Below are 57,671 nucleotides of genomic sequence, written 5' to 3'. Positions count from 1 at the left end.
CAAGCTGTGTTGCCTTCTCATCCAAGGCTTGATACGTCATGTGCTCTTCCAAATAGGACAAGGCAATGCGGTGCGGATCACGATGCACCTGTTCTTCAAACAGCTCTTGAATTGTCCGTTTTGGATACGGCGTAGCCGTTTGGTTTTTCCCTATAATCATGGCAGCCTGTTCTGCTTTGTCCATTATGCAATAGTCAGAAAATGTACGTTCAGGCTGAGCCGTCATGCCATCTAGCAGATGAAGATAATAATTCATATAACGATGGATGGTCTCTTGATCAAATAAATCTGTATTGTATTCCACATGGATCGACAGCTGATCTCCTTGTTCAAATACATGCAGGGTGAGATCAAATTTCGACACTGTATGATGGACCATTACATGTTCACTTGTCAGCCCTTTGAGATTTACATTGAGTGAATCTGTTACATAACCCATGGCCACTTGGAAAATAGGCGATCGACTTAAATCTCTATCTAACGAAAGATCATCGACAAGCTTGTCAAATGGATAACGCTGATGCTCAAATGCTTTTAACGTCATCTCTTTCACGCTTTCCATGACATCAGCAAATGTATCTGCTGTGGAGATATCCTGTCTCAGCGCGAGTGTATTCACAAACATTCCAACGAGCTTCTCTGATTGCTTGGCATCGCGCCCTGCGATCGGTGAGCCAATGATAATATCTGTCTGTCCTGACAGCTTGTGAAGCAGGACGTAGTAGGCTGACAGCATCGTCATGAAGAGCGTTGTGCCCTGCTGCTTGGACAAAGCCTGCAAACGGCGGATAAGCGGTTCATCCAGTACGATTTGCTCTGTAGCTCCGTTAAATGTTTGAACTGGCGGACGAGGGCGGTCAAACGGCAGCTCTAGCACTGGAAGTTCACCTTGTAAGGTCTTGAGCCAATAGGTTTGATCTCCTTGATGATGCTTTAATTGTTCATTTTCCCAGTGTACATAATCTGTCCATTCGATTTCGAGCGCCGGGAGCTGCGGCGATTCATCTGCAAGAAGCCCGTCATATGCCACTTCTAACTCCTGAATGAGCAGGCTGAGCGACCATGCATCTGAAATGATGTGGTGCTGGGCGCAAAGAAGATAATATTCCTCATTGCCCATATCCACAATCGTCCACTGCGAAAGAGGCCCTCTTTCTAGATCATAAATGCGGTTCGCTTCTTGCTGAATAAGCTGCTTGAGCCTTCTCGTTCTTGTTTTTTCATTAAATAATGAGAAGTTCGCAACTGTGACGGATGACGGAAGGTCTTCACGTATCAGTTGAACCGGCTTGCCGCCAAGCGATTTAAATGTTGCACGCAGGGCTTCATGACGTTTCGTTAACAGACCAATCGCTTTCGTTAACGCTTGAATGTGCAGTTGTCCTGTCAGTTTCCAAGCACCTAATATATTGTAATGATGGCTCTTTTCTAATGTGGATAAGAACCAAATACGCTTCTGAGCATGTGACAGCTCATAGCTTGTTAGCTTTTCCAGCTTTGGAATCTTAGCATCCTGAACAGCCGGTGCCCCTTTGATGTCATCAACCATTTGTGCCAGATGTGCCAGATGCTTGCTTTCAAATAATATTTTTAAAGGCGCCTTGATTGAACATTCATGATTGATCCGAGAAATGGTTTGAGTCGCCTTTAATGAATGCCCGCCTAGGTCAAAGAATTGATCCTCTTTGTACACACGATCAACGTCTAAAATGTCCTCCCATATGGCAGCAAGGATTCGCTCTGTTTTCGTTTCTGGCAATTGCTTTTCAAGGGGTTGTCCATTTTTGTGCTGATTCAGCTTGAGGGCTTCATGATCAATAGAGCCATCTTGTTTTTTCGGTATTTCTTGTACTTGCTGAATATCCCAGTCACCTTTTGTTACGCCTGCGATATCTTCAACATGCACTTCTTTGCCAGGCTGAACCGTGTAAAAAAGCTTTTTCTCAAAAGTCGGTATTGGTGCTGGCTGAAGATATTCAGCAATTTCTGGATTGGCTCCGTCTAGTCCGATAAATAGATGCGCTTCATTCAGCCGGGCACCTAGACATAATGAATGGAGACCTTGCTCCTTTCCAATCAATTGAAATCCCTTGCGAATGGTTAGCGCTGCTCCTGTATGTCCCTTAGACAAACCAAGATTATCCCACATGCTGAAGTTCAATGAAATCGCTCGTCTTTCTTCTTGAAAGGTGAGAGCGTGCGCAAGTCCATCTAACAAGCTGTTGGCTGCAGAGTATGCCCCGAATGTTGTGCCGCCAAAAAAGCCATTCACTGATCCAAAAAAGACGAGCGGTACTGCCGGGTCATGCTTGAAGGCTTCCTGCAGGACAAACGCTCCATCCGCTTTCCCTGACAGCTCCTTTGTGAAATCCTCTTCTGACGTATGAGCCAGTGTATACTTATCCGCATGCTGAAAATGCTCTGACACATTGCCAGCCCCGGCTAAATGCAGAACACCACGGATGGATTGACCAAAATGTTTTTCTGCTTTGTAAATTGCCCGCTCGACGTCAGCTAAATCGGTCACATCCGCTTGTACATAGATGACGTCACCGAGGCCTTTTAGCTGGGAGAACGCCTCTTTCTTTTCCAAGCTGCCTTCCAGAGTTGTCCTTCCAATCAAGACGAGCTTTAGACCAAATTGGAGCATCTGCTTAGACAGCTCAAATCCAATACCGCCAAGTCCTCCAGTCAATAAATAAAGACCTTCATATTCTAAAAACCCTTCTGTTTGAGGCGCTTCCATCATATCGACTTTTTCCAGCTTTGGAACGAACCTGTGCCCGTTTCGGTATGACACCTCTGCTTTTATATGAATCGCTGACAGCTCTTCAGCAATGTGCTTTGCATCCTGTTCCACATGCTCCGCTTCAATATCAATATGGGACACCTCTGCTCCTTCCCATTCTTGCGGGATGGTTTTTAATAAACCAACGAGCGACGTTTTCTCCACATGGAGATCGTCTTCAGGGCTAACAAATTGACCACCCTTTGTCACCACGACAAGCCGGACTGGCTCTTTGTTTTCTTGTCTCCAAGCTTGATACAAGTACAAAATAGATTGATTGGTACTCGCATGCATTTCTTTGAACCGAGCAGGCTTAACGATGGCTTCTTTGTCTGTCACATTCCACAGATGGAGCACGTGCCCTGTCTTTAGTTCATCTGCTTCAAGTGCTGCAGCGAGCCTGACATAATCCCCCTTGATTCTCGGATTCATCTGGTACATTCCTTTGGACAGACGCAAAAATTCATGCCCTTTTTTCACAGAAACATAGGACTGATTTCTTTGTTCTAATTGTGCGTAAAGCGATTGGGAAAGCCCTTTTTCATCCTCGAAAACGAGTACATGATCAGCAGAAGGCTGAGACGGACCAATATGCTCCTTTGCCCAAGTGCGTTTGAAAAACCAATCTGGCAGTGTTTGTTCATTTTCAGAAGCAAGATCCAGTGCCCGTTCAACGTCACGGAACACGCCATCTTTTAGAGCCGCACCTAATTGGGCACGTTGGATTTTCCCACTCTCTGTTTTCGGAAATTGGTCTTTTTTCACCGGAATGATGTGATCAGGCTCTATCCCGATCTTTCGAATGATGGCCTCTCTAATCTGCTGAATCATCGTGATTTGTTCCTCTATCGAATCCTTTTGCGAGACAAAAAAGACGGCAAGCGTGTCGTTGCTTGATTCGGGATTGTATATGCCATACGCAGCGGCAAAGGTGACTTCAACCCCGTCCACCTCTTCCACAACCGCTTCAATTTCGTAATTCAAATAGTTGGCTCCGTTGATGACGATGATGTCTTTTTCTCGACCTGTCAGAACAAGACGCCCTTCATGAATAAACCCTAAATCCCCTGTGTGAAACCAGCCATTTTCGTTAAATACCTCTTGATTGGCTTCCTCATTTTGATAATAGCCCATCATAATCGTTGGACTCTTCACCTGCAAGCGCCCGACCTGATCTTCTGGCAGTACATGGTGATGTTCATCTACAATCCGAATCCATACAGACGGAATGGGTGCACCGACTTCTGTAAACGTCATTTTGTGCGGATGATCTTGCGCCACGTATTGGATCTCACCTGTTAACGAGGTCTGATCAATCGTCAGCTGTCCATCCTGATCACCATGCCGCATGAATTTCTTTGATTGAACAATGGCTGAGGATGTTTCAGACATGCCGTACGCCGGCACCATCGCATGGCGGCTTAATCCGTGCTGACCCATGATATGCATAAAGCGCTGCGTCACTTTTGGCACAACCGCTTCGGCTGCATTCATGATATAAGTCAGTGTGGAGAGATCCCAGCTCCCCTTGCGAATGTCATCCTCATATTCATTCATCATGGCAAAAGCAAAATTCGGTGCCCATGTCCTTGTGACGCCGTATGTTTCTATCCAATCCAGCCACACCATCGGCCGCTCGATCAATTGATCAATGGATGGACTAATCTGCTGGCAGCCAAGGTAGACGTCATGCACATGAAACATGACAATGCCTCCTACATGATCAAGCGGCATCCAGTTAAGCGACACATCCTCATGCGTAAAGCCATTTGTCTGCTCAAAGGAGATGATTCGAGATAAGATACTTTGATGGTTATGACGGATACACTTAGGCACACCCGTACTTCCTGAAGACAGCAACTGAAGCACAGGCTCATCCGGCTCTGGTTCATAATGCTGTTCATCCGGTTCACACGCAAGCAATGTTTCTACTGTTAAAATAGGTATTTCTTTTGCCTCAAATGTTTCACGCAGCCCAGCAATGTCCTCAGCACTTGCTTCGTTTGTAATAATGAACGGTTTATTTTGCAGCTGAAACACGCCCTTGAGCTTGTTCACTCCTTGATTCATCTCATTATAAACAGGCGGCACAGAGACTGGGGTCGGAATGATGCCACCGAGAATACAGCCCCAGAACACGGTGATGAAATCTTGATGATCTTTTAATTGAAGTAACACTTGATCGCCGTTTGTCAGCCCTGCTTTCCTTAAACCAGACAGAACCCGTTCTGCGTTTGTGAGTAACTCAGGGTAGGTTTGGGTCAACGTGCGCCCGCCTTCTTTGATATAGGTCACCCCGCGGTCAGGTGACATAAAGGCTGATCGAATCAGCACCTCTGTCAGTGTGACAGGAGTGCCTGGTTTTTTCATGACATCCCCGCCATACACAAGTGCGGGCGGCTTTTCATGAGCGGATGCTTGCTTTGTTTCGACCACTTCAGTCTTAGAGATCGGTACGTTCCCTTGAGTACGCTGTCGATCAGGAAACAGGTCATCGAGGTGATAGACCGATTGTTTTTCTGTCTGACCTTCAATGAAAACGGCCGCTTCCTCCACTCCATCTATGGCTTTGGTACGCTCTTCTATCTTTCTTAATTCCTCTTCATCTATGATTTCAATCGAAAGCAATGCTTCTGTATCGACTGCTCCACTTTCTGCCCTTGGCAAGGAAGGCAATAAGACGAGAACGGCTGGTACTTCATGGGGATGAAGCGGGCCTTTCATCAAGTCCTCTCTTGTCAGCGAAGGATCCTTCGCCTGTGCAAATAGCACAAGCGAGAGGCTGCCTTCTTCATTTTTCTTCGGGATGAGTGCACATTCCTTTAGCGGAAAATGAAGCATCATGACCTGTTCTAATGCTTTCAGATCGATTCGTTTTCCGTTGATTCTGAAGATATGATTTGCTGCATGTCCTTTTCGTCTACTCACTAACATCGTTCTTCTCCTCCTACATCCAATCCAAAATCTGAATCTTGTTTTTTTCAATCCAAACGCCGACATCCCCTGTCGGATAGAGGTATTCACCTGTTTGATGTTTGAATGGGTGCGGAATTTTATGCGTCTCCATCCAATCGGCAAGCTCCCCGCAAAGTGCTTTGATATCCTTTGCACCGATAAAAATATCTCCAGAAAATCCTACCGGCATGAGCTGATGCTCTTCGCTCAGGACATATATTTCCGTCTCACACGAAGGATCGTGTACACCTGAATAAACCTCTTCTTGATCTGGGTACAGCACGCTGACTTGCGCGTTTTTCGCCCAATCGGTGATCATCCGCTCTTTTTCTTCATTTGTTACGATCGTGAAGGAAGAGAGTGGCGTCTCCACTTGTTCTGTCATGGCTTCAAGTGTGTGGATCAGCTGCTGCATCAGCGATTGTATTTGTTTTTCTGTATATTGATTGAAGCGGTATGTGACCCGAAGCTCCAGCGTATCTCCCGGTACAGCCACAAGGGTCAGGTCATAGTTTGTTTCTTCATGACTTGCTATGTCTAAGATTCGTACACCATACGGCTCTACTGATTCAATCGGATAGTTTTCAAACACGACAATGCTGTTAAACAATGATTCTCCATTCGGAATTTGGGTCATCTGCTGAATATCTGGCAGTACGGTATACTCGAATTCTCGCATGTGAAAAACCGTTTCCTGCGTCTGCGTAAGCAGCTCGGCAATGGTCCTGTCTGGTGTGATTGGCAAACGGAGCGGCAAGGTGTTAATAAAGAGCCCTGTCATGCTTTCAACCTCTGGTAAATCCGCCGGCCGGCCAGATACTGTGACACCGAACACGACATCCTCTGAGCCAGAATGAAGGTGCAATAGCAGCCCCCATGCCGCCTGAATCAGTGTGCTCATCGTGACCTTCTGTGTCCCTGTCATCTTCTCCAGCTTCTGCTGCATTTCAGGCGTCAGTTTGATACTAAATTGATCAATACCTGCTCCTTCATCCGAAGTCTGCTCTCCGTCCCCAGGAAGTGGTGTGGCTTCCTCCACTCCTGACATATAATGTTTCCAGAACTCTTGCGCCTTCTCTTGATCCTGCTTTTGCAGCCACTCAATAAAATCTTTATATGGACGCACAGCAGGAAGGTTCATCTCTCGTTCATCCACAAGAGAGCGGTACATTGAAAAGGATTCCTCAATTAAGCCGAACAGGCTCCAGCCATCGATTAAAATATGATGAAAGCTAAAAACAAACGTGCATGTTTTCTCGTCACGATGGAACAAAGCGATACGAATAAGCGGTTCAGCCGCATCTTCTAATTCGAAATCCTTTGAACGATCGGATTGTAAATAATGCTCAATGGTTTCCTTCTGATCCGTTTCACTCAGGTGGCGCACATTGTGCTGAGTGAGGTGAATGCTTCCTTCTGATTGAATCAGCTGGACAGGCTCCTTTAGCCCCTCCCAAGCGAATCTTGTCCGCAAAATCGAATGACGTTCTACAAGCAGATTCCATGCTTTTTCATAGGTTTCGCCGTCTGTTAAGCCTTCGAGCGTCATATGCACCTGACCAAAATACGCTTGTGACGCTTGATCTAACAGTGCATGAAACAGCATCCCTTGCTGCATCGGAGATAGTGGATACACATCCACCACATGATCTGGAAGCGGGAGCTCATCTATTTGCTTTTGCGTAAGCTGGACCATTGGAAAATCAGATGGCGTAAAGCCGCCTTTTGTCTCTTTACAATGCGTCAGAATGTCCTCCATTTTTTCTCTAAACCGTTCAGGTAACTGACGCACCTCTTCCTCCTGAAGCAGTTCACGATTGATCATAAAATTCATCTGAAGCTGACCACTGACAACGTATCCGTATACATCGATCAAATGCTGTCTTTCTGCTTTTGGATCATGTACATGTCCATTTCGTTCATCTGCTAAATACAGATTTGCCTCACCATCTATTTGATCTAACTGTCCAAGGTAATTAAAACTCATCTGCGGCGCTGCTGTTTTGTGTAAGCGAGATGCTGACATGTATTGAAGCAAGCCATAACCGATCCCCTTTTGCGGCACAGCTCTTAAGGTTTCTTTGACATCTTTGATTTGTCTTTCCACATCGGTTTGAATAAAAGGAATAAAAATAGGATAAGAGCTTGTAAACCAGCCGACTGTCCGTGACAAATCCATCTGTTCAAATAAATCCTCGCGTCCGTGCCCTTCTAACGTAATCAATATTGACTTTCCAACAGCTTGCGCAAGTCCTGATAAGAGTAAATCGTTGACCTCTGTTCGGTACGCTTGTGATGCGTGCCTTAGTAAAATGTCTGTTTGATCCTTCGTCAATTGAACGGACAGGATCTCTGCATGTTCTTCTATATTAGAAAGCGCAGGTGTTTGAAAAGGAGAACCTTCTTCCTCTTGATCCATGATCTTTTGCCAAAAAGGAACCTGCTCTTGTAATTGATCGGTTTGTGCATATTCATAGAGTGCATCTGCCCACTGCTGATAGGAAGCGGTTTTCTTTGCAAGTGTGATCTCCTGCCCTGCTGCAAGCTGCTTCAATCCATTTAATAAATCTTCCTGTATGATGCGCCACGATATTCCATCCATTACAAGATGATGGGCTGCCATAAAGAGTTCAGACGTACGATCACTTGTCTGAAAAAGAATGGCTTTAATCACTTCTCCCCGCTCTAATGACAATGTTCCTTGACAAGCGCTTGTCTCCAAGCGAATTTGCTCTAGCGCTTCCTCATGAGAAACATCCGTCAAATCAAAGAATGTGACACAAGGGGTGATGCCAGGCGCACGAATGGTTTGAATCCATGTGCCATCCGCTGCTTTTGTATAAATGGCTCTCAGCATATCGTGATGATCGACAAGCTTTGAGAAAACCTGTGACAACTGTTTGGGTTGTACGGATTGCTTGAATTCAATATGTGCTGATAGATTCCAATAATCCTGGTTTATCATCGATTGCTCAAGAAACCAAGATTGGATTGGAAGCAGACGAACTTCTCCTGTAACAGGCGATTGATCATAGGACACAGACACATCCGCTCTTTTCATAGCGCGTGCCAGCTGCGAAATGGTCTGTTTTTCAAATACATCTCTCGGCTGTATGATGTAGCCTTCCTGTGCTAGGCGTGCCACCATTTGTATGACAATAATGGAATCTCCGCCAAGCTCAAAATAGTTATCATGTACACCAATTGAAGGAGTGCCAAGAAGCTGAGTCCACACTTTTTCCAGCACTCGTTCTTCCTCACTGAGTGCCTTATCTGCTGGTTTGTCCACTTCTTCCTGTCTCCACTCTGGCGGCGGGAGACGCTTTTGGTCTACCTTGCCGTTTGGCGTGAGCGGCAGTTCCTCGAGCTCTATTAATAGACTTGGCACCATATAATCTGGCAGTATGTCTTTTAAGTTTTGGCGAATGTCTTGCGTGGTCATGCTGCCTTTTTGGACAAAATAACCGATCAATCGCTTATGACCACTCTCGTGCTGATGCGGGATAACGGCACATTCTGTGATGTCATCAAACTTCAACATAGCGGCTTCAATTTCTCCGCATTCGACGCGGTGTCCGCGAATTTTCACTTGATGATCGATTCTTCCAAGGCAGTCGATGTGACCATTTGGGAGCCAGCGGCCCATATCACCTGTTTTATATAAACGCGCTCCTTTTTGGAAAGGATGCGGGATAAATGATTGCGATGTTTTTTCTTCATCTCCAAGGTAGCCGAGTGCCAGCCCTGTTCCGCCAACGTAGATCTCTCCAATGACACCCTGCGGAACCGGCTGCAGCTGGTCGTCTAATACATAGGCTTGTGAATAAGCAATTGGCTGACCGATAGGAACTGTCGCCTGCCCTTCGTCTAATGAGCGAATGTGATGCACACAGGAGAACGTCGTATTCTCAGTTGGTCCATAGCCGTTTAAAAGCCCGTCAGGTAAATACGGCAGTGCCTTGCGGATATGAGCAGCTGAGAGCGCATCTCCACCGACCAATAAGGCATCGAATCCAGATAAGGCTTCTGGATATTCCTCTATCAATCGGTTGAACAGCGGCACCGTCAGAAATCCTGTTGTAATCTTGTATGATTTCAGCGTGTCAGCCAGTGTATCCATTGATAAAATCGTATTTCGATCGGTCAGGATCAGCCTTCCTCCGTTTAGAAGGGCTCCCCATATTTCATACGTAAAGGCATCAAAGGAGAAGCTGGCGATTTGTAAAATGCGCGTATGTTCATCAAGGGTGACATAATCTGTTTCACAGACAAGCCGGATGACTGCTTGATGCGGGATCAAAACCCCTTTTGGGTGTCCAGTTGATCCTGACGTGTAATTGATATAAGCGAGTCCATCAGGTTTTAAGGCAGCAGGTATGAGCTCTGCTTCTGATAAAAATTCTTCATATCCCTCATCAAGACAAATGAGTTCGGTTTGACTGATTGACACCTTTTTCAGCCATTCATTTTTTGTCAGTAACAGCTGAATACCTGTATCCCTCAGCATATAATCAATGCGGGCATCTGGATATTCAGGATCAATTGGCACATAGGCGCCTCCTGCTTTCACAATCGCCAGCACCCCAAGAATCATTTCAGGCGACCTGTCGATGAGCAGCCCTACTGGTTCATGCGGCGTCACACCTCGCTGCTGTAAATAAGCGGCAAGCCGGTCTACTTTCTCTTGTAACACGCGATACGTCCACTGCTCTTCCCCGAATTCGAGAGCGATGGCATCGGGTGACTTTCTCACCTGCGCTTCAAATCGTTCCGTGATAAGAAGCGGGCCTGCAGGCTGATCCGTTTTCCCGCTCCATTCATAGAGCAGCTGATGCTTCTCTTTTTCTGGCAGGTAATTCATTTGTCTAATCGGCTGCGCTGGATTTTCACAAATACGCTCAAGCAGATGCTCGTAGTACCGAAGGAACCGATCCATCGTGTCGTCAGAAAATAAGTCCACATCATACTCCAGTTTTAATTGAAGACCCTCCGCCCCTTCAAAAACAAACAGGGATAGATCAAATTTGGCGGTATCGTTATCTTCAATGGCTAAAACGGATGTCGCCTCCCCCATCGGAGAAGCTTCAAGCGGCAGGTTCTGCAGAACGAACATGACCTGAAACAGCGGCTGTCTGCCAGCCTCACGTACAATATTCAGCTCATCTACGACCATTTCAAACGGCACATCCTGATGCGCATAGGCGCCCATTGTTGTTTCTTTCACCCGCTCTAATAGTTCAGTGAAAGCAGGATTCCCGCTATGATCGATCCGAAGTGCCAGCGTATTCACGAAGAATCCGATGAGATGCTCCATCTCCGTCCGATTTCTCCCAGCAATGACTGATCCAATCACAAACTCATCCTGTGAAGATAATCGATGCAGCAAGGTAGAAAAGGCAGTCAGTAACGTCATATAAAGGGTTTTGTCTGTCTTGTTAGAAAGGGCAGCCAGCTGCTCAGATAACGACTTCGACAAGTGGTATTTTTTCGTTTTTCCCTTATAGGATTGAACGGCCGGCCTCGGGTAGTCATACGGCAAAACCAAATCTTCTACAGGGACCGCAAATTGCTCCTTCCAATAGGAAAGCTGCTTTTGCAGCGTCTCTTCAGTCAAATACTCCTTCTGCCATAGGGCGTAATCCGCATATTGAATTGGCAGCGGCGAAAGATCAGGCTCTCTCTTGTCAATCATCGCTGTATACCACTCAGACAGCTCTCTTGCGGCAATCCCAACCGACCAGCCATCTGACACAATGTGGTGAATGGACATCAGCAGCAAATGATCTGTTTCAGACAGCCGAATCAGTTTTACCCGAAAGAGCGGATCATGCTCTAAGCGGAAAGGTGTGCCCGCCTCTCTTTTTGCCCATTCAGCCGCTTTTTGTTCTTTTTCTTTCTGTGCTGTCAGATCTGATAGATCCACCACTTCAAGCTCTGGAAGGGTCATATGCCCATGTATGATCTGCACCGGTTCATCGCCGCTCATGGTAAAGGAAGTTCTGAGCGATTCATGCCTTTGCACCATTTGCTGAAGACTGCGCTGAAGCACCTTCACATCTAAAGGTCCATTCATCCGAAAGGAAATTGTATTATTGTAAAATGGAAGATCGGGCTGTAATTGATAAAGAAACCACTGTCTTTGCTGGGCATAGGACATCGGAATCTCCTGCCCCTTTTCCATTTTCCGCACCTGCACCGCTTCATCCGCTTTTGCATGCGAATCGATCCATTCCGCTAATTCCCCAAGTCTCGTATGCTCAAAAAGAACAGCAAGCGGCACGTCAAATCCCATTCTTTGTCTCACCGCAGATAGCATTTGCGTTGCCTTGAGCGAATGACCCCCGAGTAGAAAGAAATGATCACCGCAGCTGACATTTGAGACATCAAGCAGCTCGGACCAAATGTTTGCCAAAAGTTTCTCCGTCTCCGTTTGAGGCGCTCTGTCCTCTGCATCCTGTCCACTTTCCTCAATGAATGCTTTGAAATGCGCTTCATCCGGCACGCCATCCTCTGATTCTTTCCAGTATTCCTCAGGAAATAGATGAACGGAATATTCATTAGATAGATGAGACTGCAAACACGTATAAATGGACTGATACAGCCGTTCTTCAATGGCCTTTGTTTTGTCGGTTTTAAAAAAGACATACACGGCTTGCTCTGTTTGCCTCTCCGCTTGGCTCATTTCTTGAATGTCTTGCTTCGACCGATCTAATCCTATATAAATGAGAGGCGCATCTGTCAGCAAACATGCCAGCATCGTCTGAATGCCCGCCCGCTTTGGAATCGGAAGATAGCCTCTTTCTTTTAACATGCCTTTGATCATCGATCCTTCGCTCATTCCGATCTCATCCCACATACTAAAGCTAAAGCAGTACGGCTTCACTGTAGATGTCAGCCTTTGATAATGAGCAAATTGTTCAACGAACTCATTGGCAGCGCAATAAGCGCCTACGGTCATCCCGCCCTTTAACGTTCGTGCTGACGAGCTAGAAAGAAATAAGACATTTTGCCGTTTAGAAGCCGCTTCATGAAGCGCAATCGTGCCATATACCTTTGCTTCGTACATCTCATCTAAGGACGCAGTCGTCATATCAGCAAGCAGATCCTCTTGAATGATGCCAGCGAAATGAATCACGCCATGTAGCCTTTTGCCCCGAGCCGCCTCTTGTCTTGAGATAATGGCTTCAATGTCTTTTGCGTCCGTCATGTCCACTTCTTCATAAAAAACTATGCCGCCGCACTTTTCCGCTTGTTTCTCAAGTGAGGTTAATACGTCTTGCTGCTCCGCAGATAAAGCCTCTCGTGCCTTTCTTCCAAGTAGCACAAGATGCGCTTGATAGGACGTCAGAAGGTGTTCACTCAGCATCCGTCCAATTCCGCCAAGCCCGCCTGTCATCACGTAAAGCCCAGATGATTCAAATGGAGGTTTCTTCCTCTTTTGATCTTTTTCCAGATGTAGCGGTGATAAAAGAGGAATATAACGAACACCTTCGCGGTAAGCAGCAATATGATGGCTTGTGTCCTGTGTAAGCTCTGTCATGATCGCTGATGCATGAGAACGGTCAGCCGATTCTGTTAGAGAAAAATCAAGACATCGCACCTTGATAAACGGCCATTCATGCTGTACAGCTGTCATCAATCCTGTTGTCGTTGCTTTTTCTACATGATGCGTTTGATCTTCTGGCAAATTCATCGCATGAGCTGAGACAAAGGTGATCTCTACAGGTTCCTCATAAGCGGCAATCGCTTTTATTACATATAATGCACTCATGCTGCCAGTCTTCTGCGCTTCCTTCGCCATTGCCGCTTGAAGTGTGTCTTCCTTGTCTGTGTAGTTCCAAAGGTGAATGATTTGTTTCACCGAAACGCCATACGAACGGAGCGACTCAAAGAGCTGTTCGTAGTCTGACGGCCGATTCGGGTGGATGATGAAGTGAGTATGTGTGAGTTGTGTGAATGCTTGACCCGGTTCAACCGTAATATAGGTTTGTTCATTGTTTGAGAGGGATCTCAATTGATCTGCCAGCCCTAATGCATCTGCAAAGATCACTATGTCCCCTGCTGTTTGCTTTTCAGTTTCATGAAACGGAGCAGGTGTCCACTTCTTTTGATAACTCCAGTCAGGCAAGGTGTGTTCATTTTCAAGTCTGATGTCCATTTCCTTGATGATTTCGTCAAATTCACCTTCCTGCCACCTTGTCTTGAGCTGTGCCCTTTCTATTTTTCCAGAGCTTGTTTTCGGAAAGGCATGCTTCTGGACAGGGATAATCCTCGATGCATAAAGGCCCATTTTTGTCGCAATATGGGTTTTAATGTGCTGGCTTGCCCTCATGATATAAGCAGGCTCATACAGCTTCGGTGTAAAAAAGAGAATCAGTTCATCGGATGCAGATGCCTCCATCCGAACGGAGGAAGCAGCCACAAAGCTCGTTTCTACGCCTGGAACTTCCTCTGCCATGGCTTCAATCTCATAGTTGTGATAATTTTTCCCGTTGATGATGATCATGTCTTTTTCTCTACCGGTTAATGTCAGTCTTCCTTCGTGCAGAAAACCTAAATCACCTGTGTGAAACCAGCCCTCTGTTTGAAAAACCTCTTGATTCGCTTCGTCATTCTTGTAATAGCCCTTCATCGTCGTCGGCCCTTTGATTTGCACGCTGCCAATATGATCTTCGGGAAGAAGCTCATGCTCATGGTTGACGATACGAATCGTGATACCCGGAATCGGTTTCCCCAGCTCTGTAAAGCTGACGGTTCCTGTCTCACGTGCCTCCGCTGGTCTTAGCTGATCTGTCAGCGATGTTTCCTCAAAGGTCAGAACCCCGCTGTTTTCATCTCCCCGCTCAATCGCAAAAGAGAAGACAACGGCTGATGAGATTTCAGACATGCCGAAAGCTGGTCTGATGACGTCTCCTTTTAAGCCATGCGGAGCGAGCAGGTGTAAAAACCGGTGAATCGTCTTCGGTACGACCGCTTCTGCCCCATTGATCATGCACGTCATGGCAGAAAGATCCCATGACCCCGAAGAGATTTCTTTCTCATAATCATTGATCATCGCAAATGCGAAGTTAGGTGCCCACGTCTTCGTTGCACGATAGCGGTCCATCCAGTCAAGCCAGCGCAGCGGCTGAGCGATGAAGTCATCTGTCCTTGCCCGAATCTGCTTACAGCCTGTGTACACATTAACAAGGTGGAACATCACAATGCCGCCAATATGATCTAACGGCATCCAGTCTAACGAGACATCCCCTTGTGTAAATTGATTGGCTGCTACTGTTCCTTTGACATTTGCCAGCACACTTCTATGCGAATGCTCTACGCATTTGGGCATCCCCGTACTTCCAGACGTTAGGATAAAAAAGACGGAATCATCGGGCGTGACTGGGTGTGCTTCTAGATCTCTTTCTAAAGTAAGCATCGGTTCAACGGCTGCGACACGTAATTGATCTGTATGCCACAGTAAAGCTAAGCCTTGCACCTCATCAATCAGCGAGTCATCCGTGAGAATGAGCGGGTGCTCAAGCAGGTTCCAAGCGTGATGAAGCTTCTTCACTGAGGCATTCATTTCCCGATAGGTCGGGGCTGCCGATACAAGTGTTGGGACAAATCCACCTAACACACATGCCCAAAAGGCCGTGACCATCGCATGATTCGATGAAAATTGAAAGAAGACAGGATCACCTGGCTCAAGCCCTAGTGCCCTTAAACCCGTCAGAACCCGTTCGGCATCCTCCTTTAACTGTGCGTAGGATTGCGTGAGTTCATTTTCACTATTGATGATATAAGTCAGCCCGTTTGTCGTTTTGGCTGCCTCAGTTAGAGCGTCCTGCAAGGTTTGAGCTCCTGCACTAACATCTAGATCCCCCCCATAGGAAATGGCTGGAGGCATGTCCGCTAAAGCAGGCGAAGCCATTTGCGTCTGTATCCATTCAACTGCGGCCTCCTGCTCCATGTGATGGTCGAGAAATAAATGAGAGAGGTGATATGGCCGAGGTCGGATGGTTTTTTCACGAGAAAAAACAGCGAAGCGTTCGATTTCGTTGGTTTGTAAAATGGTTTTCTGTACATCTTGTAAAATCGTATCCATTGATTCATGTACATTCGATTGATTAATGGTTGATGGTTTCATATGAATTCCTTTCCTTTTTTGTCAGGCAGGGCTGCCAGTGTGCACCCCTGCCTAATCTAAAGTTTACAAGACTGCTTCTCTATTTTTATGATGGACTATCTTTTGGATCAGCTGTGCATTTTGAGCGGCACATTCTTTGTTTTTGAACATGTCAGCGTGCTGACCATAGCCTTGATATTGTCGATAAGCGCCAGTCGTCGCAGCTTCCCAATTTTCCATCCAGTCTGGTATCGCAATTTGCTCTTCGGATTGGATGAAGTCAATGTCTGCTTGTATCTCTCCTTGATTCACCCCCTTAACAAAAGTTTCATAGTAGGCCCTCGTTTTTTGAGCAAGCGCGTCTTGGATGAGCTCCGCTTGGGCAAGTTCACTTTGCTGCGACTGATGGACGATCGCTGCTATATCGTCATCAATGGATCGTCCTTCTAAATCACTTTCTCCTATTTTCTTATAGGAATCGATCATGATGACCTTTTCGACGGTCCGCCCTGCTTGTTCGAGCGATTGAACAAGCTCAAAGGCTAGGTAGCACCCGCCAGAGTATCCCATCAAAGTCAGCGGTCCTTCAGGCTGAAGGTGCTGGATATGCTGAACATATTGCGAAATTCGATGATCGGCTTCAATAAAGTCAAAGGCGATCAAACGAACACCATCAAGCGTTTTTGCGGCTTCCTGATAAATAAAGCCATAGCCTGGTAATGGCGGGAGAGCAAAGACTGTTGGCGTTTGAGATTCATTGAATACAAGATAGCCTGCGGCTTCCTGATCCTGCTGTTGAATATAACGGCTGATTGCTTCAATGGTAGGCGTCTCAAACAGCAAATGAATGGGCATCTGAACATCGAATTCCTTCGACACCTTGGATAAAAGTGACATCGCTTTTAATGAATGTCCGCCAAGCTCAAAGAAATGGTCATCTGTGCTGATATCCTCTCGTTCAAGCACTTCCCGCCACATCACAAGCAGCTTTTGTTCTACCTGATTTACCGGAAGCTTCACATGGCGGTTTCCTTGAGGCGCCTCTGGCTTTGGCAGCTGACGTTTATCAACCTTTCCATTTGGCGTAAGCGGCATTTTCTCAAGTCTGATCAGCTCATGAGGCTGCATATAAGCCGGAAGCTTTTCCTTCAGCCCTGACTTGATCACATCGAGTTTGTCCTTCCACTCCTCCTCACACGTCATATAAGCGAGCAGCCTTGTATGCTGCGTGTTATGCTGATCAGCAATTAGGGCCGCTTGCTTTACGCCTGGATGCATGAGAAGGTGGGCTTCAATTTCTGTCAGCTCAATTCGATGACCGCGAATTTTCACCTGATCATCGACTCTGCCTGCATACTCAATCAAACCGTCTGCTCGAAAATAAGCCAAGTCTCCCGTACGATACAGCCTTTCTCCCGCAGCGAACGGATGGGCGATAAAGGCTTGTTTTGTCAGATCAGGACGATTCAAATACCCCTTCGCAAGCCCTTTGCCGCTCAGACAAAGCTCTCCGACCATTCCAATCGGTTGAAGCTGCCTGTGCTGGCTCAATATATAAGCACCCGTCTGGTTGAGCGGCTTTCCGATTGGAATAGAGCACGTCTCTACCGGCAGAGCCTCATCTACTGGATAATATGTGGCGAAGACCGTTGATTCGGTTGGACCGTAGACATTGATGAGTCTGCCTTTCCCCATGACATCAAAGGCTTTCCTCACATGCTGTACCGATGCCCGCTCTCCTCCAAGCAGCACCTTGCGCACACTGCGCATCCAGTCTGTTTCTTCATCAACGAGAAGATTAAATAATGCAGTCGGAACAAACATGACAGAAATGTTTTCCCTTTTAATGAGCCCCGTCAGCTCGCCCATGTCTAAAATGGTCTCTTTTTTCGGCAGGACAAGCTTCGCTCCGTTTAAAAGTGCGCCATACACATCAAATGTAAAGCCATCAAATACGCTGTTGGATAGTGACAGCAGTGTATCTGTTTCTGAAATGGTTAAGTAGTTCGTATTTTTGACCACCCGGGCAATATTGGAATGGGTCGTCATGATGCCTTTTGGATGACCTGTTGTACCAGATGTATACATGATGTAAGCCGTATCGTGTAAGCCTGCTTCTAGCAGAAGATTCTCTGAGCTCATCAGTGAAATTTCCTGATCATCTGCAAACAGATACGTACCATCAAACGCAAGTGCCTTCACCTGACCGATAAAGGATGAGTGAGTCAGAAGATGCGTCGCCCCGCTGTCTTTCAGCATGTATTGAATGCGGCTTTCTGGATAATCGGGATCAATTGGTACATAGATCGCACCTGCTTTTAAGACAGCCAGCAGGCTGACAATCAGTTCAGGCGTGCGGTCGGCTAAAATGGCGATGACTGTTTGATGCGTGACCCCATTTTTTTGCAAATGCCTTGCCAATCGATTGGCTTGTTCATTCAGCTCCGCATATGTCATCGTGTGCTCACCTGCTGATAATGCCACCGCATTCGGCTGTTTGCGGACATTATGCTCAAACCATTTCGACAAATACAGCTGGTCATGCTCAAGCTCAGGCGCATTCCATTCCTCAAAAATTAGCTGCTTTTCCTGTTTCGTGACAAGTGTAAGTGTATGAACCGATTGATCAGGATGCTTGATCGCCTCGCTCATCAATAGACTCAGCTGCTCCTTTAACCGATGGACAAATTGAGGCTCAAATGCTTTTTGGTTAAAGGCCAGCTTCAATTGCAATTGTTCTCCTGGTGATGCCAGCAAATTGAGATCATAGTTCGATTTTTCATACACATTCATGTTTTCCACAGTAAATCCTAATCGCGCCTCTTGCTCGTCCTTCTTTGCGGCTGGGACATTTTCAAACACGACAATATGATCAATGAGTGGCTGATGACCTGTCTTTGCCTGAATATCATAAATCGGAATATATTGGTGCGGCTCGGCTGCAAGAGACTGCTGCTGCGTTTCTGACAGAAGAGAACGGAATGTCATGTCATCTGTCAGCTGAATTCTTCTTGGGATGACATTGATGAACAAGCCAACCATTCTGTCAACGCCAGCCAAATCTGCCGGACGTCCCGACACAACCGTGCCAAACAGCACATCATTTGAACGCTGATATCTGCTCAGCAGAATTGACCAGACTGATTGAAGCACACTGCTTAACGTCGCATTTTGCTGGAACGCTAACTCTGATAAAGCAGCCGTTTCTTCCTTGCTCATCGACCATTCCATTTCGCCTAATTCATGTTCATTCGTTTGTTTTCTCTGTTCTTTAAAGGTTGATTGTCCATCAAACCCGGCTAATGATTGCTGCCAGTATTGAAGTGATGCTTGTTTATCTTGTTTTTCCAGCCATTGAATATATTCTTTGTATGGTTTGACCGGTTCCAGCTTGTAAGGGACGTCATGCAAAAGTGCATGATAAATCGCAAATAACTCCTGCACCACAAGCCCAAAGCACCAGCCATCAAGAAGGATATGGTGATAGCTCCATATCCAGCGATAGCTGGCAGGGCCCGTTTGGAAAACGGATGCCCGCATGAGAGAATCCTTCGAGAGATCAAATCCTCTCAGCTGATCCTGTTGTTTAAATGTCTCAATACGTTCAAACTGTTCGTCTTCAGAAAGATCCTGCATGTCCACCACATCAAGTGTAAAAGGACGTTTCTTCAGTACAACTTGGACAGGGCGCTTCACTTTTTCGTGGAGAAATACGGTACGAAAAATATCGTACCGCTCCACGATGACATTCATGCTTTTCTCAAGTAAGTCATGACGCAGTGTGCCCTTTACGTTCATATCCATTTGCTCTACATAAAAGCCCTTTTCTTGGTGATGGAGGGTATGAAACAGCATTCCTTCTTGCATCGGTGACAGATAATACATGTCTTGAACTTGATCCCTTTTAAATGAACTCATCTATTTCATCCTCCCTTCCCGTTTTTATGACTGATCTCGTGTTGTTAGGTCAATTTCTCCTCAAGCATGTCAAAAATGTCGTCCATTTCATCCATTTCAAGGTCACCAGCAGAGAAGTCACTTGGCGTAAATTCCCGTTCGTGCTGAGCTAGGCAATGGGTCATGATGGATTGGATTTTTTCCTTCATCAATGCCATGAACTGTTGTATCGTCTGTTCTTCATATTCATCTGTACAATAGGAACACGACAACATGAATCGATTTTGTTGAACAAGACCACTGAGGTTCAGCTTATAGACAGCTTCTGAATCTGGGCTTGCTTGTCGTCCCATATCATAGGTGGACGGTCCAAAGAGTTCTGTCGTCACTTCCTGATCGATCTGCCCAAGATAGTTCAAGCTGATTTCAGGATGTACGTGCTGTCCTGACGGCTCAGTGGCTGTCATGTATTTCAAAATCCCGTAGCCTATTCCTTTATTCGGCACACGTCGCAGCATCTCTTTCGTTCCTTTAATGGCATCAGCTATGGTCTGATCTGGCTTCGCTTCAAGAACAACTGGATACATACTTGTAAACCAGCCAACCGTGCGGGAGACATCCAGCCCTGATAAAATATCCTCTCTTCCATGACCTTCAAGCTGCACATGTACACGGGACTTCCCTGTCCACTCCTGAACGGCAAGACTGAGAGCACATAGAAGAATATCGTTCATTTCCGTTGTGTACGGTAGATGAATATCGGTTAAAAGATGCTCGGTTTCGGTTTCTGAAAGCTGCAACTGTACCGCTTTCGTTTGAGCAACTTTTCTTTTAGGCACTTCATGATCAACAGGTAAAGTGGTTAATGGCGCACTTTCAATCTCTGTCCAGTACTCACTTTGGCTTTTTAACGGCTGGGACTGCGCGTATCGTTCGATTGCCTCTGCCCATTCTTTAAAGGAGTGAGTTTTTGGCGGTAGGACGAACGTTTGTCCTTGAGCTGCCTGCTGATAAAGAGACATAAAGTCCTCTAGTAAAATTCGGCATGAGACACCATCAATGAGAAGATGGTGTGTCACGATGAGTAAGTGATCGCCGTCTTTTGCATTGAAACAGATCACTTTTATGAGCGGACCTGTTTCGAGGTTCAGCTGACGCTGATACTCGTTGGCATAGGTGGAAATGGCCTTTTTCACGTCGTGCTCTTTAGAGACATCATGAGAAATAATCGCAATCGGTTCCGTGAGCTCCCGCTGATTGTATTGCAGAATGCCGCCATCCTCTTGCCTGTATACCATGCGCAGTGCATCATGGTGTGAAATCAATTTCTGCATCACTTGTTCTGTAATCGAAAGATCAAATCCATTTGGCGCATGAAGCATCATCGAGAGATTCCAATGGTGCTGGTTACTGAATGCTTGTTCAAAGAACCAGCGTTGAATTGGAGTCAACATGACTTCCCCTTCAACCGATGATTGGTCAGCTGTCAGTTGATCAGCTTCTTCGATATATGGGCGTAGCTCCGCAATCGTTGGGTACTGGAATAGTAGTTTCATATCAAGCTTCCAGCCCGCTTGTGTGAGTCTGCTTGCCATTTGAATGCCTTTAATCGAGTCTCCGCCAAGGAAAAAGAAATGGTCGTGAATGCCGACTTGGCTGACGCCAAGCACGTCTTCCCAAATGCCGCAAAGCAGTGTTTCAACTTCGTCTCTTGGCGCTTCGTATGCTGTTTGATTCGCTTCCATATCAGGCGCTGGGAGCGCTTTGAGATCGACTTTGCCATTTGCCGTCATCGGCAGTTGGTCTAGCTTGATGATCCATGAAGGCACCATATAGTCTGGCAACGTGCGTTTTAGACTTTCTTTGAGATCTGTCGTTTCTCCATCCGTGATGACATAAGCGGCAAGAGCAACCTGATCACTCGCATCTTTGACCGTTGTCACGACCGCCTCTTTGACGGCATCCAGCGCAAGGAAATGGGTTTCAATTTCTGACAGCTCAATCCGGAAGCCGCGAATGTTGACCTGATGGTCTTTTCTGCCGAGGTAGATCAGCTCGCCATCATCTGTCCATTTCACCAAATCGCCTGTGCGGTACATGCGCTCGCCTGGATAAAATGGATCTGGGACAAATCGTTTATCTGTTTCCTCTGGAAGATTCCAGTACCCTCTTGCCAATCCTTTGCCTGCAATCACGAGCTCACCCGGTACGCCTGGCGGCGAGAGATCATATAACGAACTCATGATGTAGAAACGAGTATTGGCAATCGCTGTTCCGATCGGAAGCGTGCCTTTATCTAGAACGATCATACCGCTTGTCGCCACGACTGTATTTTCAGTCGGACCGTAGTTATTGACGAGTTTATATGGAACAGGCTTCACCTGTTTCAGCTTGTCTCCGCCTGTCAGTAAGTAACGCAGTGAATAATTGTCCATTGACATAAACTGCTCGCATAGCTGGGTCGGCAGGAACGCAATAGTGATACCTTCGTCATTGAAATACGCATTGAGCTTGATCATATCGAGGCGAATCGCTTCGTCGATGATGTGCAGCTCTGCCCCGGCGATCCAAGTCGGGAACATTTCCCAAATGGAGGCATCAAAGCCAAAGCCGGCATATTTGGCGGTTCGATCCGCATTTGTCACTTGGAAGACATCATTGTGCCAGAATGCAAGATTCACAAGGGATTGGTGCTCGACCATGACACCCTTCGGCTGTCCTGTCGTTCCAGACGTGTAAATCATATAGGCGAGATCTGTTGGTTTCATATGAACCTGAATCTCGTGAGCTTCTCCTTCTACCGCATCTTCTATGAACAGGACATGACCTGTGAATGACGATGGTGCAGTCAGTCCATTCTGCATCAGAAGTACCTCTGCCCCGCAGTCTTCCAGCATGTAGGCAATACGCTGCGCTGGATAATCCGCATCTATTGGAACGAATGCCGCACCTGCCTTTAGGACGCCAAGGACGGCTGCCGTCATCTCAAGCAATGGGCGGGTGAGAATACCGACGCGATCTCCGGGTTTTGTGCCAAGAGAGATCAGTTTCTGAGCAACTACATTCGCCCGATTGTTCAGTTCTTCATATGTCCAGCTCGTTCCGCAGAAGGTCGCCGCCTTTTGGTGAGGCGCTTCAAATGCCTTAGCCTCGATCAGTTCATGAACGGTTTGATCTGACGGGACATCTAGGACAGGACCTGACCATTCATTGATCAGCTCTTGTTTTTCCTCTTCAGTTAAGATCGATAGCGCTGAAATTGGCTGATTGAGCTTAGCCAGCATTTCGTCTATGATTTGTTCAAAATATCGACTCCAACGCTGAATGGTCTTCTTTTTAAACAATGCCGCTGCATACTCAAAACGCAGACCCACTTGGTCTTGTTCTTCAAATACACCGAGCGTTACATCAAATTTTGCTTGAACTGTCTCTTGCTGTTTTTGCGAAAGCTTGAGTCCATCCAAATCCGGTAACGTCAGGTCTCGGTCATCCGTTGTCAGCATGACACTAAACAATGGGTTGCGGCTCGTGTCTTTCGGAAGATCTAACTGTGCCACCAATTCCTCAAACGGGAATTCTTGATGTTCATAGGCTGATAGACTGCGATCTTTCATTTTTTCAAGCAATTGTGCTGTGGTTTCCTCCAGCTGCACTTGATTTCGAAGAGCCAGTGTATTCACAAACATGCCCGGAACCCGTTCGATTGAAGCATGCGTACGTCCTGCTGTGACAGCGCCTATGACGATATCTGTCTGCCCAGTTAATTTAGAAAGGAAAATGGCAAATGCCGTTTGCATCACCATGTTCAAGCTCACACCTTTTTCAGCCATGAGCGTTTTAATGGACTGCACCTTTTCAGCAGATAACCATCTATCGACTCGGTCTCCTTCAAATGACTGAACATGAGGGCGTGGAAAATCAAGTGGCAGTGCCAAATCTTCAGGCGGCTGAGCGTATTGCTCCAGCCAATACTGACGCTGTTTCTCGAGCATCGCTTGCTGCTTTTCTTCCTGTTGCCATACCGCATAATCCTTGTAGTGCAGCTGAACTGGCGGTAACGTCTTTTTCTCATACAGCTCTGCCAATTCTTGAATGAGCAGACTGCGTGTGACACCATCTGCGATGATATGGTGCATATCCACCATGAACACATATTCCTCATCAGAAAGCTTCGCCACCTTTGCCCTCATTAATGGTGCTTGATGTAATGAGAATGGGGTGATGAATGCACCTATGACAGGCTGCTCTTGACCTCTCTCTACCTCAACAACCTCTAACGTAAACGGCACTCGGCGATAGACTTTTTGAACTGGTACGCCGTCAATTTCTACAAAGGCTGTCCGCAATGATTCATGTCGTTCGATCAAGGCTTGCAACGCTTCTTCTAGCTGCTTTACATCAAGGCTGCCTTCCATCATCAAAACGGCAGGCATATGGTAAGTAACTGCTTCTGGATGCAACTGCTGTAACACATACATCCGCTTTTGAGCGGAAGAGACAGGATAGAAATCTTGCTTCTCCGCCGGTTGAATGGATGTGGTGTCCGAAGAATCCACTTCTTCTAAATAGGCAGCCATCGCCCGTATCGTTGGCTTTTCAAAGAGGACTTTGAGCGGCACATGCTTGTTCAGCTTGGCTTGTACCTTCGAAATGAGCACCATGCCTTTGAGAGAATGACCTCCCAATTCAAAGAAGTGATCATGAACACCTATTTGTTCAACCCCAAATACTTCTAACCAAATGTCACACAGCGTCTCTTCAAGTGCCGTTTCTGGTGCTACATGCACCGCACGGTTCATATGCACCTCGTGCGGAAGTGGCAGAGACTTCGCATCTACCTTTCCGTTTTGTGTAAGCGGAATGTGGTCGACTTTGACAAAGTACGTTGGAATCATATAATCCGGCAGTGTCTCCGCAAGCTTTTCTCTAAACGTCAGTGTTCCAATTGGTTCAGGCGATGTGTAATAGAGTGCAAGCTCTGGTAAACGGGACATGTGAATCACTTTGACATACACCTCTTGAATGGATAATCGTGCACGTGCGGCATGCTCAATTTCCTGTTTCTCAATACGATAGCCGCGAATTTTCACTTGATCATCTATTCTTCCAAGAAACTCAATGTCTCCATTTGCATGCTGTCTGACCAAATCTCCTGTACGATACATCCGCTCTTCAGGAAAATACGGATTTTCTAGAAAACGCTCTGCCGTTAATTCAGGCTGATTCAAATATCCTCTCGATACGCCTTCCCCTGATATATAAAGCTCTCCAGGTGCGCCATAAGGGACGAGGCGCTGCTGACGATTGAGTGCGAGCGCTCTTGTGTGAGAAATTGGCTGCCCAATCACAGAGCGATCCTTCAATGCGCCTAGCTCTCGCGATGTGATCAGCTTGGTCACAGTCCCAATCGTTGTCTCTGTTGGGCCGTAGTGGTTCATCACTGCGACACATGGATGCTGGTCCATAAATGTCTCAACATCCTCAGAGACAATCGGTTCCCCTCCAAGTATCACAAGGCGTAAAGCGTTAAATGCATGATCCTTCGAATCTGCCATCATATGAAATAAGGATGGTGTCATTTTGATATAAGTCAGCTCTTGTTCATCAATTAAACGCATGAGACGCACCGGGTCTGTATACACATCTTCACGAGGCACATACAGTGTCCCTCCTGCTTTTAAGACAGGGAAAATGCTTGTGTAACCGAGATCGTAAGCATAAGAAGAAAGCAGTGCCGTCCGATCGCATTCTTGCAATGTCACCTCATTTGTCAGCCAGTTGACGTAGTGTGATAGATTACGATGCGTGAGCTGTACGCCCTTCGGCTTCCCTGTTGTCCCAGATGTGTAAATTACATAAGCGAGCTGATCGGCTGAGCCTTCCGGCAGATCTAGCGAGCAGTTTTGCTGCACTGCTTTTTCAACCTGCACGACCTGAATCGACTTGTGATGTTGATAGGACCCTGCAAGAGAGTCATTTGTCACGATCACTTGTGCACCTGAATCTTCTAATGTGTAGCGGATACGTTCCGCAGGGAAGGCGGGATCAATTGGCACAAATGCACCACCTGCTTTCATCACACCAAGCATTGAGACGATGACATAGACAGAGCGGTCAAGAATCAGAGCTACAGTCTTTTCTTTCTCGACGCCTCGTATCTTCAATTCACTGCCAAGCGCATTTGCCATGTCTTCCAGCTCGCGGTAAGTGAGCTTCTGTTGATCATCCATCACCGCAATGGCATCTGGTGTTTCCTTTGCCTGACGCGAAAATTGGACATGGAAGGGCTCATGACGATTCGATTGCACTTCGTCTTTTTTCTCCAGCCGCTCTATTTGCTCATGCTGATCAAGAATACGGAGCAAGCCGATCTGTTCCTCCGGGTGTTGGACCGCTTCACGAATAATCGCTAATAGATGAGTTCCGAATCTGCGGACCGTCTCTTCTTTAAATAACGCCGCTGCATAGTCAAAGCTCAGCTTTAATGCTCCCTCTCGTTCAAATGCTTCTAGAGACAAGTCAAATTTGACTGAGTGATGCTGAATGGCATAAGGCGAAATGTGCAGATCGCCGAGCTTTAGCGCCGGAACCTCCATGTTCTGCATATTAAATGACACGCTAAAGAGCGGGCTTCGGGTTGTATCACGATCTAGCGGAAGACGTGCAATTAACTCTTCGAGTGGATAGCTTTGATGAGCAAAAGCGTCAACACTCGTTTCTTTTATTTCTTCAAGGAGCTGTAAAAATGATTTCGTTTGTTCTGGTTTTCCGCGCATCGCAACGGTGTTGATAAACATCCCCGGCATGTCCTGTATATCAGGATGTGTCCGTCCTGCAACAGGGGAACCAACGATGATATCTTCTTGGCCGCTATAGGTGGCAAGCAGCACTTGAAAGGCAGATAACAGGAACATGTACATGGTTGTATCTGTTTTCTGAAGCAACTCTTGAATCCGCCGAGTTGTCGCTTGATCACAGCCAAACATGAATCGTTCCCCGGAAAAATCACGTTCCGCTGGACGCGGATAATCAGTTGGCAGCTCTAAAACCGGTAAATCTCCTTCGAATTGCTTCAGCCAATATGCTTCATGCTCCTTCTGTTTCCCCGTCTCTTCTTCACTTAACTGCCAGACAGCGTAATCTTTATAATGAATGGCTCTTTCTGCAGGAGCTTCTCCATCATAGGCCTTCGCCAAATCTTGAATGAACGTCTTCATAGAGCTGCCATCTGTAATGAGATGATGTGCTTCCAAGACGAGAAGATGACGGTTCTCACTGACTTTCAACAGCTGAGCTCGCAAAAGGGGTGCCGCTGTTAAATCAAATGGCGATTGACGTTCAGCAAGAAATGCCTCCGCCTCTTCTTCCTTGATGTCATGAACGGGAAGGTCAAATGCAGTCCATTCATTCACTCTTTGGACAATGTCTTCTCCGTTCATATGAAAACTCGTTCTTAAGATTTCATGCGTTTGGATCAACTGATCAAACGCTGATCTGAGCCGCTGATATTTGAGTTTCCCTTCAAGCGTTAAGACGATCGGAATATGATAGTTCGTGCTGTCAGGTTCGAGTGTCTGCAAAATGTATAAACGGCGCTGGGCTGGTGAAACCGGATATTCTTCCGCCTGCTCTGCTGGTAAAATCGGATGTCTCTTTTCTTCTTGACCATCCTGATCGATATATGCCGCTAATGAACGAATCGTCGGCTTCTCAAAAATCACTTGAATCGGCACTTCCTTTTGAAGCACCTCTTGAATCTTCGCGGACATCATCATCGCTTTGAGAGAGTGCCCGCCAGCCATGAAGAAATGTTCATCTACTCCTACCGTTTTCCCAAGGAGCTCCTCCCAAATTTGAGCGAGTGCCTTTTCTGTCTCCGTCTCAGGCGGAATGATTTCCTTTTTCTCCTGATGCGCTTCGTCCGGCTTTGGTAAAGCTTTTCGATCTATCTTCCCGTTCGCTGTGAGCATAAAAGCATCCAGCTTCATCACATGGTGCGGCACCATATAAGCTGGCAGCTCTTGATTGAATAAATCCCGCACCTCTTCTTCTGTCATCGTCCCTGTGAAGTAAGCGGTGATTTCCTTTTCATCTGAAGAAAGCTGCTGAACAAGTACAACTGCATCATCTATGCCCGCTTCTTGCTGAAGCACTGTTTCAATTTCACCAAGCTCAATACGGAAGCCTCGAATTTTCACCTGATCATCTGCACGGCCAAGGAATTCGATCTGACCATCCGCACTATATCTAGCCAAGTCCCCTGTTCGATACATACGGCCTGACGGCTTAAAGGGATCTGCCATGAACACTTGATTGGTCAAATCTGGACGATGGAGATACCCTCTTGCGACACCATCTCCGCCTACATACAGCTCTCCTGGCGCTCCAATTGGCTGCAATCTTTGATCATCATCTAAAATATAAGCCGACGAATGGTTGATCGGCTGGCCAATTGGGATCGGACCCGTTTCATCTCCTCTTACTTCGTAAATGGTCGAGATGGTTGTATTTTCTGTTGGGCCATAGGCATTCAGTAAGACAAGTGTTGGATGATGCTGTTTCACAAGCTCCGCACTCTTCACATTGATCACGTCACCGCCTGTAATTAATGTGGTTAATCCTTTGAACATTTGCGGTCGCTGCTGAGCGAGCTGATTAAATAATCCAGTTGTTAAAAAGAGCGCCGTCAACTGATGTGTTTGGATAAATTGTTCGAATCGATGGATATCCAATAAAGTATCACGGTCAACAGGATAAAGCGTCGCCCCATTTAGCAGTGTGGTAAAGATTTCAAAGGTAATAGCATCAAAGCTAACGGCCCCTGTATGCGCCATACGATCCGACTTGGTCAAGCCTAATTTCTCCTGAGAGCAAGCTAATCTCACAATGTGCTGATGCTCAATTTGAACTCCTTTGGGCTGACCAGTTGATCCCGATGTATACATGATATACGCCAATTGAGATGGAGACGTCCGGGATGATAAATCCACGTGTGAGCGATGAGGCATGCTGGTCACATGCATAGCCTTGATATGTTCATCAACTGGCGACTGATCTTCAGCATGAAGCAAAATGGATGCGCCGCTGTCTTCAAGCATCCAACGGGTTCTCTCCTCAGGCTGAGCTGGATCAATCGGTACATAAGCAGCCCCTGCATGTAAAATGGCTAAAATGGCGATCACCGCATCTGCTGATCGGTTCATATACACCGCGACTGCATCTCCTGGCTGTACGCCTTTCTCAACAAGACTGCTGGCTAAACGACGGATTTCTTGTCCAAGCTCCTCGTACGTGAATGTTCGATCGCCTTCAACTAATGCCAGATGGTCAGGCTGCGCCTTCATACGTTCATTGAACAGCTCAGGAATAGACAGATGCTTCGGATAATCTCGCTCTGTCTGATTCCACGCTTCAATCTGCTGCTTCTCCTCTTCTGTGATACATGTCACTTCATGAAGGCGTACATCAGGGTTCTGGATGATTTGCTTCATGAGATTGGTCAGATGTTTCGATATGTTTTCAATGATCTTTTCTTCAAAAGCTATGGCGTTGTATTTAATTTTCAATGTCCACGTTTCACCTGGATAAACAAGAACATTTAGGTCGAAATTCGTTTGTTCAAATCCGTCTTTTACATCAATGGAAAAACCAAGACGTGCAGTCATGGTATCTCCAGACAGCTCCTGATCTAAAGGATAGTTCTCAAACCCAACCAAATGATCAAAGAGTTGCCCTCCAGCAGCTGTCTTTTGCTGAATGTCATAAAGCGGCATAAAATCATAGTTTTCCGCTTCCAGTGCATGCTGCTGAACCTTTTCAAACAGCTGTTTGAACGTCTGCCCCTGATCCAATGTCACCCGAACGGGTATCGTATTGATAAACAGCCCTGCCATGCGCTCAATCCCAGATACACTAGGAGGTCTGCCCGATACAACGGTTCCGAATGTCACATCATCTGCTGCATGATAGGTGCCTAAAAGAACGGACCAGACCGCTTGGAACAAGTTCGGTGCCGTCACTTGGCATTGTCTTGCCACATCTTGAATGGCTTGTACCGTATGAGCATCCCATGTAAACGTCCATTCCTGATGGTCGTATTGTCCGTTCGATTCTTTTTGCTGCAGCAGTCCTTGATGTTGAACAGAGCCATCTAAACGCTCCTTCCAATAGCTTTCCGCTTCTTGTTTATTTTGCTTTCCAAGCCACTGGATATAATCTGCATAAGGCTTACCTTGTGAGCGATCCGGTGTTCTGCCGTTCCGATAAGATTCATAGTAATGAAACAGTTTTTTCATTAAAACACCCATGGACCAACCATCCATAATGATGTGATGGTTGCTCCAAATAAGGTGCCAGTTTGTTTCATTTAATTGAAAAACAGCGACTTTCAACAACAGATCATTCGTTAAGTGAAATCCTTGCTTTCTCACTTGCTTTTTATATTGATCCAATATCTTTTGCTGCTCTTGATGATTCAGATGAGATAGATTCTCTCGATACACATCGAGATGACGTTCAGCCAGTACAACCTGACGAGGCTTTTGTAATTGCTGATAGACAAAGGCTGTACGGAGAATGTCATATGTCCGTATGAGCTCATTGAGACTTTTTTCAAAAAGATCGAGATCAAATTCTCCGCTTATTCCAAGCTCAAGCTGTGTGAAATAAGAGGAGGAATGAGGGTCTAGCATGGCATGATACAGCATGCCCTCCTGCATGGGTGTTAAAGGATATACCTTTTGAATCTTCTGCTTGCTCATAAGTCCACCTCTTCGTTTACTTAAAATATATCCATTAGCTTTTCAAGTTCATCCATAGTGAGATCTTCATCCCCTACATCACTAGGTGTGATCTGACTCTCATCCTGTGATAGACAATGTGAGATCAATGCCGCCACATTCTTTTCTAGGCGTTCCTTGAACTGTTCCATCGTACGTTCTTCAAATTCAAGATGATGATAAGAAATCGTCACATGGAGCATGGCTTGTTCTACGAAACCAACAATATCAAGTGCATGAGGCTTCTCTGATTCAGGGTTCAGCGATTGTCCTGCATGCCATGCAGAGCGTCTCAGTTCACCACCGCCGATCTGTTCATCAAACTGACCAAGATAGTTAAAGCTGATATCTGGTGTGACATCAAATGAGATATCGTCCTTCATCTTGTCAGGGGTTAAATATTTTAATATGCCATAGCCAATTCCCTTGTTCGGAATGTGCCTGAGTTCCTCTTTTAAATGCTTGATCTGATAAGAAAGATCGTCTGCATGCGACATATCCAGTAACACAGGATACATGCTAGTAAACCAGCCAATAGTCCGTGATACATTGATCCCAGGAAGGATGTCCTCTCTCCCGTGTCCTTCAAGATGAATAAAGTGTCTGTCTTCACCTGTCCACTCTTTCATGGACAATCCTAATGCTGTCAGCAAAATATCATTGATGTCTGTTTGGTATGCTTCATGTACATCTGTCAGCAGACTGCGTGTTTCCTCCTCAGACAATGTAAAACGAATGGTCTGTGTATGAAGCATCCGTTGATCCTCCGTCACATGATCCTTTTGAAGCGGTGTAACGGAATGTGCAAGGACCTTTTTCCAATAAGCTCTTTCCGTTAGCAGGTCATCTGACACAGCGTATTCTGTCAGCTTCTGGGCATATTCTTGGAAAGAATGTGTTTTTTCAGGAAGTGTCAGGACTTCCCCGCGCTTCGACTGTTCATAAAGAGCCATAAAATCTTCAAGGAAAATACGCCATGACACGCCATCGATGACAAGGTGGTGTACAGCGATCAATAAATGATCCCCTTGATCCGTTCGGAAAATGGCTGGCTTTACTAAAGGTCCCTCCGCCAGCGATATACTCGCCTGCACTTCATTTGCCAGTTTTTCTACCTGCTGGATTTGCTGCGACAGTTCCCCTTGTACTTTCATCACATCAACAGCCACCATGTTTTCCTCGATTTTTCGATGACGCTGGATCACGCGTCCTTCTTCGAGCGGATACACCATTCGCAAGGCATCATGATGGATCGTCAGCTGCTCCAACACTTGCTGCACGATGGCCTCATCCAAGCCATTTGGCGCATGAAGCATAATCGTTTGGTTCCAATGGTGCTGATTCATAAAGTTTCGTTCAAAGAACCAGCGCTGAATCGGTGTGAAAATGACTTCTCCTTCAACTGGTGATTGGTCGGCTGTCAGTTGATCAGCTTCTTCGATATATGGACGGAGTTCCGCAATCGTTGGATATTGGAACAATAACTTCATATCAAGCTTCCAGCCCGCTTGTGTGAGCCTGCTTGCCATTTGTATGCCTTTAATCGAATCTCCGCCAAGGAAAAAGAAATGGTCGTGAATGCCGACTTGGCTCACGCCAAGCACGTCTTCCCAAATGCCGCATAGAAGCGTTTCGACTTCGTCTCTTGGCGCTTCGTATGCCGTTTGGTTTGCATCCATATCAGGCGCTAGCAATGCTTTCAGATCAACTTTGCCATTTGCGGTCATCGGCAGTTGGTCTAACCTGATGATCCATGAAGGCACCATATAGTCTGGCAACGTGCGTTTTAAGCTTTCTTTTAAGTCTTCTGTTTCATTCTCCGTGATGACATATGCGGCAAGGGCGTCTTGTTCGCTTGCATCTTTGACCGTTGTCACGACTGCTTCTTTGACTTCCGCCAGCGCAAGGAGCTGCGCCTCAATTTCTGACAGCTCAATCCGGAAGCCGCGTATATTAACCTGGTGGTCTTTTCTGCCGAGGTAGATCAGCTCGCCATCCTCTGTCCATTTCACCAAATCGCCTGTGCGGTACATGCGCTCGCCTGGATAAAATGGATCTGGGACAAATCGTTTCTCTGTTTCCTCTGGAAGATTCCAGTACCCTCTTGCCAGTCCTTTGCCTGCAATCACGAGCTCACCCGGTACGCCTAACGGCGAGAGATCATATAACGAACCCATGATGTAGAAACGAGTATTGGCAATCGCTGTTCCGATCGGAAGCGTGCCTTGATCTGGATTGATGATCCCGCTTGTCGCCACGACTGTGTTTTCTGTTGGGCCGTAGTTATTGACGAGTTTATATGGAACAGGCTTCACCTGTTTCAGCTTGTCTCCGCCTGTTAGTAAGTAACGCAAGGAGTGATTGTCCATCGACATAAACTGCTCGCATAGCTGGGTCGGCAGGAACGCAATGGTGATACCTTCGTCATTGAAATACGCATTGAGCTTGATCATATCGAGGCGAATCGCTTCGTCGATGATGTGCAGCTCTGCGCCGGCGATCCAAGTCGGGAACATTTCCCAAATGGAGGCATCAAAGCCAAAGCCGGCATATTTGGCGGTTCGATCCGCGTTTGTCACTTGGAAGGCATCATTGTGCCAGAACGCAAGATTCACAAGGGACTGGTGCTCGACCATGACACCCTTCGGCTGTCCTGTCGTTCCAGACGTGTAAATCATATAGGCGAGATCTGTTGGTTTCATATGAACCTGAATCTCTTGTGCTTCTCCTTCTACGGCATCTTCTATATGCAGGACATGTCCTGTGAATGAAGATGGTGCAGTCAGTCCTTTTTGCATCAGAAGAACCTCTGCCCCGCAGTCCTCTAGCATGTAGGCAATACGCTGATCCGGATAATCCGCATCAATTGGAACGAATGCCGCACCTGACTTCAGGACGCCAAGGACAGCAGCCGTCATATCAAGCGATGGACGGGTGAGAATGCCGACGCGATCTCCTCGTTTTATGCCGTTTGTGATGAGTCTTGAAGCGACTATATTTGCCCGATTGTTCAGTTCTTCATATGTCCAGCTCGTTCCGCAGAAGGTCGCCGCCTTTTGGTGAGGCGCTTCAAATGCCTTAGCCTCGATCAGTTCATGAACGATTTGATCTGACCGGACGTCTAGGAAAGGTCCTGACCATTCGCTGAGCAGTTTTTGCTGCTGCTTCGGTGATAATAGGTGCATTTGATCTAACGATTGATCTGGCGCTGATACCATTTGTTCCAACAGATGAAGGAAATATTCCTTCCACTTTTCAATCGACGACTGTTGAAAGATAGAAGAATTAAAATCAAACACAAGCTCAATGTGATCAGCCGATTCGTTTCCAGTTAAGGTCAAATCAAATTTGGCGATGTTCTCTTCGAATGGCTGTGGGACAATGTGAAGTCCATCCATCGTTAAATCACGGATATCCGCATTTTCCATTGAGAACACCACATCAAAGATTGGATGACGGCTTGTATCTCGAACCGTTTGCACTTGGTCTACCAATTCTTCAAATGGGTACAACTGATGCTCATTTGCCTCTAACACAAGCTGATGAACATTTGACGCAAATTCCGCAGCTGTCAGATGTCCTGCTGGCTTTGTTCTAAGTGCCAGCGTATTCACAAACATACCGATGACAGATTGAATATCAGGATGAGTTCTGCCCACAATCGGAGAACCGATGATGATATCTTCTTGTCTCGAAAGCTTGCTTAAAAGGGTACTGTAGCAAGTGAGCAGGACTGTATACGTCGTGCTGTTGAGTGCTTTGACCAGCTCATCCAATTTCGCTTTAAGCATCCCATCGATTGCAAATGAGACGCGATCTCCTGCGTATGTTTGCACTTTTGGTCTTGGCAGGTCTTCTGGCAGTGCCAGTACAGGCAGCTCTCCTTGTAATTGCTCCAGCCAAAACGCCTCTTCAGCTCTTTTTTGTGTAGCAAATACCTCACTTTTTGACCAAACCGCATAATCCTTATATTGAACAGGTAATTCCTCTAGTTTGTCTCCTCGATAAAGGGCTGAAAGCTCCTCAATTAAAATGCCAACAGACGCTCCATCTGAAATGATATGATGCATATCAATCAATAAATAATGGACATTTACAGAAACAGAAACTAGACCTACTCTGAGTAAAGGCGCCTTTTCTATATCAAATGGACGGATAAAGTCATTCATCAATTCCTGTATGTCTCGTCCGTTCCCTTCGATTTTTTCAATGTCTACAGAGATATTTGTTTCAACCCGCTGAACAGGTTCATTCTGAACAAAATCAAAGCTCGTTCGGAATGCTTCATGACGATGGACAAGCTGTTCAATCGCCTTTTCAAATCGTTTTTCATCAAAAGCGCCTTCCAGCTTTAAAGCAGCCGGCATATGATAGCTTTTCTCCGCCTCGGTCATTTTCTCCAATACAAACAGTCTTTTCTGAGCAGATGTCACTGGATAATAGGCCGCTTCTTCTGTGATCTCCACTCGCTTGATCTCCGTTTGATCCGCTTGATCAACCGCCAAGGCAAACGTCTCTAATGTTGGTGATTCAAATAAAGACTTCAAAGTGAGCTCCACATGCATCTCTTCATACAGCCTGTTCAGCATTTTCATGCCGCGCAGCGAATGGCCGCCGCATTCAAAGAAATGATCGTGCCTGCCGATTTGCGGCACTTCAAGAACTTCCTCCCAAATGCGCGCTACGTGATGCTCTGTTTCGGTTTGAGGAGGGATGTACTCATTTACCTGCTCACTTAGGTCAGGCACCGGTAAGGCGCGCCTATCTACCTTGCCGTTATTCGTCAGCGGAAGCTCGTCTAATTGCATGAAGAACGACGGCATCATATACACAGGCAGTTCACGTCCTGCTTGCTCGCGCAAATCAGTTAATGAGACGGACCCTTCGGCTGTAAAATACGCACATAATGTATCATTTGGAGCAGCAATCACGACGGCTTCCTTCAATTGCGGATGCCGCAGCAGCTGGTGCTCAATTTCTCCAAGTTCAATACGCTGTCCTCTAATCTTCACTTGATGATCGATTCGTCCAATGAATTCAATCTCTCCATTTGACAGCCAGCGTGCAAGATCACCCGTTTTATACATGGCCTCACCAGGGCGGAAAGGATTTTCCACAAATTTTTCGCTTGTGAGTTCTGGCTGCCCATAATATCCTTTCACCAGTCCATCACCAGCGACACATAGCTCTCCCGCAACACCCGGCGGCTGCACATGTCCATATTCATCTACAATGTAAACAGCCGTTTGACTCACTGGCTTTCCAATTGGAATGGATAACGCCTGCTTCTCAATGTGATTCACTGGATAATACGTAGTGAAAATCGTGCTTTCAGAAGGACCGTACATATGAACAAGCTTGCCTTCCCCCACCGTTTCAAGTGCAGTCATGACATGAGGCACGGAAGCTCGCTCTCCGCCAAACAGAACTTTTCTGACGTTCTTCAGGCTGTCTTTTTTCATATCGATGAGTAAGTGAAAAAGAGCTGTCGTGATCATTAAAATACTGACTTTTTCATTCTCAATCGCTCTAGAAAGCTCATTCATATTTAAGATATGGTCCTTTGGCAGAACAATCAGTTTCGCTCCGTTTAATAAAGCACCAAACACATCAAACATAAAAGCATCAAATACATAGTTTGATAGACTCACCACCGTGTCTTCATGATGGATGGTCAGATAATTTGATTGCTTCACTGTTCTCAAAATGTTCCGGTGTGTCACCATATTCCCTTTAGGTTTTCCAGTTGTACCAGATGTATAGGTCAAATTCGCTAAGTCCTCAGGTAAAACTCCAGCATCTATAGGGCTGTCTGATTGCTGAACAATTGCTTGATCTTCTGTTTCGATGATGGTTCCCTCAAAAGAAGCGAGCACCGAACGATGGCGCAGCACTTGATGTGTCAATAAGAATTGCGCACCGCTATCTGTTAAAAAGTGCTTCACGCGCTCATCAGGGAAATCGGGATCAATTGGTACATAGACGCCACCCGCCTTAAGTACAGCTAGAACAGAGAGCACCATCTCATTGGATCGTTCAAAGAATAAGGCTGCTTTCATCCCTCTTTCAAACCCATGTTCACGCAAATAATGAGCAAGCTGGTTCACTCGGTCATTTAGTTCTTGGTAAGAAAGAATCACACCTTCACATTGGAGTGCAGACTTATGACCATGCTCCTGCACCTGCGCTTCAAACTGCGTCACAATGGTTTCTTCTGCCGGATAAGGCGTCGGTAAAGGATTCCACAGATTCAGTTGAGCTTCCGTTTCCTGTTCAGACAGTAACTGATAAGATCGAATCGCTTCCTCTGGCGCTTGGACCATCTGCTCCAGCAAATACATATAATGATGTAGCATCTGCTCGGCTGTACTTCGTTTAAATAGCGCCGTACTGTAATCGAGGACAAAGGATAACCCTTGATCTGACTCCATCGCTTGCAGCGTTAAATCAAACTTTGCAATATGGAAATTGGTTTCTTCAATTTCAACTTGCATCTCTCCAATATGCTGGGCTGATCCATGATCTGGCATGAGTGTAAAAACGGTATCGAATAAAGGATGACGGCTAAAATCTCTTGGCACATTCAGCTTTTCAAGCAGCCGTTCAAATGGATATTGCTGATGCTCAAACGCATGCATCGTCTTTTCCTTAACTTGCTCGATCAACTGCGACATGGTTTCATTCGGATTAACCTCTGACCGCAAAGCAAGTGTCTGGACAAACATGCCGATCATGTCATCCAGGTCTGCATGCACACGCCCTGCCGCCGGTGTTCCAACCACGAATTCCTTTTGACCCGTGTACTTCGCAAGCAATGTATAGTAAGCAGAAAGCAGAACCGTATACAGTGTCGTGTGGTGTTTCGCCGCAAGCTCCTGTAATTGCCCCTTTAACGTTTCATCTATTTCTTTGATCACACGATCCCCTGCGAACGACTGGACCGCCGGGCGCTGATAATCGGTCAGCAGCTGTAAAGCAGGAAGATCACCCGAAAATTCCTGCAGCCAGAATGCCTCTTCTTTTTGAAAATCTTGTTGTTCTTGCCAAACAGCATAGTCCTGATATTGAAGCTTCAATGGTGCTTTGACCGCTCCCTTGTAAGCATCTGACAGCTCACGCAGCATTAAATCAATCGAAAGACCATCTGAGATGAGATGATGCATATCGAAAAAGAGCAGGTACTCCTGATCATGTAATGACTTCAAGCCAATACGAAGAAGTGGTGCACACTCAAGGTCAAAAGGTCTGACAAACTGCTGCATATTTTCTTCCATCGTGCCGCCTGTCAGCTGCTCTATTTGAAATGGCACGGTTGGAGCTACCCGCTGACGTGGAACACCTTTCAACGTATGAAAAGACGTACGCAGCATATCATGACGTATGATGAGTTTTTCAAAGGCTTCAGTCAGCTTCTCTCGCTGCAATGTTCCTTTTAACCTCACAACAGCCGGCATATGGTATGCAGTGCTTTGCTCCAATTGACTCACCATATAAACGCGCTGCTGTGGAGGTGACAATGGATAATGGTCTGCTGCCGGTGCTTTTGGTATCACCCTTTCAGAAGATGTTTCCGCTTGCTCAATGTAGGCAGCCAAAGCGGCAATGGTCTGCTGTTCAAATAAAATGGAGAGCGGCACCTCCACCTGAAAGTCTCGCTGAACATGTGTGAGTACTGTCATCGCTTTAAGTGAATGACCCCCTCGCTCGAAGAAAGAATCATATACACCAATCTTCTCTTGATCAAGGATTTCTTCCCACAAACGCACAAGCTTCGTTTCGAGATCGTTTCTAGGTGCAGCATAAACAGCATGAACTGCTTTATCGCCTTTTAAAGCAGCAAGTGCACGACGGTCGACTTTGCCGCTGACTGTGAGTGGAAATGCATCGAGCTCTTTGAAATAGAGCGGCATCATGTAAGCTGGAAGCTGATGTTTGATAGCGGCTTGCAGCATGTCAACTGACACACCTTCATGACGAGCTTGATAGTAAGCACTTAACGCCTTTTCACCGTCCGCTTCATCAACCACAAGTACGACAGCTTGATCAACTCCATCTACCTGCTCCATCACCGCTTCAATTTCGCCTGTTTCTATGCGGTAACCTCTTATTTTCACTTGATCATCCATTCTGCCAAGATAATCAATGGTGCCATTCGGAAGCCATCTGACTAGGTCCCCTGTTCGATACATCCGCTCGTGTGGAGAAAACGGATCTGCCGTAAATACTTTCTCCGTCAATTCAGGCTGATTCACATAGCCTCGTCCAACACCTATCCCCGCAATGCATAGCTCTCCAGCAGCCCCATGTACCTGTAATTGATCATGGTCATTTAAAATATAAAGACGGTGATGACCGAGCGGTTTTCCGATCGACACATAACGCTGCTGTTCAGATGATTCGCGCAGCTCACTTAGTTCCAAGCGATGGACCGCCGCATCGACACACGTCTCAGTCGGACCATACACATTCCACAAAGTAAAATCAGGCTCACTCATACGAACCGCTTCAATGAGAGAGTGTGCTGCTTTCGCAGGCAATGCTTCTCCCCCAATCAACATGTGTGTCAAGGACAACCCGTCTAAATCCGCTGCAAGTAAAAGCTGCACATGCGCCGGTGTTCCGTCCGCTGCTTCAATTTGATGTTTACTATAGTAATCCGCTAATTGAACACCATTTCTCGTTGTTTCTCGCGGGATGATATGAAGCGTATGTCCAAATAAAAGAGCAGCAAATATTTGTTTCACCGATGCATCAAAATGAAATGGTGCAAGAAGCGCCATTTGAAGCTCACTCGTCCCTTGATAAATCTCATGATGCAAGGCATGGACCAAATGATGTAGCTGAAGATGCTCAATCATAACGCCCTTCGGCTTCCCAGTTGTCCCAGATGTATAAATCATATAAGCCAAATCCTTAGGTGCCGACTGATCTACAAGCTCAGGAAGCAGACCATCATCTAATTCGATTTGCTGCTGCACGACCATTTTTTCCGAGAGGGCACGGTATGTTGAAACGAACGATTCCTCTGTTAACACAATGGAAGCACCTGAATCCTCCACAATATACTGAATACGCTCCTCAGGTAATGCCGGATCAATCGGTACATACGCTCCGCCAGCCTTTAATATGCCGAAGATCGCCACCATAGCATCTGCCTTCCGATCCATTAAGACAGCAACAGGCACATCACGCGAGACACCTTTCATTTGTAAAAACCGCGCCAGCTTTTCTGCCTTTTGATACAGCTCTCCATAAGTAAATGCTCCATTTTCCGCTACAACGGCTGTCCGATCTGCATACTTATTTGCTGTCTCATCAAACATGTGATGAACTGGTTTTTCAAACGGTTTTTCAAACGGTTTTCTCTCAGATAATTGCAGCAGTTCCTTTTGTTCATCTGGTGGAAGTAAAGGGAGTTTCCCGATCAGCTGGTCAGGCTGAGAGACCGCCGCCTCTAGTATGATCAAAAATCGATCAAACATCTTACTGATTTCTTCTTCGGTGAATACATCTGTACGGTAGTCCAAATCAATGGTCAATGTATCTGTATCCCAGCGGTCCTTTACATGGATTGAAATATCATTCATTCCGCTCCCGCTAAAGATCGGTTCAGTAATAAAAGACAGATTCTCTTTTTTCTGCCACTGCATAACCTGGTATTCTAAAGAAATATCAAAAAGGCGTCCTGTAAACCCTTCTCTTTCTCGCAAATCATTCATGAGGAGATTGTAAGGGTACTTTTGGTGACGCAAGATCTTCATTTGATCCGCCATGACCTGTTTTACGAAATCAAGAAATGATTGCGACCCCTGAACAGATGCACGCATTGGAATCGTGGAAACAAACATACCAATCATCTTTTTTTCTTTGGCATTCGTTCGGTTGCCCATAAAGGTTCCAAGAACAACATCCTCCATGCCGCTAAAACGATGCAAATACATATAAACAGTGGACATAAACATCGAGAGCATACTGACTTTCTGCTCTTCACAAAACGCACGAAGCTTCTCCTTCAAAGAATCTGGAATATCCCCTGAAAATCGCTCCGCATGTAAACTCATCTCGTATCCCTTATGCGGTTTTAAAGAAGCGAAATCTGGAATATTGGCAAATTGCTCATTCCAAAAGGATTGGTCTTTTTGAAATCGTTTAGAAGTTTCATAGCTTTGCTCACTCATGATGTGGTCAACAAAAGAAATCTCCTCAACCGGTGAGATGTCTACCCCGTGCAGCATGTCCTGGTATAAGTCGATAATGCGATTTCCCATCAAGATAATCGAGATACCATCCGCCACAATATGATGTGCTTTACAGAACAGCCAGCACTCTTGATCACTAATTTGAAAGACCGTAAATTCAATCAAGGGGCTGTCAATCAACGGCATCGGCTCACGGATTTGCTCATTCGCCCAAGCCCTCACTTCTTCTTCACTCCAGCCCTTCTCCATGCGAATCGGCTTTTCTTCATAAGGCTTTATATATTGAACAGGCTCCTCCTGCTCATGTCGATACACCAGCCTCAAACGAAGGGAGTCAGTTTGGCGAATGTACGCTTGAAGTACGTCAACGACTAAAGATGGATCCAAATCTGATACCGATCTCAATCTGGCGAATCCACCCAAATTAGAAATACTTGTACCTGGATAAAACCTTTCCGTGTAGAATACTCGCTTTTGCGCATGTGTTAAGGGGTAATAAACTGTATTCATTTTCATCCTCCGCCTCTTCTATGTTTTCTCCACCAATGTGACACCCTGCACCCTCTATACCAAAAGAACCAAGTCTATTTGATTAAATAAACGGAATATGAAAAGAAGCCCACCCCGAATAAAACGGAGGGACTCCCATTTTGATTCGGTAACCTGCCGACCATAGTAAAAAAGCAACATTTACCTTAGGACATGGCTTTGCGTCTCTACGTTTCCATAGATTTGCCTTTTTCTTCTTTTCTTTTTAAATATTTTCTATTTACGTCCACTTTATATGAAATTATTGTTTTTTTCACCGAAAAATGGGTGTAAAGATTCATGCGTTATACCGAATGAATCACATGATAATTTACGATATTTACCGAAAATAACTAATAATAGTTGCGTTCAACCGAAAATAATCGACTAAATACCGCAAAAATTTCATGTTTCCCCTTAAATTTTGCAAATATGACCGAAAATCTAGGATAGAGGTCTCCTTTCATCCTCCAAAATTTCTTAAATCTTAAGAACTATATTCCCTGAAAAATTGAAAATATTTACCGTAAAAACAACACAAAAAGAGCTGCCATTTCAAATGACAGCTTCCTTGTTTCTTCATTATATTTACATCACCTTAGACAGACCAATCGTTTTCTCAATGATGAGCAACGCAATGATAGAAATGATAATAAATATGACAGATATCGCATTGACACTCGGATCAAAGGTTTGCTCAATGTAATTAAACGTCCTGACGGGAATCGTAATCGTTTGGGGAGAGGAAACGAACAAACTGATCGATATTTCCCCAAATGACGTCACAGCTGAAAACACCCCACCTGCAATAATTCCTGGCTTAATCAAAGGCAGCGTCACCCGAAAGAATGTACGAATGGGTCCTGCGCCAAGATTCATTGAAGCTAGCTCAAGCCGCGGGTCCAAATTAGAGACACTGACGCCTACTGTTCGAACCACATAAGGAAAGCCAATAATGACGTGACCTATGACAAGCGCCCACAAAGATCCCGTAAACCCCATAGCCGTAAACAAATAAAGCATGGCAATCCCTAACACTACCTGAGGAATCATAAGAGGTGACAAAATAAAGGCTTGGATGACCTCCTTTCCCTTAAAGGAAAGTCTTGCTAAAGCATACGACGCCATCGTGCCTAAAATAACCGTGAGAGGCGTTACGATGAATAGCAAAATCACACTGATACGCAGAGACTCCATCCATTCTGGATTCGACACGACCTCTTGAAACCAACGAACGGAGAACGAAGTCGGCGGAAATTCAGGAAAGGCATTTGGACTAAAAGCAGATAGGACAATGACAAGAACAGGTATGGTTAAAAAGAGATAAACCAATGACCCAGCAGTCCAAATCAGGATTGAAAGCAAGCGGTCACCTAATGATTTTTTACGCATGCATCCTCGCCTCCCAACGCTTCAATAGATAGCTTAATAAACTGACCACCACAAGCACACAAACCAATAACGTAAAGGACATCGCTGCAGCAAGAGGCAAGTTATATACCTGCATGACCTGCTGATAAATAGACAGCGGCAGCAGAGGCTGCATCCTTCCGCCTACTAACAGCGGGGTGATATAGCTCCCAGCCGCCAGTGAAAAGACAATAATAGCCCCAGTCACCATACCTGGAATGGTCAGTGGAAAGGTTACACGAAAGAAGGTTCGAATACGTCCAGCTCCTAGACTCATAGAAGCCGGTCGTAAATGACGATCCATATCGGTTAGGCTCGTCGCGATAGGCAGCACTGCAAAAGGCAGCATGACCTGAACATAAGCAATAATCACGGCATTCATATTCCACAGCATAGAGAGCGGCTTCTCAATCACATGTAAATCTAATAACATGCCATTGATCAGACCATTTTGCGAAAGAAGGACAATCCATGCAAACGTCCGAATCACAACACTTGTCAAAAGCGGCGAGACAAGTAAGATATAGAAAAATGCCCGCAGACGCGGATGAGGTGCCTTGACGAGCACGTATGCTGCGGGGTATGCCATCAATAAACAAATCACCGTTGTCTGTAAGGCTACCCACACTGTACTTCCAATCGCCTTCACATACGCATCTGTCGTGAACACATGAATATATTGTGAAAAGCTGTATGTTTGTAATGTATTCATCATTGAATCTACATCGCGAAAACTGAGGACGAACATCATCACAAGCGGCGCTAGAAGAAATACAACAAGAAACAAACACGCCGGCAGCAGCATGAACCAATGAAATCGCTGATTCTTTTTCTTGTTACGCATCACGTATGCACCTTCGAATCTAGGAAAACGATATCTTCAGGCTGCCAATTGATATGAATAGCTTCTCCAGCTTTCGGCAGTTCAGGAAATGCTGCATCAGAAGCATGGACAATCATTTCACCGCTATCGAGCTCTACCACCAAACGTAATGAGTGACCGATATAACTGACATCTGCCAGCACGCCTGATACATGGTTGGGCTGAACGTCTTCCCGCTCAGAAGATATGCTGATTCTTTCAGGACGGAGCATAAGTAAATGATTCCCCTGCTTCTCTTGGTGTGCCGCAGCCTTTAACTCAACGTGCTGCCCGTTTGACTGGGTTAAATGAGGAACGATAAATGCAGCTTTAGCTTCATCATATAATGCTTCAAATAGGTTCACCTGTCCGATAAATTCAGCAACAAATCGATTGTTTGGCTGGCGGTACACCTCTAAAGGCGTCCCAATCTGCTGAATTTTCCCCTCACCTAAAATCCCAATCCGATCAGAGAGACTTAATGCTTCCTCTTGATCATGGGTCACGAGGATGGTTGTAATCCCAACATTTCTTTGAATATTTCGAAGCTCCGTCTGCATGTTTTTTCTAAGTTTTGCATCTAGGTTACTGAGCGGTTCATCAAGAAGAAGAACAGACGGCTGAATCGCAAGCGCCCTTGCAATCGCTACCCGCTGCTGCTGTCCACCACTTAATTGATGCGGCATACGTTTCGCAAATGCCTCTAATTGAACAAGAGACAAACTCTCCATGACCTTCTCTTTGATTTCAGCCTTCTTTTTCTTTTGAACCTTTAATCCGTACGCCACATTATCAAATACGGTCAGATGCGGAAAAAGTGCATAGCTTTGAAAGACCATACCCGTTTTTCTTTGATAAGGCGGTAAAGTCGTCACATCCTGATCACCAATATAGACGACGCCTTTTGTTGGTTCTAAAAAACCGCCAATGATGTTTAATAACGTTGATTTTCCGCAGCCGCTAGGGCCAAGAAGGGAGAAAAACTCTCCCTCATTCACCGTAAGACTGACATCGTTAAGAGCAATCTGCTCGCCGAAATGCTGGCTGATATGTTCTAAATGGATTCCACTCATGCGATCACCTATTTTCCTCCGCCTAATACTTCGTTCCATCGATTTGTCCAATTGCCAAGCTCCGAAGTTGCTGTTTCGTAATCTACCCAAGTCAGCTTGCTATAATAATTCTCTCCAACCTTGACCTTCCCCTTAATCTTGTCACCGTATTTCACATCAGAATTCGACATACCATAATAAGATTTTGCCGAGAAAGCCTCCTGAGCTTCTTTTCCACTTAAATAGTTTAATAGTTTGTAAGCCGCTTCTTCATGCTGACTTCCCTTCGTTAAAGCCCAGCTCGCAACAGCTGCAACAGCGCCTTCTTTTGGATATGAGAAACCAATATCCATTCCTTCTTCTTCAAGTGCAAATACTCGTCCATCCCAATATGGAACTGCTGTCACGTCACCACGTTCTAACAAGGTTTGAATAGACCCTGGATTATCTGGAAAAGCAGCTACATGTCCTTTTAATTGCGAAAGGCTTTTAAAGGCTTTATCAATATCCTTAGGATTTGATTCTGTCCCCCCTTGAGCATGGACAAGCGCAGAGAAAAATTGCAACCCGGCTGAATAAGTCGGAGATGAAATTGCTACCTTCCCTTTTAGCTGACTGCTCCATAGGTCTGTCCAGCTGTTTGGTTCCTGCTTCACAAGATCTTTTCGATAAGCAATTCCTAGCTGCCCCATGCTAAAGCCTGCTGCATATTGTTTCCCATCAATAGTAAGCTTCTTTTGGACAGAACGGTAAAGTTTTTTGACATTCGGTGCTTGCTCTTCGTCAATCGGCGCAAGAACATTTGCTGCAATGCCTCTTTGAATCGTATCAGGCTGTAAAATAAGCAGGTCATACGGTGGATTTTTTCCATTTGACGCTTTTAATTTCGTAAACCATTCAGAATCCGCTCCAGAGACGGTTTGGACTTTAATTCCCGTATCTTTTTCAAACTTTTCTAGGATTGGTTTGATATTCTTTTCCCAATCGCCTCCGTATACGCCAACGATCACAGTCTGCTGCTGTTTACCTTGATCCTGTCCACCACCACAAGCTGTCAGCAGTAGAATCATTGATAGCACACCTGCAAAAATAGTGATTAATCTTCTTTTCATGATTCATTTCCCCCTTTTTGTCCATCCATATCACGAAGTGTTTGAATAATATCTTTCTTTGTTAACGGCTCATTTCTATGATTGAAATGTTGATGAACTGCATGTTTATAATACGTACGTTCATTAGCTGGGTAGGAACGCAGCTGCACGGCAAGCTCGCTGCTGGCTTCATCCGTCCATACTTTCTCATAAGCTTCTCTGTGTTCTCCGAAATCCCACATGATATTAGCAGGATGATCGACCTTTTCACGAAGCTTATTCGTTTGTTCTTCATCAATCTTCCATTCATTGTGGTCTAGATACACTTTAACGCCATATTGCTGCAGCGCTCTTTCTTCACTTAATAGACCTGCTTCCACTTCCTGAAGGACTTTTTCTTTCTTTCTAGCAAATGGATTTCCCCAGCCGCCTCCACTTGGTGATATTAATTGCACAATATCGCCTTTTTCAAGACGCAGAACATCTATTTTCGGCTGGTCTCTTTCTTCACCTTTTGCTGTGATCAGCTTGACCTCACCAACAGCTCCTGCTCGGCCGCCCATTAACCCCCAAGGCTGAAACTTCATCCGTTCCATTCCTCGTGCGGTCACCATAGATTCAGGCTTGATCATTTCAAATTCCAAACCAATCGCATGTCCGCCTCTGTTTTCTCCTGCCCCGCCTGTGTTCTGCAAAAGCTCATATCGGTGAACATGAATATCAATATGCTGTTCTAAACTCTCAATGGGTGTATTCTTCAAAAATCCAGACGAATGATCAATGCCATCCACTCCATCCGTTCCATTTTGAGCACCGCCGCCTCCGCCTAATGGTTCGACAACAGACATTTTCCTGCCACCTGTTTGATCATCAGGAACAGAGAGAACAACAATAGCAGATTGACCTGCACCCGCTGCCGGCACCGCTTCAGGTAACAGCTTACCAATGGCGCCTAGCACGACATTGTACAGCCTCATCGTAATCGAATGCCGAATACCAACAGAAGCCGGGTATTCTGGATGCACCAGCGTTCCTTTAGGTGAAATCACTTCAATCGGATATGTTATTCCGCCATTAATCGGGATAAAGGGATCTTTACTAATAATGTAATTAATCAACCCTTGATATAGGAAGGAATGCTTCTGACCATTAGTGACAAGATTAAAAGCTGTTTTCACTTGCGGGTCACACTCAGAGAAATCCAGCGTCAGCTGCTTTCCTTTGACCGTTAGCTTGATTTTCAATCGGATCGGCACATCCGAGATCATATCATCATCTAAATAATCAGCGAATTCACTCGTTCCATCCGGAATGGCTTCAATGACCTTTCCTGCACGAACCTCGGCTTGTTTCAGGAGGTCCATCATTCCTTGTTTCACTTCATTTTTTCCAAATTTATCGATCATTTCTTTTAACCGAATTTCTGCTGTATTTACTGCAGCAATCATCGCATTGATATCCCCATCATTTAAATGACTGGATCGGCTGTTGGCTCTTAAAAAGGTACGAACGACCTGATTCTCTTTCCCACCTTCATAAATTTTCACTGGCGGGATTCTTAACCCTTCTTGATGGACATCTGTCGCTGTCGGTGAAATACTCGAGGGCACAAGTCCGCCCACATCACTCACATGAACAAAAGACCAAGCATAGCTGACAATTTCACCATCTACGAAAATCGGCTTAATGATATGGACATCCGGCAGGTGAGTCGCTAAACCATCTGTCGTATACGGGTCATTTGTGATGATAATATCTCCTGGCTGCATCGCTCCGCTCTCTTCAATCGCTTTTTTAAGGCTAAGCCCTAAAAAGATCGTTACACCCACTGTCTTCGGATAAACAAAGAAATCTCCAGAAGGCGTGGCTAACGCTGTCGCAAAGTCAGCTGATTCTTTGACAAAAGTCGTAAAAGACGTCCGCTCAATGACATGTCCCATGCCTGATGCAATTGCATTAAAATAACTGCGCATCATCTCGAGCTTTGCTGGATCAGTTCTCATGTAAAGCCGCCTCCCTTGAAATCACCAAGTTCCCTGATTGATCAATGCTGCCTGCCCATTTTGGCAGAATCAATGTTGTCGTATCATCCTGCTCAATAATGGCAGGTCCATTGATGACAGAACCTACTGACAAAGTATCTCTGTGATAAATAGCTGCTTCATATTCTTTGTCTTCTATAAAGATTCGCCTGTATTCATGTGGCTTCAAAGATTGTCCGCTGCTTTCATGAACAGGTGTGAAAGGCAGCGACGGCGTCTCGCCTATGACTCGAACTCGTAAATGAGTAAACTCGATGTTTGCCTGATCATCTCTATGACCATATTGACGCTGATGCAGTTTGTGAAAGGCTTCAATGAGTTGATGGATATCTTGTTCTTGCTTCAGCCATTCAGCTGATAATGGTAATTCAATCTCAAAGGCTTGTCCTTGATAACGTGCGTCTGCCAATAATAGAATAGATGTCTGTTTAATATGTTGAATGTTCTGCTGACTGAACCAATCAGCCGCTTTTCGCGAAAGCATCTCATAATCTTGTTTAAGTTGTTCTATCGAGTAGTCTTGTAAGCATATTTTCTTCGATAGCACTGCATCATGAATAAAATCAGCAGTCAGAGCACCTAATGCACATAATGTTCCTGGACTTGGAGGAACAACCACATTTTTTGCATGGATTTCTCGCGCAAGGAAATTCGCCACAACCGGTCCTGCTCCGCCAAACGCCAGTAAACTAAAATCTCTTGGGTCAAACCCTTGCTGCTCCATGACATTGCTTAATTCTGTGTACATATTGGCGACAGCTACTTGAATCAGCTGGTCAGCCGCTTCTTCTACCGTTTTGTTGAGCTGGTCAGCAATTGGCTGAAAGGCCTTTTCCGCCGCAGGCAGCTGTAATTGTAAATGTCCTCCAGCAAAACGCTCTTGATTGAGATAACCGCATATGAGGAACGCATCAGTTAAGGCGGCTTTCTTTCCCTTACCATACGAAGCTGGTCCCGGCTGTGAGCCAACTGATTCTGGTCCTGCTTTGAGAAGCCCGCCCTGATCAATCCACGCGACAGAACCTCCGCCTGCCCCTATTGAATACATCGCAACAGATGGAAGAATGATAGGAAAACCTGAAAGCTGATTAGACTGAGCCATTGTAGGCTGCCCATTTTGAATAATAGAGATATCTGCACTCGTCCCCCCTACATCAAAAGTGATCAGGTTGGATTCGTTTGCAGAGGCTGCGATTCTTGCCGCACCAATGACACCAGCGGCCGGACCAGAAAAAAGTGTTTTAACAGGTGAAGTTGCTGCACTTTCTGCATCCATTAAACCACCATTTGATTGTGTAATGTATGGAGAAATTGGTACACCTTCTTCTTTCAAACGGCTTCTCAATGTTTGTAAATACTGTTTTACCTTTGGTTGGATGTACAAATTGACAACAGACATCACCGTACGCTCGTATTCTCTCATTTGAGGCCATAATTCAGAGGAAGTAAGGACTTCTAATTGCGGATAATGGTGTTTAATATAGGCTTTTGCCTGTAATTCATGAACTGGATTTTGATAACTATGTAAAAAAGAAATGACAATACCTGCTAGCCTTTTAGACATGACCTGCTGGACAGCATGATCTAATTGCTGCAGATGGAGAGGTTTTTTGATCGTACCAGCGTGTATCAACCTTTCAGAGATTGGATATACATGCTTTCGTGGTATCAATGGTTCCGGCAAACGAGAATTGAAGTCATAAGGAATGGGTAATCGTAAACGTTGTAGTGACAATATGTCTTGAAAGCCTTCCGTCACAAAAAGGGCTAAGTCTGCTCCTTTTCGCTGCAATAATGTATTAAGACCGATTGTCATTCCGTGTACGAGATATTGGATTTTAGATAAATCAACACCCCTGTCTTTTAGAAGTTTTAGCCCATTGATAATTCCCTGGGCTGGGTCGTCAGTCACTGTGGGTGTTTTGAGTTCAGTCAGCGCCCCTGTTGCTTCATTCATCAGCGATAAATCAGTAAATGTTCCGCCTATGTCTATACCAAGCCGATAAGAGACATCCGCCATTTGTACTTCCCTCCTACAATGTAAATAGAATCATATTTTGATAAATTACGACATTTTTTGATATTTGACTCCATATTATTAAAGCATATCGGTCTAGTCAATTTTATTTTTAAAAATTTCTGTGTGTTAAATTCTTGAAATTAGCCCAAAAAGCAGTGATAAAGCCATTTTGATAAACCATAATCTTTTTATGAACAGCAAAATTAAAATTTTTATGAATTTTTACAAATATGAAAAGCAAGAAAACGGATAAAAACTGTTTTTCGAACTTTAAAAGGCGTTTTTTCAAAACCAGGAGAAATTGGTAAGTAATTCTGCTATACTTCTGTTTACAAAATACGCAAACAAGAAAGAGAGCTAGCATCTATGAAACTTCTTAAAATCATTCTCTTGCTTTTACTGATTGTCGTTGGTGTAGCAACAGGCTATATTCAGCTGGAGCAAAGTAAACAAGAGACGGCGAATTCATCTTATGACAAAACCATTCACTTCCCATCAGATCGTTACCCCGAAACCGCGAAGCACATAGAAGAGGCAATTGATGAAGGCCATTCATCCGTATGTACGATTGACCGTAAACATAGCGATGAACAGAGAGACCAATCACTTCATGGCATTCCAACAAAGCGCGGGTATGATCGGGACGAATGGCCGATGGCGATGTGTAAGGAAGGAGGAACAGGAGCTTCTGTCAAATATATCAGTCCTTCAGATAATAGGGGGGCAGGCTCGTGGGTTGGGCATCAATTATCGGATGATCCTGACGGTACAAGAATACAATTTATCATCGATTAACGCTATTTCCCTTTTCTATCTAAAAAAATTTCCTCGTAACTGCATACAGGTATTTCAACATTTTTTTCATGACGATAATCCTTAAGGAGGTTTATCCTACCTTATACCTAAAGGAGTCAAAAAGCATGAAGAAAAAGGGAAAACTGAGGCTTGGTGCCAAAATTTTGCTGATCTTTTAAGTGTCCTCATCATCTTTTCAGCAATTGTTGGTTATGTGGTGAATCGCGAAATGACAGAAAACATCAAGCACATGGCCACTGAAAAAGCAAAAGGGGATTTAAAGCTAAGCTATGCCTACCTAGATGAAAAAGTGGCAGGCTCGTGGCAGATAAAAGATGGCAAGCTTTATAAAGGGGTACCCAAATCAATGATCATGATACATTGGTTGACCAATTAGCTGAATATACCGATGATACCATCACAATTTTCCAAGGAAATACCCTTGTCGCGACGAATGTCATGTTAAACGGAAAACGAGCTGTCGGTACAGAAGTATCTCCAGAAGTGAAGACCACTGTATTAGATAAAGGAGAAACTATTACGGCACAGCAAATGTTGCCGGAAAAGACTATCACACGGCTTATATGCCGATCAAAAATGATGCAGGCGAAACGATCGGTATTTTTTATACGGGCGCCAATCAAAGCATGATTTCACAAATGCTTCAGTCATTCTACATTCAATTTATCATTGTTCTGTTGTTAAGCTTAATCGCTGCTGTTATCATTATTTCTATTTTCACAAATCGGATTCAGACCCGTCTCAAGCGCATGGCTTCTGCCATTAAGAGTGCAGGCGAAGGCAATTTAACCATCAATGTGTCGGATACGGCAGGCGATGAACTGTCTGACCTGGCTGGTCATTTCAATAAGATGCGGGAAAAATTAAATCAAACCATTCTTAATGTCATGAACACATCTGAATTAGTGGCCACCTCATCTGAGCAGCTTTCAGCTAGCGCAGAAGAAACAAGCGCAGCATCAGAAAAAATCACCTATAGTATTCAAGAAGTAGCACAATCATCAGAAGAACAGTCAGCTCAAATGACAACAAGCGAGCACACGATGATTCAAGTATCTAACGAGCTGGTAAACATCACGGAAATGCGGGGAAAATGGCTTCAAGAAGTCAATTTGCACAAGAAATGGCCCTAAAAGGTGTACAGAATATTGGGGAAGTAAACTCACAAATGACATCTATTGCAAGATCAATAGAGGAAAATGGGACAGCCATTCAAGCATTAGAAACAAGTAGCCGGTTTAACAGAAGAACAATTTGCCGCAATGGAAGACGTAACTGCTTCATCAGAAGCTCTTGCTCATTTAGCAGGAGATTTAAAAGCAATGGTTTCGCAATTTCACATCTAGATTCCTCATATAGAAGCGCATGACGGCGACAATCGTCTTGCTGCCTAACATTCTCTTCAAGAATCACTCTTTCAACCATTCACATTCCAACGAAAATCTATGTATAAAGGAGTTTTTTAAATGAATAACTTAAACCAAGCCTATTTCCTATCTATCTCCTATCACCAAATCACCGTATACACCGGAAGCAAAACACCACCTGTGATTGATTGGTCAGATGATGACATTCTTCAAGGATTCGCCATGGGAGATCAGGGTGTGTCCTTTGAAGGGATCAACAACGGAAAAGCTTCTATTACCGTATCTTTAAATAGCGATGTTCCCCCAGCCTCGGCTGACAGAACGGTCACAGTGCCTTTTACGCATGCAAGCGATCAAGTTTATATCACAAGCGTTATGGCTCAGGTGCTGTCTTTTGCTATTCCAAAAGGAGACTATCAGCTCACCTGCTATACCTCACAGCAGCCTGATCAAGATATTTATCATATAAATTTCCAAACTGTGTAGATTACGACTGATCGTACAAATCAAGCCACTTTTCCGCAAAATCTACCGATTCTCTCACCGGCAATAAATATGAACTAGCAAGTCCGATTTGACCGTGATCATGAGTGCCTCCTGATTGCAGATAGTCACGACCAATCTGATCAAATAGTTCTTCTCTTGTGATAATATCTTGGTACTCTTTCCATACCCTCCACCCATTTTCTAAGATGGGAGCTCCTCTTGTCATGAGGTCTTGCTGAGGGATGCGATATTCAGCAAGATGGAAAGCTGTCAGGCTCTCAAATGACGTACCAATCAGCAGCACCTGAGCCTGAAGATCATACATGCTGGCTAGAGGTGAATCTTCTCCTAATCCAAAAGAAAGTGCGTGGTGTTTCAGAAGCTCATGTTTCCTTTTGCCCCAAGCTGTGAATGAAAAATGAGGATGATTGCTTCTCACCACGCCTGGGTATTTCCAAAACGCTTCCGCTACCTTTCCCATCGCTGTTGGCGTCGTGTATGCTGGATCAAATGCAGGCATCGTGTCTTTGATCGATTTCCACCATGAAAAAGGAACCGGCGGATCGATCCAATCAGCGGGATCAGAAAGCTCTAACGTTTGTGCCGGCATGATCAGTGTCCCCTCTTCTGTTAAGGTTTCCATCAATGCTTGTATGAGGGCAACAGCGCCTCCGTTTACCCAGCCGATAGATGATAAAGATGAGTGAACACATAAAATCATGCCTTTTTTCACACCGAGTTGAACCAAGTCTGCTTTGATTCTTTCCTTTGTCATCGGTTCAGCTTGATTTTTGATTAATTTTTTCATCGTTCCTTTTCCTCCTGCGTCTCTTCTATTACTGATGAATGAGACGTTTAACCGCAATAGACAGTTTATAATTTGCGTAATTTGTCAGCTCCGTTAAAAACAGATCCAGTTCATCGTGATTGGAGAAATGGCCTTCAGCCATATAACAGCCCTCACCACTTATTTTAAACAAGTTCTTGATCTCTTCCTGTTGGTCGAGAAACGACAGAAGTGGTTCGTGATGATGATTGCGGGTATAGAGCTGCATAAATGTTTGGATGGTCTTTTGAGTCCGCCAGTCAATCGAAATGGTATATGCTTCAATCACACCCTCTTCTTCAAGCTTTAACACACGATTTGCAACAGCTTGACCGGTTAAATGAACTTTTTCACCTAGCGCTTTCATGGTCAATCGACTATTTTTAGAGAGCTCTTTTAATATATCCATATCGGTTTGGTCTAACATTGGCTCACCTCTTTCAAAAATCAAGTCCTTCTGCTGAAAGACTTTCATTACCCTCTGTCACATGGAACTCTTTTAATATACTGTAAACTTAATCAGAAAAAAAGGAGGCCTTTTCATGAAAATCACGCTCATTCGGAATGCTACTTTATACCTTCAATATGGTCAGGCAGCTTTCTTCATTGATCCCTTTTTAGCCGCAAAAGGAACATATCCACCGTTTCCTCATACAGCCAATCAACATTTGAACAACCCTATTGTTGACCTGCCTGTAAACATTGATTTAGACAACATGTTACATCCAGATGCGGTCTTACTCACTCATTTGCACGTGGATCACTTTGATGACGAGGCAAAAAAGAAATTAGCTCAGGACCAGCCCATTTATACACAATCGGAGAATGACAAAAAAGAAGTGGAAGAAGCTGGTTTCCAGCATGTCACATGTATTGAAGATGAAATAGACATTTGCGGTGTTCACATTCAGCGGACAGGTGGACAGCATGGGACAGGAGAAACTGCGAAGCGGATGGGACAGGTCAGCGGTTTTGTTTTCTCTCACCCTGATGAACCTACCCTTTACATTGCAGGTGATACCATTTGGTGTGATGAGCCAAAGGAGGTTGTCAATACATGCAAGCCAGATGTCATTGTGGTCAATAGCGGAGCTGCTCAATTTTTAGAAGGAGATCCGATTACCATGACCAAGGAAGATATTTTAGACGTTCACCGTTCTCAGCCGAAAGCACAAATTGTCGCTTGTCACCTTGAGGCAGTGAACCACTGCTTGCTAACAAGAGCTTCTTTACAAGCTTACATTCAGGAGCATCAAGCAGATCAAGCCATTTTTGTTCCTAAAGATGGTGAAAGTCTCTCCTTCTGAAAGGATTCATAAACAATAAAAAACCGGCACCTCGCTGCCGGTTTCATCATTATGGTCGATGGTGCTGTGGTTTTTTCAGCAATGGAACAAATCCGTTATTTTTCAAATGATTGTAATGCTCATCCATTCGTTTCGTAATATGTGTACCTTGTTCTTTTGTTAACACACCATATTGAACATATTTCTCAATCACTTCTTTTCGTTTAGAAAGAATTTGCTGCTCAAGCGTTTCAATTTGTTTTTGTTGTTCTGTCGTTAATTTTACTTGATGCGTAACTGGACGCTTTTCCATTTGGGGTGTTTCACCATGAGCTGTTTCCATATAAAAACCAGACAACAGCATCATCGATAATATGATTAAACCACTTACTTTTTTCATCATTGTTATTCCCTCCTTTATTCGCATTTATTTTGTACGCACTTTCCTTTTTTATACATTATTTCACCACTCAAATTGCACATAATATTCTTACTTTTTTGCTTTTCTTCTGAAAACGTTGTCCTAACAGAAAAAGCGTGCTATGTTTTGTTTTGTATAAAAAATAGAGGAGGATTCTTAAATGAGTCGTTTTTATCATAGAAAATCGATATGGGTGATGCTTGTTCTGTCTGCTTTCATCCTTGTCATGTCTGCTTGCAGTCAATCAGGCTCATCTCAGTCTGGAGATTCAAAATGGGATCAGATTCAAAAAAAAGGGAAAATCGTGGTTGCTACTTCAGGCACCCTTTATCCAACGTCTTATCACGATACATCTAATGGCAAGGATCAATTGACTGGTTATGAAGTGGAAGTGGTCAAAGAAGCGTTTAAACGCCTTGATGTGAAAGTAGAATTTAAAGAAATGGGCTATGATGGCATGCTGAGCGCCATTAATTCTGGCCAAGTGGATGCCGCTGCAAACGACATCGACATCACAGCTGACAGAAAAGATAAATTCGCCTTTTCAACTCCTTATAAATATTCTTATGGAACGGCGATCGTAAGAAAAGATGATTTGTCTGGCATTAAGACATTAAAAGATTTAAAAGGAAAGAAAGCAGCTGGTGCTGCCACAACGATTTACATGGATGTCGCTCGCAAGTACGGTGCGAAGGAAGTCATTTATGATAATGCGACAAACGAGCAATACTTAAAGGATGTCGCTAACGGTCGTACAGATGTCATTCTAAATGATTATTACTTGCAGACACTAGCTCTCGCTGCATTCCCGAAATTAAATATTACAATTCACCCTGACTTAAAATACATGCCAAACGAACAAGGTTTTGTGATGAAGAAGGACAACACAGAGCTTCAAAAAGAATTAAATCGTGTCTTAAAAGACATGAAAAAAGACGGAACCATGAAAAAGATTTCTGAGAAATTCTTTAATCATGCAGACGTCTCAAAGAAAATAGATGCTGATGTCGAAGATGTCGACATTTCCAAATAAGGAGCCGCAATCGTGGGAGATATTCATTTAGAATATATATTTAATCCTGCACTGGCAAAGGCGTCATTTCCATTTGTCATGAAAGGCATCTGGCTGACGCTGCTCATTTCCTTTGTGAGCATGTTTTTTGGTACAATTCTTGGCTTTTTTATTGCACTTGCCAGAATGGCGAACACGTGGATGCTTCGGCTGCCTGCACGGATGTATATCTCATTCATGCGAGGCGTGCCCATTCTGGTAATTTTGTTTATTCTTTATTTTGGATTCCCTTATATCGGGATTGAGTTTACAGCGGTCACTGCTGCCATTATTGGGTTCAGCTTCAACAGTGCTGCCTATATTGCAGAAATCAACCGAGCGGCCCTCTCCTCTGTTCCAAGTGGACAGGTGGAAGCTGCCAAATCACTAGGTCTCAGCTATTGGCAAACGATGCGCGGTGTCATTTTGCCTCAATCCGTCCGCATCGCACTGCCGCCATTGACCAATGTCATGCTCGATTTAATCAAAGCCTCCTCACTGGCTGCGATGATTACTGTACCCGAGCTTTTCCAGCAAGCAAAGATCGTAGGCGGGCGCGAATTCGATTATATGACCATGTATATTTTGGTCGCACTCATTTACTGGGGCATTTGCAGCGTGGTCTCATTGCTTCAGGACTTTTTAGAAAAACGCTATGCAAAATATCTGTAACAAAAAAGAGCAGGTCGCTTGGATCTGCTCTTTTTTATATTCAGCTTTAATGTATGAACCATAACCACGCATATAATCCCAGTAAAGTAAGGATCAAGGTTGGGATGGTCAGGATGATTCCGGCTTTCATGTATGCACCCCAAGAGATATGGACGCCTTTTTTCTTAAGAACATGAAGCCATAGCAATGTCGCCAATGAGCCGATAGGGGTCATTTTCGGGCCAAGGTTAGAGCCGATGACATTGGCATAAATTAGTCCGTCTCTCATGACGCCTGCTGTATCTGTATGACCGATCGCAATCGCATCAATTAACACAGTAGGCAGATTGTTCATGACTGAGGACAGCACTGCGGCAAGCACGCCCATAAACATCGTTCCCGCAAGCAAGCCATGCGATGCTCCTTGTTCGATCCATGCCGCCAATATTTCTGTGAGACCGACATTCTTCAGTCCATATACAACGACATACATGCCGATTGAGAAAAACACAATGGACCACGGTGCTTCTTTTATGACGCGCTTTGTCGCCACTTGCGGACTTCTTCTCGCCAGCCACAAAAAGGCAAGGGCAATGCCGCCCACAATGATGGACACGGGAACCCCAATGAGTTCCCCTGCAAAATAACCGACAAGCAGACAGCCAAGCACATACCAGGACAAGCGGAACATGCGGATATCTCGAATCGCTGATGCCGGTTCTTTCGCCTGTGACAGATCGTATGTTTTAGGAATCAATTTTCGGTAAAACACGTATAGAACTAGCATGCTCGCTCCAAGAGACACAAGGTTTGGCACGAACATGTTTGCTGTATATTTTAGAAACCCAATATGAAAATAGTCGGCTGATACGATATTGACCAAGTTACTAATGACAAATGGCAAGGAGGTTGTATCTGCAATAAAGCCGCTCGCCATCACAAAAGGCAGGATCATCCGCTCATCCAGCTTTAACGCTCTCACCACAGACAAGACGATCGGGGTCAAAATCAATGCCGCTCCATCATTCGCAAAAAAA

Annotated in this window: 22 protein-coding genes, 1 pseudogene and 1 riboswitch (2 of these 24 only partly in view); of the genes and pseudogenes, 8 read left to right on the top strand and 15 right to left on the bottom strand. The window is 45.0% G+C overall.

What is annotated here, in order from left to right; all coding sequences use genetic code 11:
* From C6W21_RS15675 to C6W21_RS15625, 11 genes are all read right to left on the bottom strand, one after another.
* Window positions 1-5,722, bottom strand: the 5' portion of a protein-coding gene (locus tag C6W21_RS15675; protein WP_106051157.1) for a non-ribosomal peptide synthetase. The gene continues 2,474 nt to the left of window position 1, outside the view; 5,722 of the gene's 8,196 nt are visible here — the first part of the coding sequence; its start codon is at window positions 5,720-5,722; its stop codon lies off the left edge, out of view.
* A 13-nt stretch (window positions 5,723-5,735) separates the two neighbouring features.
* A complete protein-coding gene (locus C6W21_RS15670; RefSeq protein WP_106051154.1) occupies window positions 5,736-15,872 on the bottom strand; it encodes a non-ribosomal peptide synthetase in 10,137 nt (3,378 codons plus the stop codon).
* A 63-nt stretch (window positions 15,873-15,935) separates the two neighbouring features.
* Entirely contained in the window at window positions 15,936-19,769 is a 3,834-nt protein-coding gene (locus C6W21_RS15665) for a non-ribosomal peptide synthetase (protein ID WP_106051153.1), read from the bottom strand.
* Between the two features lie 44 nt (window positions 19,770-19,813).
* Window positions 19,814-30,508: a non-ribosomal peptide synthetase gene (locus C6W21_RS15660; protein WP_106051152.1), complete on the bottom strand. Its 10,695-nt coding sequence runs from the start codon at window positions 30,506-30,508 to the stop codon at window positions 19,814-19,816.
* 20 nt (window positions 30,509-30,528) lie between these two features.
* Window positions 30,529-41,235 carry a non-ribosomal peptide synthetase gene (locus tag C6W21_RS15655; RefSeq protein ID WP_189318216.1) on the bottom strand — a complete coding sequence of 3,569 codons (10,707 nt, stop codon included), beginning with the start codon at window positions 41,233-41,235 and terminating at the stop codon, window positions 30,529-30,531.
* Between the two features lie 144 nt (window positions 41,236-41,379).
* Window positions 41,380-41,472, bottom strand: a riboswitch (cyclic di-GMP riboswitch).
* Between the two features lie 369 nt (window positions 41,473-41,841).
* Window positions 41,842-42,645: an ABC transporter permease gene (locus C6W21_RS15650; RefSeq protein ID WP_106051150.1), complete on the bottom strand. Its 804-nt coding sequence runs from the start codon at window positions 42,643-42,645 to the stop codon at window positions 41,842-41,844.
* Window positions 42,638-43,507, bottom strand: a complete 870-nt coding sequence (locus tag C6W21_RS15645) for an ABC transporter permease (RefSeq protein ID WP_106051149.1) — start codon at window positions 43,505-43,507, stop codon at window positions 42,638-42,640. The genes C6W21_RS15650 and C6W21_RS15645 overlap by 8 nt, the downstream gene beginning before the upstream one ends.
* Entirely contained in the window at window positions 43,507-44,598 is a 1,092-nt protein-coding gene (locus tag C6W21_RS15640; protein ID WP_106051148.1) for an ABC transporter ATP-binding protein, read from the bottom strand. Before C6W21_RS15640 ends, C6W21_RS15645 begins: the two co-directional genes overlap by 1 nt.
* Before the next feature lie 8 nt (window positions 44,599-44,606).
* A complete protein-coding gene (locus C6W21_RS15635; RefSeq protein WP_106051147.1) occupies window positions 44,607-45,689 on the bottom strand; it encodes an ABC transporter substrate-binding protein in 1,083 nt (360 codons plus the stop codon).
* Window positions 45,686-47,671, bottom strand: coding sequence for a hydantoinase B/oxoprolinase family protein (locus C6W21_RS15630; protein ID WP_106051146.1), 1,986 nt, complete (start codon window positions 47,669-47,671; stop codon window positions 45,686-45,688). Before C6W21_RS15630 ends, C6W21_RS15635 begins: the two co-directional genes overlap by 4 nt.
* Entirely contained in the window at window positions 47,661-49,730 is a 2,070-nt protein-coding gene (locus C6W21_RS15625) for a hydantoinase/oxoprolinase family protein (RefSeq protein WP_106051145.1), read from the bottom strand. The genes C6W21_RS15630 and C6W21_RS15625 overlap by 11 nt, the downstream gene beginning before the upstream one ends.
* A 366-nt stretch (window positions 49,731-50,096) precedes the next feature.
* Here C6W21_RS15625 and C6W21_RS15615 point away from each other — a divergent pair, with 366 nt between their 5' ends.
* The 5 genes and pseudogenes from C6W21_RS15615 to C6W21_RS15605 all read left to right on the top strand — a co-directional run bounded on the left by C6W21_RS15615 (window position 50,097) and on the right by C6W21_RS15605 (window position 52,399).
* Window positions 50,097-50,525, top strand: a complete 429-nt coding sequence (locus tag C6W21_RS15615) for a NucA/NucB deoxyribonuclease domain-containing protein (RefSeq protein WP_106051143.1) — start codon at window positions 50,097-50,099, stop codon at window positions 50,523-50,525.
* A 229-nt stretch (window positions 50,526-50,754) separates the two neighbouring features.
* On the top strand, window positions 50,755-50,922 hold the full coding sequence (locus C6W21_RS19305) for a hypothetical protein (RefSeq protein ID WP_223249610.1): 168 nt from the start codon (window positions 50,755-50,757) through the stop codon (window positions 50,920-50,922).
* Window positions 50,907-51,136 (top strand): annotated as a pseudogene (locus C6W21_RS19300) (cache domain-containing protein); the annotation flags it as partial. The gene C6W21_RS19305 and the pseudogene C6W21_RS19300, both read left to right, overlap by 16 nt.
* Window positions 51,137-51,172: 36 nt before the next feature.
* Complete coding sequence (locus C6W21_RS19295; protein WP_411266044.1) at window positions 51,173-51,679, top strand: HAMP domain-containing protein; 507 nt, start codon at window positions 51,173-51,175, stop codon at window positions 51,677-51,679.
* A gap of 333 nt (window positions 51,680-52,012) precedes the next feature.
* Window positions 52,013-52,399, top strand: a complete 387-nt coding sequence (locus C6W21_RS15605; RefSeq protein ID WP_106051142.1) for a competence protein ComJ — start codon at window positions 52,013-52,015, stop codon at window positions 52,397-52,399.
* Between the two features lies 1 nt (window position 52,400).
* Here C6W21_RS15605 and C6W21_RS15600 read toward each other — a convergent pair whose 3' ends face one another.
* Together C6W21_RS15600 and C6W21_RS15595 are read right to left on the bottom strand one after the other, a co-directional pair.
* The gene (locus C6W21_RS15600; protein WP_106051141.1) at window positions 52,401-53,207 is read right to left on the bottom strand and encodes an AAC(3) family N-acetyltransferase; all 807 of its coding nucleotides are present in this window, start codon (window positions 53,205-53,207) and stop codon (window positions 52,401-52,403) included.
* A gap of 28 nt (window positions 53,208-53,235) precedes the next feature.
* Complete coding sequence (locus C6W21_RS15595; RefSeq protein ID WP_189318209.1) at window positions 53,236-53,652, bottom strand: Lrp/AsnC family transcriptional regulator; 417 nt, start codon at window positions 53,650-53,652, stop codon at window positions 53,236-53,238.
* A 115-nt stretch (window positions 53,653-53,767) separates the two neighbouring features.
* Between C6W21_RS15595 and C6W21_RS15590 the strand changes: the two genes are divergently transcribed.
* Window positions 53,768-54,532: an MBL fold metallo-hydrolase gene (locus C6W21_RS15590; RefSeq protein WP_106051139.1), complete on the top strand. Its 765-nt coding sequence runs from the start codon at window positions 53,768-53,770 to the stop codon at window positions 54,530-54,532.
* A gap of 49 nt (window positions 54,533-54,581) precedes the next feature.
* On the opposite strand, the gene C6W21_RS15585 is transcribed toward C6W21_RS15590, so the two are convergent.
* The gene (locus C6W21_RS15585; RefSeq protein ID WP_106051492.1) at window positions 54,582-54,911 is read right to left on the bottom strand and encodes a YckD family protein; all 330 of its coding nucleotides are present in this window, start codon (window positions 54,909-54,911) and stop codon (window positions 54,582-54,584) included.
* Window positions 54,912-55,092: 181 nt separating this feature from the next.
* Here C6W21_RS15585 and C6W21_RS15580 point away from each other — a divergent pair, with 181 nt between their 5' ends.
* Together C6W21_RS15580 and C6W21_RS15575 are read left to right on the top strand one after the other, a co-directional pair.
* Window positions 55,093-55,965: a transporter substrate-binding domain-containing protein gene (locus C6W21_RS15580; protein ID WP_106051138.1), complete on the top strand. Its 873-nt coding sequence runs from the start codon at window positions 55,093-55,095 to the stop codon at window positions 55,963-55,965.
* 12 nt (window positions 55,966-55,977) lie between these two features.
* Window positions 55,978-56,655: an amino acid ABC transporter permease gene (locus C6W21_RS15575; protein WP_106051137.1), complete on the top strand. Its 678-nt coding sequence runs from the start codon at window positions 55,978-55,980 to the stop codon at window positions 56,653-56,655.
* Window positions 56,656-56,701: 46 nt separating this feature from the next.
* Here the strand turns inward: C6W21_RS15575 and C6W21_RS15570 are convergent, their stop codons facing one another.
* Window positions 56,702-57,671: the 3' portion of an arsenic transporter gene (locus tag C6W21_RS15570; RefSeq protein ID WP_106051136.1), read on the bottom strand. Its footprint extends 329 nt past the window's final position; the window shows 970 of its 1,299 coding nt (coding positions 330-1,299); the start codon falls outside the window, past its right edge — the gene reads right to left on this strand; the stop codon is at window positions 56,702-56,704.

Source organism: Bacillus sp. NMCN1, assembly GCF_002998085.1.
Classification (GTDB): domain Bacteria; phylum Bacillota; class Bacilli; order Bacillales; family Bacillaceae; genus Bacillus.
This window is presented reverse-complemented; position numbering and strand designations above follow the sequence as displayed.

Bases quoted from the DNA above. Each gene is read 5' to 3' on its own strand.
- C6W21_RS15630 (WP_106051146.1), bottom strand. From the start codon at position 47,671: ATGAGAACTGATCCAGCAAAGCTCGAGATGATGCGCAGTTATTTTAAT.
- C6W21_RS19295 (WP_411266044.1), top strand. From the start codon at position 51,173: ATGATTTCACAAATGCTTCAGTCATTCTACATTCAATTTATCATTGTT.
- C6W21_RS15655 (WP_189318216.1), bottom strand. From the start codon at position 41,235: ATGAATACAGTTTATTACCCCTTAACACATGCGCAAAAGCGAGTATTC.
- C6W21_RS15660 (WP_106051152.1), bottom strand. From the start codon at position 30,508: ATGAGCAAGCAGAAGATTCAAAAGGTATATCCTTTAACACCCATGCAG.
- C6W21_RS15640 (WP_106051148.1), bottom strand. From the start codon at position 44,598: ATGAGTGGAATCCATTTAGAACATATCAGCCAGCATTTCGGCGAGCAG.
- C6W21_RS15650 (WP_106051150.1), bottom strand. From the start codon at position 42,645: ATGCGTAAAAAATCATTAGGTGACCGCTTGCTTTCAATCCTGATTTGG.
- C6W21_RS15645 (WP_106051149.1), bottom strand. From the start codon at position 43,507: ATGCGTAACAAGAAAAAGAATCAGCGATTTCATTGGTTCATGCTGCTG.
- C6W21_RS15625 (WP_106051145.1), bottom strand. From the start codon at position 49,730: ATGGCGGATGTCTCTTATCGGCTTGGTATAGACATAGGCGGAACATTT.
- C6W21_RS15605 (WP_106051142.1), top strand. From the start codon at position 52,013: ATGAATAACTTAAACCAAGCCTATTTCCTATCTATCTCCTATCACCAA.
- C6W21_RS15590 (WP_106051139.1), top strand. From the start codon at position 53,768: ATGAAAATCACGCTCATTCGGAATGCTACTTTATACCTTCAATATGGT.
- C6W21_RS15670 (WP_106051154.1), bottom strand. From the start codon at position 15,872: ATGAAACCATCAACCATTAATCAATCGAATGTACATGAATCAATGGAT.
- C6W21_RS15665 (WP_106051153.1), bottom strand. From the start codon at position 19,769: ATGAGTTCATTTAAAAGGGATCAAGTTCAAGACATGTATTATCTGTCA.
- C6W21_RS15595 (WP_189318209.1), bottom strand. From the start codon at position 53,652: ATGTTAGACCAAACCGATATGGATATATTAAAAGAGCTCTCTAAAAAT.
- C6W21_RS15615 (WP_106051143.1), top strand. From the start codon at position 50,097: ATGAAACTTCTTAAAATCATTCTCTTGCTTTTACTGATTGTCGTTGGT.
- C6W21_RS15580 (WP_106051138.1), top strand. From the start codon at position 55,093: ATGAGTCGTTTTTATCATAGAAAATCGATATGGGTGATGCTTGTTCTG.
- C6W21_RS19305 (WP_223249610.1), top strand. From the start codon at position 50,755: ATGACAGAAAACATCAAGCACATGGCCACTGAAAAAGCAAAAGGGGAT.
- C6W21_RS15600 (WP_106051141.1), bottom strand. From the start codon at position 53,207: ATGAAAAAATTAATCAAAAATCAAGCTGAACCGATGACAAAGGAAAGA.
- C6W21_RS15585 (WP_106051492.1), bottom strand. From the start codon at position 54,911: ATGAAAAAAGTAAGTGGTTTAATCATATTATCGATGATGCTGTTGTCT.
- C6W21_RS15635 (WP_106051147.1), bottom strand. From the start codon at position 45,689: ATGAAAAGAAGATTAATCACTATTTTTGCAGGTGTGCTATCAATGATT.